At 73.4% G+C, this 57,503-nt stretch carries 46 protein-coding genes and 1 tRNA gene (2 of these 47 only partly in view); 20 read left to right on the forward strand and 27 right to left on the reverse strand.

From position 1 onward, the window contains the following. The 5 genes from P3H78_RS24015 to P3H78_RS24035 form a co-directional block, all read right to left on the reverse strand. Window positions 1-203: the start of a LamG-like jellyroll fold domain-containing protein gene (locus P3H78_RS24015; RefSeq protein ID WP_276111212.1), read on the reverse strand. 10,744 nt of this gene lie to the left of the window's left edge; the window shows 203 of its 10,947 coding nt (coding positions 1-203); the start codon lies at window positions 201-203; its stop codon lies off the left edge, out of view. 382 nt (window positions 204-585) lie between these two features. Then, window positions 586-1,338: an HNH endonuclease family protein gene (locus tag P3H78_RS24020; RefSeq protein ID WP_276111265.1), complete on the reverse strand. Its 753-nt coding sequence runs from the start codon at window positions 1,336-1,338 to the stop codon at window positions 586-588. 262 nt (window positions 1,339-1,600) lie between these two features. Then, window positions 1,601-5,137: a transcription-repair coupling factor gene (gene mfd, locus P3H78_RS24025; protein WP_276111213.1), complete on the reverse strand. Its 3,537-nt coding sequence runs from the start codon at window positions 5,135-5,137 to the stop codon at window positions 1,601-1,603. Window positions 5,138-5,420: 283 nt separating this feature from the next. Beyond that, a complete protein-coding gene (locus tag P3H78_RS24030; protein ID WP_276111214.1) occupies window positions 5,421-7,994 on the reverse strand; it encodes an ABC transporter permease in 2,574 nt (857 codons plus the stop codon). Continuing rightward, a complete protein-coding gene (locus P3H78_RS24035) occupies window positions 7,991-8,779 on the reverse strand; it encodes an ABC transporter ATP-binding protein (RefSeq protein ID WP_276111215.1) in 789 nt (262 codons plus the stop codon). The genes P3H78_RS24030 and P3H78_RS24035 overlap by 4 nt, the downstream gene beginning before the upstream one ends. 509 nt (window positions 8,780-9,288) lie before the next feature. On the opposite strand from P3H78_RS24035, the gene P3H78_RS24040 reads away from it, so the two are divergent. Together P3H78_RS24040 and P3H78_RS24045 are read left to right on the forward strand one after the other, a co-directional pair. Continuing rightward, complete coding sequence (locus tag P3H78_RS24040) at window positions 9,289-9,726, forward strand: DUF485 domain-containing protein (protein ID WP_276111216.1); 438 nt, start codon at window positions 9,289-9,291, stop codon at window positions 9,724-9,726. 29 nt (window positions 9,727-9,755) lie between these two features. Next, on the forward strand, window positions 9,756-11,336 hold the full coding sequence (locus P3H78_RS24045; RefSeq protein WP_276111266.1) for a sodium/solute symporter: 1,581 nt from the start codon (window positions 9,756-9,758) through the stop codon (window positions 11,334-11,336). 181 nt (window positions 11,337-11,517) lie between these two features. Here the strand turns inward: P3H78_RS24045 and P3H78_RS24050 are convergent, their stop codons facing one another. The 3 genes from P3H78_RS24050 to P3H78_RS24060 form a co-directional block, all read right to left on the reverse strand. After that, the gene (locus P3H78_RS24050) at window positions 11,518-12,405 is read right to left on the reverse strand and encodes a coiled-coil domain-containing protein (RefSeq protein ID WP_276111217.1); all 888 of its coding nucleotides are present in this window, start codon (window positions 12,403-12,405) and stop codon (window positions 11,518-11,520) included. 261 nt (window positions 12,406-12,666) lie between these two features. Further along, window positions 12,667-15,357 carry an SUKH-4 family immunity protein gene (locus P3H78_RS24055; RefSeq protein ID WP_276111218.1) on the reverse strand — a complete coding sequence of 897 codons (2,691 nt, stop codon included), beginning with the start codon at window positions 15,355-15,357 and terminating at the stop codon, window positions 12,667-12,669. 10 nt (window positions 15,358-15,367) lie between these two features. Continuing rightward, a complete protein-coding gene (locus P3H78_RS24060) occupies window positions 15,368-16,366 on the reverse strand; it encodes an SMI1/KNR4 family protein (RefSeq protein ID WP_276111219.1) in 999 nt (332 codons plus the stop codon). 295 nt (window positions 16,367-16,661) lie between these two features. Here P3H78_RS24060 and P3H78_RS24065 point away from each other — a divergent pair, with 295 nt between their 5' ends. Beyond that, on the forward strand, window positions 16,662-17,177 hold the full coding sequence (locus P3H78_RS24065) for a YwqJ-related putative deaminase (RefSeq protein ID WP_276111220.1): 516 nt from the start codon (window positions 16,662-16,664) through the stop codon (window positions 17,175-17,177). A gap of 73 nt (window positions 17,178-17,250) precedes the next feature. Further along, complete coding sequence (locus tag P3H78_RS24070) at window positions 17,251-17,784, forward strand: SUKH-3 domain-containing protein (protein ID WP_276111221.1); 534 nt, start codon at window positions 17,251-17,253, stop codon at window positions 17,782-17,784. Between the two features lie 135 nt (window positions 17,785-17,919). Here P3H78_RS24070 and P3H78_RS24075 read toward each other — a convergent pair whose 3' ends face one another. After that, a complete protein-coding gene (locus P3H78_RS24075; protein ID WP_276111222.1) occupies window positions 17,920-19,230 on the reverse strand; it encodes a sensor histidine kinase in 1,311 nt (436 codons plus the stop codon). 168 nt (window positions 19,231-19,398) lie between these two features. On the opposite strand from P3H78_RS24075, the gene P3H78_RS24080 reads away from it, so the two are divergent. The 8 genes from P3H78_RS24080 to P3H78_RS24115 all read left to right on the forward strand — a co-directional run bounded on the left by P3H78_RS24080 (window position 19,399) and on the right by P3H78_RS24115 (window position 25,872). Continuing rightward, a complete protein-coding gene (locus P3H78_RS24080; RefSeq protein ID WP_276111223.1) occupies window positions 19,399-20,259 on the forward strand; it encodes a hypothetical protein in 861 nt (286 codons plus the stop codon). Window positions 20,260-20,273: 14 nt separating this feature from the next. Then, window positions 20,274-20,349 (forward strand) — tRNA-Gln (locus tag P3H78_RS24085). 127 nt (window positions 20,350-20,476) lie between these two features. Then, on the forward strand, window positions 20,477-21,925 hold the full coding sequence (gene glmU, locus P3H78_RS24090) for a bifunctional UDP-N-acetylglucosamine diphosphorylase/glucosamine-1-phosphate N-acetyltransferase GlmU (protein WP_276111224.1): 1,449 nt from the start codon (window positions 20,477-20,479) through the stop codon (window positions 21,923-21,925). A 134-nt stretch (window positions 21,926-22,059) separates the two neighbouring features. Continuing rightward, window positions 22,060-23,034: a ribose-phosphate diphosphokinase gene (locus P3H78_RS24095; protein ID WP_276111225.1), complete on the forward strand. Its 975-nt coding sequence runs from the start codon at window positions 22,060-22,062 to the stop codon at window positions 23,032-23,034. Window positions 23,035-23,231: 197 nt separating this feature from the next. Then, window positions 23,232-23,840: a 50S ribosomal protein L25/general stress protein Ctc gene (locus P3H78_RS24100; protein ID WP_276111226.1), complete on the forward strand. Its 609-nt coding sequence runs from the start codon at window positions 23,232-23,234 to the stop codon at window positions 23,838-23,840. A gap of 73 nt (window positions 23,841-23,913) precedes the next feature. Then, window positions 23,914-24,513, forward strand: a complete 600-nt coding sequence (gene pth / locus P3H78_RS24105; protein ID WP_276111227.1) for an aminoacyl-tRNA hydrolase — start codon at window positions 23,914-23,916, stop codon at window positions 24,511-24,513. Window positions 24,514-24,555: 42 nt separating this feature from the next. Beyond that, the gene (locus P3H78_RS24110; RefSeq protein WP_276111228.1) at window positions 24,556-25,059 is read left to right on the forward strand and encodes a hypothetical protein; all 504 of its coding nucleotides are present in this window, start codon (window positions 24,556-24,558) and stop codon (window positions 25,057-25,059) included. Window positions 25,060-25,194: 135 nt separating this feature from the next. Beyond that, window positions 25,195-25,872: an LPXTG cell wall anchor domain-containing protein gene (locus P3H78_RS24115; protein WP_276111229.1), complete on the forward strand. Its 678-nt coding sequence runs from the start codon at window positions 25,195-25,197 to the stop codon at window positions 25,870-25,872. 68 nt (window positions 25,873-25,940) lie between these two features. Here the strand turns inward: P3H78_RS24115 and ppc are convergent, their stop codons facing one another. Beyond that, window positions 25,941-28,670, reverse strand: a complete 2,730-nt coding sequence (gene ppc, locus P3H78_RS24120) for a phosphoenolpyruvate carboxylase (RefSeq protein WP_276111230.1) — start codon at window positions 28,668-28,670, stop codon at window positions 25,941-25,943. Window positions 28,671-29,010: 340 nt separating this feature from the next. Between ppc and P3H78_RS24125 the strand changes: the two genes are divergently transcribed. Both P3H78_RS24125 and P3H78_RS24130 read left to right on the forward strand, forming a co-directional pair. Then, window positions 29,011-30,015 carry an acyl-CoA desaturase gene (locus P3H78_RS24125; protein WP_276111231.1) on the forward strand — a complete coding sequence of 335 codons (1,005 nt, stop codon included), beginning with the start codon at window positions 29,011-29,013 and terminating at the stop codon, window positions 30,013-30,015. Continuing rightward, window positions 30,012-30,686, forward strand: a complete 675-nt coding sequence (locus P3H78_RS24130; protein ID WP_276111232.1) for a TetR/AcrR family transcriptional regulator — start codon at window positions 30,012-30,014, stop codon at window positions 30,684-30,686. Before P3H78_RS24125 ends, P3H78_RS24130 begins: the two co-directional genes overlap by 4 nt. Window positions 30,687-30,731: 45 nt before the next feature. Here P3H78_RS24130 and P3H78_RS24135 read toward each other — a convergent pair whose 3' ends face one another. Together P3H78_RS24135 and P3H78_RS24140 are read right to left on the reverse strand one after the other, a co-directional pair. Further along, window positions 30,732-31,094, reverse strand: a complete 363-nt coding sequence (locus tag P3H78_RS24135) for a VOC family protein (RefSeq protein WP_276111233.1) — start codon at window positions 31,092-31,094, stop codon at window positions 30,732-30,734. 3 nt (window positions 31,095-31,097) lie between these two features. Further along, complete coding sequence (locus tag P3H78_RS24140; RefSeq protein ID WP_276111234.1) at window positions 31,098-31,916, reverse strand: trans-aconitate 2-methyltransferase; 819 nt, start codon at window positions 31,914-31,916, stop codon at window positions 31,098-31,100. Between the two features lie 184 nt (window positions 31,917-32,100). Between P3H78_RS24140 and tamR the strand changes: the two genes are divergently transcribed. After that, a complete protein-coding gene (gene tamR, locus P3H78_RS24145) occupies window positions 32,101-32,598 on the forward strand; it encodes a MarR family transcriptional regulator TamR (protein ID WP_276111235.1) in 498 nt (165 codons plus the stop codon). On the opposite strand, the gene P3H78_RS24150 is transcribed toward tamR, so the two are convergent. Then, window positions 32,557-33,324, reverse strand: a complete 768-nt coding sequence (locus P3H78_RS24150) for a LuxR C-terminal-related transcriptional regulator (RefSeq protein WP_276111236.1) — start codon at window positions 33,322-33,324, stop codon at window positions 32,557-32,559. The genes tamR and P3H78_RS24150 overlap by 42 nt on opposite strands. 288 nt (window positions 33,325-33,612) lie before the next feature. On the opposite strand from P3H78_RS24150, the gene P3H78_RS24155 reads away from it, so the two are divergent. Further along, window positions 33,613-34,056: a GNAT family N-acetyltransferase gene (locus P3H78_RS24155; RefSeq protein ID WP_276111237.1), complete on the forward strand. Its 444-nt coding sequence runs from the start codon at window positions 33,613-33,615 to the stop codon at window positions 34,054-34,056. 624 nt (window positions 34,057-34,680) lie between these two features. On the opposite strand, the gene galK is transcribed toward P3H78_RS24155, so the two are convergent. The 3 genes from galK to galT are packed head-to-tail and all read right to left on the reverse strand — an operon-like array spanning window position 34,681 to window position 37,916. Further along, a complete protein-coding gene (gene galK / locus P3H78_RS24160) occupies window positions 34,681-35,841 on the reverse strand; it encodes a galactokinase (RefSeq protein WP_276111238.1) in 1,161 nt (386 codons plus the stop codon). After that, window positions 35,842-36,810 (reverse strand): UDP-glucose 4-epimerase GalE, encoded by a 969-nt coding sequence (gene galE, locus P3H78_RS24165; RefSeq protein WP_276111239.1) that lies wholly within the window; start codon window positions 36,808-36,810, stop codon window positions 35,842-35,844. Then, a complete protein-coding gene (gene galT / locus P3H78_RS24170; RefSeq protein WP_276111240.1) occupies window positions 36,807-37,916 on the reverse strand; it encodes a galactose-1-phosphate uridylyltransferase in 1,110 nt (369 codons plus the stop codon). Before galT ends, galE begins: the two co-directional genes overlap by 4 nt. A 174-nt stretch (window positions 37,917-38,090) precedes the next feature. Here galT and P3H78_RS24175 point away from each other — a divergent pair, with 174 nt between their 5' ends. Continuing rightward, window positions 38,091-39,782, forward strand: coding sequence for a sodium:solute symporter family protein (locus P3H78_RS24175; protein ID WP_276111241.1), 1,692 nt, complete (start codon window positions 38,091-38,093; stop codon window positions 39,780-39,782). 20 nt (window positions 39,783-39,802) lie between these two features. Continuing rightward, window positions 39,803-40,123, forward strand: a complete 321-nt coding sequence (locus P3H78_RS24180) for a hypothetical protein (protein WP_276111242.1) — start codon at window positions 39,803-39,805, stop codon at window positions 40,121-40,123. A 20-nt stretch (window positions 40,124-40,143) separates the two neighbouring features. Here the strand turns inward: P3H78_RS24180 and P3H78_RS24185 are convergent, their stop codons facing one another. The 10 genes from P3H78_RS24185 to rsmI all read right to left on the reverse strand — a co-directional run bounded on the left by P3H78_RS24185 (window position 40,144) and on the right by rsmI (window position 53,413). After that, the gene (locus P3H78_RS24185; protein WP_276111243.1) at window positions 40,144-40,866 is read right to left on the reverse strand and encodes a helix-turn-helix transcriptional regulator; all 723 of its coding nucleotides are present in this window, start codon (window positions 40,864-40,866) and stop codon (window positions 40,144-40,146) included. A gap of 160 nt (window positions 40,867-41,026) precedes the next feature. Then, window positions 41,027-42,976: an outer membrane protein assembly factor BamB family protein gene (locus P3H78_RS24190; RefSeq protein ID WP_276111244.1), complete on the reverse strand. Its 1,950-nt coding sequence runs from the start codon at window positions 42,974-42,976 to the stop codon at window positions 41,027-41,029. Between the two features lie 102 nt (window positions 42,977-43,078). Then, window positions 43,079-44,929 (reverse strand): outer membrane protein assembly factor BamB family protein, encoded by a 1,851-nt coding sequence (locus tag P3H78_RS24195; RefSeq protein WP_276111245.1) that lies wholly within the window; start codon window positions 44,927-44,929, stop codon window positions 43,079-43,081. Window positions 44,930-45,234: 305 nt separating this feature from the next. Then, window positions 45,235-47,061 carry an ABC-F family ATP-binding cassette domain-containing protein gene (locus P3H78_RS24200; RefSeq protein WP_276111246.1) on the reverse strand — a complete coding sequence of 609 codons (1,827 nt, stop codon included), beginning with the start codon at window positions 47,059-47,061 and terminating at the stop codon, window positions 45,235-45,237. A gap of 178 nt (window positions 47,062-47,239) precedes the next feature. Next, window positions 47,240-48,139, reverse strand: coding sequence for a 4-(cytidine 5'-diphospho)-2-C-methyl-D-erythritol kinase (locus tag P3H78_RS24205; protein WP_276111247.1), 900 nt, complete (start codon window positions 48,137-48,139; stop codon window positions 47,240-47,242). Next, window positions 48,136-49,023, reverse strand: a complete 888-nt coding sequence (gene rsmA / locus P3H78_RS24210; RefSeq protein WP_276111248.1) for a 16S rRNA (adenine(1518)-N(6)/adenine(1519)-N(6))-dimethyltransferase RsmA — start codon at window positions 49,021-49,023, stop codon at window positions 48,136-48,138. The genes P3H78_RS24205 and rsmA overlap by 4 nt, the downstream gene beginning before the upstream one ends. Window positions 49,024-49,108: 85 nt before the next feature. Beyond that, entirely contained in the window at window positions 49,109-50,695 is a 1,587-nt protein-coding gene (locus tag P3H78_RS24215) for a resuscitation-promoting factor (RefSeq protein WP_276111249.1), read from the reverse strand. A 184-nt stretch (window positions 50,696-50,879) separates the two neighbouring features. Next, window positions 50,880-51,758 (reverse strand): TatD family hydrolase, encoded by an 879-nt coding sequence (locus P3H78_RS24220; RefSeq protein WP_276111250.1) that lies wholly within the window; start codon window positions 51,756-51,758, stop codon window positions 50,880-50,882. Between the two features lie 71 nt (window positions 51,759-51,829). Beyond that, on the reverse strand, window positions 51,830-52,243 hold the full coding sequence (locus P3H78_RS24225) for a hypothetical protein (RefSeq protein ID WP_276111251.1): 414 nt from the start codon (window positions 52,241-52,243) through the stop codon (window positions 51,830-51,832). A gap of 324 nt (window positions 52,244-52,567) precedes the next feature. Then, window positions 52,568-53,413 (reverse strand): 16S rRNA (cytidine(1402)-2'-O)-methyltransferase, encoded by an 846-nt coding sequence (gene rsmI, locus P3H78_RS24230; RefSeq protein WP_276111252.1) that lies wholly within the window; start codon window positions 53,411-53,413, stop codon window positions 52,568-52,570. Window positions 53,414-53,509: 96 nt separating this feature from the next. Between rsmI and P3H78_RS24235 the strand changes: the two genes are divergently transcribed. Both P3H78_RS24235 and P3H78_RS24240 read left to right on the forward strand, forming a co-directional pair. Further along, window positions 53,510-55,261, forward strand: coding sequence for a dolichyl-phosphate-mannose--protein mannosyltransferase (locus tag P3H78_RS24235; protein WP_276111253.1), 1,752 nt, complete (start codon window positions 53,510-53,512; stop codon window positions 55,259-55,261). 974 nt (window positions 55,262-56,235) lie between these two features. Next, window positions 56,236-56,565: a hypothetical protein gene (locus P3H78_RS24240; RefSeq protein ID WP_276111254.1), complete on the forward strand. Its 330-nt coding sequence runs from the start codon at window positions 56,236-56,238 to the stop codon at window positions 56,563-56,565. Window positions 56,566-56,887: 322 nt separating this feature from the next. Here P3H78_RS24240 and P3H78_RS24245 read toward each other — a convergent pair whose 3' ends face one another. After that, window positions 56,888-57,503 carry the 3' portion of a cytochrome P450 gene (locus tag P3H78_RS24245; protein ID WP_276111255.1) on the reverse strand. It continues 590 nt past the right edge of the window, so 616 of the gene's 1,206 nt are visible here — the last part of the coding sequence; its start codon lies off the right edge, out of view — the gene reads right to left on this strand; its stop codon occupies window positions 56,888-56,890.

Consider the following 57,503-nt stretch of genomic DNA (forward strand, 5'->3'; position numbering starts at 1 on the left):
GCGGAGACGTGGTGGCGGCGGCCGGCCGCGGTTCCGGACTTCTGGTGCGGCAGCCTGCCCCAGTGCGGGTCGGTGAACCAGGACGCGAGGGACGACGCGCTCAGGCCGGACATGTCGATCCGGCCCAGCTCCATGCCCTCGGCGAGCGCCTGGTTGGTCGTCAGCATCAGGGCCATCGCGGTGAGGACCACCGCGGCGACCATGCGCTGTGCACGGGGTGCACGACGTTCGGGCCGCACGGGCCGCGCGGGGCGCGCGGGGCGTGGGCGGCGGCTGAGCGGCCACAAGCGCACGGGTTCGACTCCAGTGATCAAGAAACGACACAGAAACGCGCCGAATCTTGCCTGGCGTGAACATCTTGTGGACTCGCCTGGACGTTTCCTTGTTCAGACCTTGACTTACTCTTGCTGAACCTGACCGGTTTGCTGCCCGGCATCCCTTTGGCACTTGTGAACGTCTTGACCGGACCGTCATCGGACCCGTATCACTTCGTCATGCGACGGTGACGTGCGTGACGTCACGTCATATGCACCGCGTGGCCGCGACGTGACGTTTGCTCAGGCGATGTGCTCGTCCGAGGGACCGTCAACCGGTGCACTGCTCCAGCATGGTGTGCTTGTCGGGCGCCGTCACCGGAAGGCCGTACTTGAGCGACACCTGCGCGAAGCGCACGGCGTAGGAGCAGCGGATCCTCGTGTTCGGCGGGAGCCAGGCCGCCGGCCCCGAGTCGCTCTTGCGGCCGTTGGACGGCCCGTCCACCGGGATCAGGTTGAGCGGGTCGTTGGCGATGTCCTCGCGCTTGCCCTTCGCCCAGTGCGCGGCGCCCATCTGCCAGTCGTACGACAGCGGCATGACGTGGTCGATCTGGACCGTCGTGGCATGCGCCTTGGTCCACTCGATCATCCGCCCCGTGTACGGGTCCTGAAGGGTCATCGAGGTGACGACGCAGTCCGAGCCCTTCCGGAAGCGGAGGTGCTCCCCGTCGCGCTTGAGGAGGTCGTTGCGCGAGTCGCACCCGTTGTGCGCGTAGGGGACCGCGCCCGGCACCGAGTCCGTCCAGGCGTAGCCGAACTCGACGCGCGCGTAACCGGTCTTCGGCCCGCGCCCCTTCGTCTCCACCTTCCCGATCAGCGCCCGCGCCTTCGCCCGGTCCGCCGCGGAGGTGATCGCCGCGAGACCGGGCTTCGTCCCGTCGGGGTTGTCGAGCGGGCTGACGGCGCGGCCGTCGCCCGCGGTCGGCACGTCGGAGCCGGACGGTCCGCCGGCCGCGGGCGGGGCGATGTCCTTGCAGCCGGTTAGCAGCAGGCCGGCGGCCAGGAGCGCGGCGGAGGACCGCACCGCCCTCCGGGCGCGACCGCCGCTCCCGTGCCGCTCCGTACGTATGGCCTGCACGACCGCCCCGCCCCCTCGACGCGTCACGCGCCCTCCCCTTGCCGTGTCGGTCCCGCCCCTGCGCGGGCGGTCGTTGTGCGGCTTCCCACCCGGGCGCCGATGATGCCTGCACCGTACGGGCGCACGGAGGCGCTCCGCACGGGGGAACCGAGGCGCACGGCGCCCGCCGGTGCGGGCGCCGTGCGCGGGGGTCATCCGGGGGGCGCCGTCACGACCCCAGGATTGATGCCAGGAACTCCCCCACCCAGGCGAGCAGTTCACGGCCCACCAGCGGCCGGCCGCCGACCTTCGCGGTCTTCGGGCGCGGCACGAGCACCTGGTGCACGGACGGCTTGATCACCGTGCCCGGGTGGAGCCGCTTGAGCCGCAGCTCCTGGGACTCGCGCAACTCCACCGGGGCGAAGCGGATGTTGGTGCCCTGGAGCACGATCTCGCCGACGCCGCAGGACCGGGCGAGCATGCGCAGCCCGGCGACCAGCAGCAGGTTCTCCACCGGCTCGGGCAACGCGCCGTAGCGGTCGGTCAGTTCCTCGCGGACCGCGGCGATGTCCTCCTCGGAGTTCGCCGACGCGATCGCCCGGTATGCCTGGAGGCGCAGCCGCTCACCGGGCGCGTAGTCGTGCGGGACGTGTGCGTCGACGGGCAGCTCGATCTTGACCTCGAGGGGGGCCTCCTCCTCGACCCCGCCGGCCTCCAGCTGCCGCCGGTAGTCGGCGACCGCCTCGCCCACCATCCGTACGTACAGGTCGAAGCCGACGCCGGCGATGTGCCCGGACTGCTCGCCGCCGAGCAGGTTGCCCGCGCCGCGGATCTCCAGGTCCTTCATCGCCACGTACATGCCCGCGCCCATCTCGGTGTGCTGGGCGATGGTCGCCAGCCGCTCGTGCGCGGTCTCCGTCAGCGGCTTCTCCGGCGGGTAGAGGAAGTACGCGTAGCCGCGCTCGCGGCCGCGGCCCACCCGGCCGCGCAGCTGGTGCAGCTGGGACAGGCCGAAGTTGTCGCCGCGCTCCACGATCAGGGTGTTGGCGTTGGAGATGTCGATGCCCGACTCGACGATCGTGGTGGACACCAGCACGTCGAACTTCTTCTCCCAGAAGTCGACGACGACCTGTTCCAGGGCCTGCTCCGACATCTGGCCGTGCGCGGTCGCGATCCGCGCCTCCGGCACGATCTCGCGCAGCCGCGCGGCCGCCCGGTCGATCGACTCCACCCGGTTGTGGATGTAGAAGACCTGGCCCTCGCGCAGCAGTTCGCGCCGGATCGCCGCACCGATCTGCTTCTCCTCGTACGGCCCGACGAAGGTCAGCACCGGGTGCCGCTCCTCCGGCGGCGTGGTGATGGTGGACATCTCGCGGATGCCGGTGACCGCCATCTCCAGGGTGCGCGGGATCGGCGTCGCCGACATGGTCAGCACGTCGACGTTGGCCCGGAGCTTCTTCAGCTGCTCCTTGTGCTCGACGCCGAAGCGCTGCTCCTCGTCGACGATGACCAGGCCGAGGTCCTTGAACTTCGTCTCCGAGGAGAACAGCCGGTGGGTGCCGATGACGACGTCCACCGAGCCCTCCCCGAGCCCCTCCAGGACCGCCTTCGCCTCGGTGTCGCTCTGGAAGCGGGACAGCGCCCGCACCTTGACCGGGAACTGCGCGTACCGCTCGCTGAACGTCCCGAAGTGCTGCTGCACCAGCAGCGTGGTCGGCACCAGCACCGCGACCTGCTTGCCGTCCTGGACGGCCTTGAAAGCGGCGCGGACCGCGATCTCCGTCTTGCCGTACCCGACGTCGCCGCAGATCAGGCGGTCCATGGGGACCGTCTTCTCCATGTCGTCCTTGACCTCGGCGATCGTGGTGAGCTGGTCGGGCGTCTCGGCGTACGGGAAGGCGTCCTCCAGCTCGCGCTGCCAGGGCGTGTCCGCGCCGAAGGCGTGCCCGGGGGCGGCCATCCGCGCCGAGTACAGCCGGATCAGGTCCGCGGCGATCTCCTTGACCGCCTTCTTCGCGCGGGCCTTCGTCTTCGTCCAGTCCGCGCCGCCGAGCCGGTGCAGGGTGGGAGCCTCGCCGCCGACGTACTTGGTGATCTGCTCCAGCTGGTCGGTGGGGATGTAGAGGCGGTCGCCGGGCTGGCCGCGCTTGGCGGGGGCGTACTCCACCACCAGGTACTCGCGGGTGGCGCCCTGCACGGTGCGCTGGACCATCTCGATGTAGCGGCCCACGCCGTGCTGCTCGTGGACGATGTGGTCGCCCGCCTCCAGCGTCAGCGGGTCGACGGTCTTGCGGCGGCGGGCGGGCATGCGGGCGCCGTCCCGGCCGGACGCCTTCTGCCCGGACAGGTCGGTCTCGGTGAGCACCGCCAGCCCGAGCCCGGGGTCGACGAAGCCGTGGTCGATGCAGCCGCACGCCACGTGCACGACGGACGGGGAGAGCGTGCCGAGGTCGGCGTCCAGCCGGGCGGGGACGCCCTCGGAGCCGAGCACCTCGACGGTGCGGGACGCGGGTCCGTGGCCCTCGGTGACGAAGACCGCGCGCCAGCCGTCGGCGAGCCAGCCCTTGGTGTCGGCGAGCGCCCGGGCGGTGTCGCCGCGGTAGGTCTCGGGGGCGCGCATGCCCAGCTTGAGGGTGTCGGTGTCCTCGACGGCGTCGTCCGCGGCGAACGGCGACACCGACCACCACGGCATCTCCAGCTCGCGGGCGCGCTCCCGGACGTCGGCGATGGACCACAGGGACGCGGCGCCGACGTCGATGGGGGCCTCGCCGCCGCCGGCCGTGGCCGCCCAGGAGGCCTGCAGGAACTCCCGCGAGGTGGCCACCAGGTCCGCGGCCCGGGTGCGCACCCGCTCCGGGTCGCACACCACGGCCATGGCGCCCTTGGGCAGGACGTCGATCAGCAGTTCCATGTCGTCGACGAGGACCGGGGCCAGCGACTCCATGCCCTCGACGGCGATGCCCTCGGCGATCCGGCCGAGCAGCTCCCCCAGCTCGGGGTGGCGCTCGGCGAGGGCGGCGGCCCGGCCGCGGACGTCGTCGGTGAGGAGCAGCTCGCGGCAGGGCGGTGCCCACAGGCCGTGCTCGGCGACCTCCAGGGAGCGCTGGTCGGCGACCTTGAAGTAGCGGATCTCCTCGACGTCGTCGCCCCAGAACTCCACTCGAAGGGGGTGTTCCTCGGTGGGCGGGAAGACGTCGAGGATGCCGCCGCGGACGGCGAACTCGCCGCGCTTCTCCACCAGCTCCACCCGGGAGTACGCGGCCGCGGCGAGCGCCTCGACGACATCGGCCAGGTCGGCGGTGCCGCCGGCTCTCAGGGCCACCGGCTCCAGGTCGCCGAGGCCCTTGACCTGCGGCTGGAGCACCGAGCGCACGGGGGCGACGACGACGGAGACCGGGCCGGTCTCGGGGTCGTCGGGGCGGGGGTGGGCCAGGCGCCGCAGCACGGCGAGGCGGCGGCCGACGGTGTCGCTGCGCGGGCTGAGCCGCTCGTGCGGCAGCGTCTCCCACGCCGGGTACTCCACCACGCCCTCGGGGGGCAGCAGCGAGCGCAGGGCCGCGGCCAGGTCCTCGGCCTCGCGGCCGGTGGCCGTCACGGCGAGGACGGGGCGGCCGGCCTCGCGGGCCAGCGCGGCGAGGGTGAAGGCGCGGGCCGCGGGCGGCCCGACCAGGTCGACGTGCATGCGGTTGCCGTCCGCGGCCGCGGTGATCGCTTCCGCTAGGGCGGGGTCCTTGACGACGGCGTCGAGCAGACCGTGCAGGCTCATGGAGGGCTTTTTCCGTCCGGGGTGGGGGCGAGGGTCGGGGCAGGTGCGGGGGGGTGGCGGGTCGGCAACACGAAGAGCCCGACGCGCGCCGCGGGCCGGGGGTCCTTCCAGCCTACGACGCCGGACGGGCGGCCGTCGGGGCTGTGGACGACGTCCGGCCGCCCGCGGACCGCGCGGGCGCACGAAGGCCCGGGGCCCGGGACGTCGTCGGACGTCCCGGGCCCCGGGCCGGCCCCCCGCAACCCCCGTGTGCGGTGGTCCGGTGCCCGCGCGGCGGGCGCGGCTACTCGGTGGCGATCGCGGCGAGGACGTTCATCCGGCCCGCCCGGAACGCCGGGATCAGGGCGGCGAACAGGCCCACGAACGCCGAACCGATGAACACGCCGATGATCGTCGGCCAGGGGATCTCCAGCACCTTCAGGCCCTCCAGGGCGAGCAGCCGCTGCGCGGTCGCGCCCCAGCCCATGCCCAGGCCGAGGCCGAGCAGGGCACCGAAGAGCGCGATGACCACCGACTCCAGGCGGATCATCCGGCGCAGCTGGCGGCGGGACAGGCCGATCGCCCGCAGCAGCCCGATCTCCCGGGTCCGCTCCACCACCGACAGGGCGAGGGTGTTCACCACGCCGAGGACGGCGACGACGATCGCCAGGGCGAGCAGGCCGTAGACCATGTTCAGCAGCTGGCCGACCTGGTCCTTCAGTTCCTTCTTGTAGTCGGTCTGGTCGCGGACCTGGTACTGCGGGTACTTCCTCAGCGACGCCTTGAGCGCCGTGTACGCCTGCTTCGCCCGGCCGTTCCCGGCCTTGGCGAGCACCATCATGTCCGGCGGGATCCGGTCCTTCGGGACGTATTTCTGGAGGGTCCCCATGCCGATGTAGCGCACGCCCTTGTCGAGGCTGGTGTCGTCGCTGGTGACGGCGGCGACCCTCAGCTTCGCGGTGCGGCCCCCGGCGAAGGCGACGGAGACGGTGTCGCCGACGTGCACGCCGTGCTTGCGGGCGTAGTCGGAGCCCACCGACATCGCGTCGTCGCCGTAGGCGGCCCGCAGGCTGCCCGCGGTGGTGGTGCGGCGCACGTCGTCGACGTAGGTCGCGTCGGTGGCGCGGACACCGGAGGTGTCGGCCTTGCCGTCGGGCGACGTCAGCGTGGCGTCGACCACCTTGTACCGGGTGACGTGGGCGAGGCCGGGCGTGTGCTGCACGGCCTGCACGGCCTGCGGCACGATGGGCTGCTGCGCGCCCTGGACGATGAAGTCCGCGCCGACGGAGCGGTCCAGCTCGTCCGTGGCGGAGGCGACCATCGAGGAGCCGACGACGGACAGGCACGCCACCAGGGCGAGGCCGATCATCAGGGCGGCGCCGGTGGCTCCGGTGCGGCGCGGGTTGCGCAGGGCGTTGCGCTCGGCCATGCGGCCGACCGGACCGAAGACCCGCAGCAGCACCGCGCTGATCACGCGGACCACGCCGCCCGCGAGCAGCGGGCCGACGGCCACGAAGCCGATCAGGGTCAGGACCACGCCGAGACCGAGGACGGCCGAGCCCTCGCTCGCCTTCTTCGCGCCCGCCGCCGCGAACAGCGCCGCGGTCCCCGCGCCGGTGAGGACGAGGCCGATCACCGCGCGGACCTTGCCGGCCCGGCCGTCGGCGGGCGTCCCGGCGTCGCGCAGCGCGGCCATCGGGGAGACCTTGCCGGCGCGGCGTGCGGGCAGGTAGGCGGCGAGCACGGTGACCACGACGCCGAGGAGCACCCCGGCCACCGGGGTGGTCGCCTTCACGGTCAGGTCGCGGGTGGACAGCTCCATGCCCAGCGACGACATCAGCTTCATCAGGCCGACGGCGATGCCGACACCCGCGCCGACGCCGAGGGCCGAGCCGATGACGCCGAGCAGCAGGGCCTCCACCAGCACCGACCGGTTGACCTGCCGCCGCGAGGAGCCGATGGCCCGCATCAGGCCGATCTCCCGGGTGCGCTGGGCGACCAGCATGGAGAAGGTGTTGATGATCAGGAAGATGCCGACCAGGAACGCGACCCCGGCGAAGCCGAGCATGGCGTACCGGATGACGTTCATGAACTGGCCGACGCTCTTGCGGTTCTCGTCGGCGTTCTCCTTGGCCGTCTGGATCTTGTAGGACCCGGAGCCGGTGAGGGCGCGCGTCACGTCCCGCTTCAGCCGGGCGTCGGAGACGCCGGCGGCGGCGGTGACGTCGAGCTGGGTGAACCGGCCCGTGTTGCCCAGCAGTTCGCGCTGGGCGGTGGGGGTGTCGAACCAGACGATGGCCGCACCGGGGTTGGTCACCTTGAAGGTGGCGATGCCGCTGATCCGCGCGGTCAGGTCGCCGGTCTGCGCGATGGTGCGCAGTTCGTCGCCCAGCGCGAGGTGGTGCTTGTGCGCGGTGTCGGCGTCGACCATCACCTCGGCGGGCCCGTGCGGGGCGTGCCCGGAGGTGATCTCCATGGACTTCAGCTCGTTGCCGGTCCAGTTGCCGGCGATGGTCGGGGCGCCGGTGGAGGAGCCCATGGCGCGGTTGTCGCGGTCGACGACCGTGACGCTGACCGAACTGACGCCGCCCTGGACCGACTTGACGCCCGTGGTGGCACGGACCCGGGTCAGCGCGGACGCCGGCATCGAGTCGGGTATGCCCCGGCCGGGCGTCCCGTCGGCCTTCGCCGCCTTCGGGGAGACGGTCACGTCGGCCGCGGTCACCGCGAACAGCTTGTCGAAGGTGGTGTTCATGGTGTCGGTGAACACCAGCGTGCCGCAGACGAACGCCACCGACAGCAGCACGGCGACGGCGGAGAGCGCCATCCGCCCCTTGTGGGCGAAGAAGTTGCGCAGGGAGGTCCTCAGGACGGTCATGACGTGCGTCCCCGGGCGTCGAAGTCCTTCATGCGGTCCAGGACCTGCTCGGCCGTCGGCTGCTGCATCTCGTCGACGATCCGGCCGTCGGCGAGGTACAGCACGCGGTCGGCGTGGGAGGCGGCGACCGGGTCGTGGGTGACCATCACGATGGTCTGCCCGAGCTCGTCCACGGAGCGGCGCAGGAAGCCCAGCACCTCGGCGCCGGCGCGGGAGTCGAGGTTGCCGGTCGGCTCGTCGCCGAAGATGATCTCGGGACGGGCGGCGAGCGCGCGGGCCACGGCCACGCGCTGCTGCTGGCCGCCGGAGAGCTGGCCGGGCCGGTGCTTGAGGCGGTCGGCGAGGCCGACGGTCTCCACCACCCGGTCCAGCCACTCCCGGTCCGGCCTGCGCCCGGCGATGTCCATGGGCAGGGTGACGTTCTCGAGCGCGGTGAGCGTCGGCAGCAGGTTGAACGCCTGGAAGATGAAGCCGATCCGGTCCCGGCGCAGCTGCGTGAGCTTCTTGTCCTTCAGGCCGGTGATCTCGGTCTCGGCGAGGTGGATCTGCCCGCTCGTGACGGTGTCGAGTCCGGCCAGGCAGTGCATCAGGGTGGACTTGCCGGACCCCGAGGGGCCCATGATCGCGGTGAAGCGGCCGCGGGCGATGTCCACGTCGACGTGGTCGAGGGCGACGACCCGGGTCTCCCCGTCGCCGTACGCCTTGACGACCTGCCGTGCCCGCGCGGCAACGGCCGTCGGCCCTCCAGTACCCCCGTGCCTGGGAATGGTCACAGCCGATGTCACGGTATGTCTCCTTGGTCGTTCGGCGGTGGATCCGTGCGGCGGCCGCGGCAAGCGGCGCGCGGTCGCCGTACGGTGGAGCGCGCCGCCCCCCAGCGGCGTAAAGCCAGGCTAAGGACGACCCCGGGGTGTTCTCGTCCTCCGCCGGGACGAACCCTCCCCGACCCCGAGTACGGAGCCACCCCTAGGGGCTCTCCACCGTGGGGTGGAGGCTTCTCGGGGTCGTCTCCACCCTTCGGCGCCACGAGCCTGGTCCCTCACGCCGCGTCAGGATCAAGGGCAGGCCCGTCCGCGCACCGTGCGGAAGCCACGCCGTCCGCGCATACCGACCGGCCAGTCCGGGGAAAACGCCGCGCGTCCGCGGTGGGCCGAGTAGCGTGCGTGCACCGCTCGCCCACTCCCTGCTGGGCCCGTCGCCGACACGGCCGCCCGTCCCGCGATCCGGGGGACGCCGGGTCGCCGCCGTGCCCAAGTCCGCCGCACCGGACCCGAGCCGCGCAAGGAGCACCGGGATGTCCTACGACTCGTCCCCACCCCACCCGTACCGCCCGCACGACACGTCACCGTCGTACTCGGCGTACCCCTGGCAGCCCGCACCGCCCGAAGGCGACCCGGACCGGAAGCGGTTGCCGCGCCGGGCCGCGCTCGGCCACCACAGCGACCTGCGGATCCTGCGCGGCGCCTACCGCCGGCAGCGGCGCGTGGCGACGCTCACCGCGCTCGGGTACTTCACGCTGTTCCTCGTGCTGTCGGCGTTCGCGCCGTCCTTCATGACCCGCCCCGGCGCCGGCGGACTGCCCACGGGGCTGCTGCTCGCCCTGGCCCAACTGCCCGTCACCTGGCTGGCGATAGGGCTCTACGAGCACACCGCGCGCCGGTACGTCGACCCCATCGCCGACCGGATCCGCCGGCAGGCGGAGCTCGACGCGAAGCGGGAGGCGGCACGGTGACGACGCAGTTCAGCGGGTCGGCGCAGTCGATGTCCCTGGTGGCCTTCACCTCCGTCGCCACGATCACGCTGCTGCTGTGCGTGATGACGGGCCCGGACCGCGACGACCTCGACGAGTTCTACACCGGCTACGGCTCCCTGTCCCCGATGCGCAACGGGCTGGCCATCGCCGGCGACTACATCTCCGCGGCCTCCGTGCTGGGCACCGGCGGGGTGATCGCCCTGTGCGGCTACGACGGGATCGTGCTGGCGCTGAGTACGGCGCTGTCGCTGATGCTGATGATGTTCCTGCTGGCCGAACCGCTGCACAACGCGGGCCGGTTCACCATGGGCGACGCCCTCGCACGGCGGCTGCCGGGCCGCTCGGTGCGGATCGCGGCGTGCGTGACGACCATCACCGCGCTGGTGCCCCTGATGCTGGTGCAGCTGGCGGGCACCGGGCAGCTGCTGGCGTTCATCCTCGGCTTCTCCGGCGACTCGCTGAAGACCGGCTGCGTGATCGGCCTGGGCGTGCTGATGATCAGCTACGCGGCCATCGGCGGGATGAAGGGCACCGCCCTGATCCAGATCCTCAAGATCGTGATGCTGCTCGGGTCGGGCGCGGTGGTCGCCGCGCTGATCCTGCGCCGCTTCGACTGGGACCCGGGCGCACTGTTCCACGCGGCGGCCGGACGCAGCGGCGTCGGCGACGCCTTCCTGCACTCGGGTCTGGAGTTCGCCGGCGGGCCCTCCCCCCGCCTGGACATGATCACCTCGGAGCTGACGGTGGTCCTGGGCGGCGCGTGCCTGCCCCACATCACCATGCGCATGTACACCGCGTCGGGAGCCCGGCAGGTACGCCGGTCCATGTCGTGGGCGGTGTCCAGCGTGGCACTGTTCGTGCTGGTCGTCACCGTCGTCGGGTTCGGCGCCACCGCGCTGATCGGGCGCGGGGTGATCGCGCAGGCCGACCCGCAGGGCAACACGGCGTACCTGCTGGGCTCCCGGGCGGCGTTCGGCGCGGACGTGTCGTCGGCGGAGAGCTTCCTCTTCACCACCGTCACCACCGCGATCTTCCTGACGCTGCTCGCGTCGGTCGCCGGGATGATCCTGGCCTGCGCCAACTCCCTGGCGCACGACGTGTTCGCGGCCCGGGTGCAGGAGATGTCCGCGCGCCGGGAGATGGCACTGGCCCGGGTGTCGGCGCTGGCGGTGGGTCTGCCGACGATCCTGCTGGCCACACTGGTCCAGCACCGCAGCCTGCAGCCGCTGGTGACGCTGAGCTTCTGCCTCGGCGCCTCCGCCATCGCCCCGGCCCTGGTGTACAGCCTCTTCTGGCGCCGCTACACCCGCACCGGGCTGCTGTGCACCCTGCTCGGCGGCACGCTGTCGGTGCTGCTGATGATGCCGGGCACCAACCTGGTCTCCGGGTCCCCGGTCGCGGCCTTCCCCGACGCCCACTTCAACTTCTTCCCCTTCACCACCACGGGACTGGTCACCATCCCGCTCGGCTTCCTCCTCGGCTGGCTCGGCACCGTGGCCTCCGGCCGCCGCACGGCGGAGGAACAGCGCCGCCAGTACGAGGCGGTGGAGGGCTGGATCCTCGCGGGAGCGGTCCGCAGGGGGCGCTGACCCGCTCGGGGACACGGACCGTACGGGCCGGGGCGGGCCACGGAGGGCGGGGCGGGCCTCGGAAAAGGGGCGCGCGGGGCGGGCCGGCGCGACCGGGGAGCGGAAGGCGCCTCGTGCGGGCCGGGCCGGGGCGCCGTCCCGGCCCGTCGCCGGGCACCCCGCCCCGCTCGCCCCGCCCCGCTCACTCCGCCCAGGCACGCCCCTTCAGGGCCGCGATGCTGTCCTGCACGGTGTCCATGTGCGCGCGCACGTCGTCCCACCGCTCACCGTGCTCCCGCAGCAGCCGCTCCGTCTCCCGGGCGATGCCGTCGGCCCGCTGCCGGGCCCCGGCCAGCACGTCGGAGGCCCGGACCCGGGCCTCCTGCGGCAGGAGCCGGGACTGCTCCAGCGCCTGCGCGTGCTCCCGTTCCGCCGCGGCCAGGGACTCCTCGGCGGCCGCCAGGCGCGCGGCCCGCTCCGCCTCCCACGCCTCCTGGCGCTCCATCTCCGCGCGCTCCGCCGCGGCCAGCCGCACGGTGTGCTCACGGGCCTGCTCGGTGAGCGTCCCGTCGGTGCGCAGCCGTACCTCGCGCAGCGCGGCCAGCGCCTCGCCGCGGCCCTCCTTGACCTCGCGCCGGACCCCGACGCGGATCGTGTCGGCCTCGGTCTGCGCCGCCAGCAGCAACTGCCGGACCCGCTCGTCCGCCTCCGCCCGTACGGCGTCGGCGTGCACCCGCGCGGCGTCCCGCACCCGGTCCGCCTCCGCCCGCGCCGCCTCCACCTGCCGGCCCGACTCCTCACGGGCCCGCTCCGTCACCGCCCGCGCCTCCTCCTGCCCCAGCTCGTGGAGCCGGCGGGCGCCCTCGCCGAGCGAGGCGTAGGTCTGCGGGCCGAGGCGGGCGAGCGTCTGCCGCAGGGCGTCGAGGTCCGCCGCCATGTGCTTGGCGAGGACGGTCAGACGCGCGGCACGCTCCCACGCGGCGTCGCGGTCCTCGGACAGGGCGTCCACATAGGCGTCCACCTGCCCGGGCCGGTAGCCGCGGCCCCGTCCGGCCACGAACCCGTGGCATGACTCCGGTGCGCCGCCCATCTCACAGCCCCTTCCGCCGAACCGCCGCCTCCGCCGAACGGACGCCATGGGATGACGTCGCGCATATCTTCAGCTATGGGACGTAAATGTTCATAACGCGACACTCCGGGCCACGTCGGGGACGGGCACGCAGACGAGAGGGCCGGGGCGGGGGCGATGTCCGGGCGCGTTAATACCACGGGGCCCCGGCCCTCTCTCCGTCCACGCGTGGGCGGCGGACGCCACCGCCCGGCGGGCCCACGGCCCCCGGGCGTCACGGGCTCAGAGCAGCCCGTCCCACATCTGCTCCAGCAGCACCGACCACCAGCTCTCCGGCGATCCGAGGGCCGCCGGGTCCAGCGCGGCGAGCTGCGCCTGGAAGTCGACGGTCCAGCGGCCCGCCTGCTCCTGGTTCAGCCCGTACCGCAGCCGCCACATCCGCCCGAGCAGCGCGAGGCAGCGGGCGAACTCCGGCAGTCCGGTGTTCACGAACTGCGGCGGCACGGACGTCCCGCCCGGACCCGCCTCCACCGGCACGGCCACGATGTTCGCCGTCCCGTACTGGACGCAGAGCGCCTTGCCGAAGTCGCTGCCCATCACCAGGTACGAGCCGGCGTCCGGCGCCGGCTGCACCCCGCGCTCGGCCGCCAGCTCCGCCAGCGTCGGCACCGGGCGGCCCGGCTGGGCCTGCGCCCAGAAGAAGGGGCCCATGTCGGCGGGCAGGCCGGCCACCACCAGGGTGTGCGCCACGACCGGCGGCACGCCCTGCCGGGACACCGCCGCCTGCTCGAAGCGGAACACCCCCGGACCGAACGCGGCACCGAGCTCCTGCGCGATGCCCTCCGGCGGGATCGGCGGCACCGGCTGCACCGGCTGCAGCGGTGCCCGCACCGGGCCCGGACGCGCCGGACCGTCGGCCACCTGGTGCAACTCGCCCTGGTGCGCGAGCAGTTCCTGCATGCCCTGCTGCCGGCTGGCGTGGTCGGTGCCGTACGGCGCGATCGACGCGATGCGCGCCTGCGGCCACTGCTCGCGGATCATCCGCGCGCAGTAGGCACCGGGCAGCTCGCACGACTCCAGCTCCGTGTGCAGCTCCAGCACCTGGTCCGGCGGCACGTTCATGGCACGCAGCTCGTGGAAGATCTGCCACTCCGGGTGCGGGGTGCCCGGCGCCGAGCGGCGGATCAGCTGCTGCTCCGAGCCGTCCTGGGCGCGGTAGCGCAGCACCGCCTGGTAGCCGGGGCCGACCGTCGGCGCCGCCGGCGGCGGGTAGCCGTACGCGGGAGGCTGACCCGGCAACGGCTGCCCGGGCACGGGCGGCAGGCCCGGCACGGGAGCCTGGCCGGGGAAGGGCGGCTGGCCCTGCATCGGCGCGCCGGGCGGGGGCATCGCGCCGGGCGGCATCGGCTGCGGCGGGCCCGGGGGCATGCCGGGGGCGCCGGGCGGCGCGGGGGGCTGCGGCGCGCCGCCCGTCCGGCCCGGATCCGCCAGCATCGTCGCCGCATGGTGCACCCCGCCCGCAGGCGTACCCGGCCCACCCGGCGCCGGCGGCTGCGGAGCACCCGGGGCGACCGGCGGCGGAGGCGGCGGACCGGCGGGGGCACCCGGAGCTCCGGGCGGCCCAGGCGGCCCGGGAGGCTGCGGCGCACCGCCCATCCGGCCCGGATCCGCCAGCATCGTCGCCGCATGGTGCACCCCGCCCGCAGGCGTACCCGGCCCACCCGGCGCCGGCGGCTGCGGGGCCGAGGGCGGCTGCGGGGCACCCGGACCGGCCGGGGCCTCCGGGCCCTCGGGACCGAGGGAGGACACGAGCTGCGTCGGCAGGTAGGACCCGCCGGAGGCACCGGGAGCGCCGGGTGCCTCCGGGGCGGGCGCGGCACCGGGGCGCGCGCCGGGGGTGCCGGGCGCACCCGGCGGCGGAGGCATGGCCGCCCCGCCGCGCCGGGGCGGGGGCGCCGCCTTGCTCGTCGCGGCGTCGGCGATGTCACCGGCGCTCGGCGGCAACGGCCGCCCGGGAGCACCCGCGACCGGCGGAGGCGGCGTGCCGGGACCCTGCACGGGACCGCCCGGCGGCGGAGGCGGAGGCGTGCCCGGACCCTGCGCCGGACCGCCCGGCGGCGGAGGCGGAGGCGTGCCGCCCTGGGACGCGCCCGGCGCGAACGGAGCACCCGGGGCGCCCGGGACGGCCTGCGCACCCGAGGTGCCCGGCTCGTCCACTGCCGGCGCGACGGTCGTCCGCGGCAGCCGGCTGCCCCCGGCGATCAGCGCCGTCTTCGCGTCCGGCGCGGCCGGCGGCGGCGTGGCGTCACCGGCCCCGCTCAGCGGCGGCGCGAACACCGTCGCGGGCAGCGGCACCGAACGGTCCTCCCCCGCATCGGCGTTGGTGTCGGTGCCCGCCCACGGCGTCGCGCCGGCGGGCGGCTCCGCCGCAGCCGGCGCGGAGGGCGCGGCGGGCGCACCAGGCCCCGGCATCCCGGCCTGCGTCTGCGGCAGCCCGGCCGCCCCGGACGCGCCCCCGGCGGAGGCACCCGCACCGGAGCCCGCGTCCACGGAAGCCCCGGCGCCGGAGGCCGACCCGGCCGCCTCGCCCCGCCGGTCCGGAATCCCCAGCTTGTCCGCCGCCTCCTGCAGCCACTCCGGCGGACTGAGCAGGAACGACGTCTGGTTGAGGTCCACCCGGGCCGGCGCCGGCGCCGGCGCGGCCGGCTCCTGCGGACGCCCGTACTCCTCCTCGTAGCGGCGGATCACCTCACCGACCGGCAGGGACGGCCACAGCGTCGCCTCCCCGCTGTCCCGGGCGATCACCAGCCGCTGCGCGCCGCCGTCCGACCGCGGCCCCTCGGCGCGGTCCTCCGCCCACACCACGAAGCCGAGCTCGAACTCCCGCACCCGCACCTCACGGTGCTGGTACGCGGGCACGTCCCCGTTGATCCACTCCTCGGCGCGCTCCTGCGCCTGCGCGAACGTCACCATCGCTGAAAACTCACTCCCCCACCGGCGGCCCGGACGGAACGGCCACCGCCCGCGCGAACCCGCCGTCCACCATCAGATTCGCCACCGTCTCCAACTCGGGCGGCGACCCGGCCAGACGGGACAGGAACACGTCGAAGTCGTCACCGCAGGGCCGCAGCAGCCGCTCCACCCGCTCCGCCTGCGACCATCCCGGGTCGACGTCCCGCACGTCGTCGTACGCGCAGAACCACACCGACCCGATCCGGTCGCCCTTCACCTTCACCGCCAGCAGGCCGCCCTGCACGAAACCCACCCCGAGGTAGTCCTTCGTGAGGTGGTCGCGCAGGCACTTGTTGACGTACACCAGGTCGTTGACCGCCGCCTCCTCCCGCACGGTGAAGAACGGCTGGTCCACCAGCAGGCCCAACTCGGCGTCCAGCGCCGTCCCCACCGGCGCGCAACCGCCCGCCGCCTTCAGGAACGACCGGTACGCGCCCGGCAGCCGGTACCCGAGGTCCTCCTCGACCCCCAGCACCTGCTGCTCCGACACCGCGACGCCCGACTTCGGCAGCCCGACGTGCGCCGGCCGCGTCTCCTGAAGAGGCCGGGTGCCGCGCTTCGCCTGGTCGACGTTCGCGGTCGCGATCCCGCCGTGGTGCCGCAGCAGCGCCTTCACCTCGACCGGGACCAGTTCGAGCCGGCGGCCGCCCGCCACGTGGTGCCACGTCCAGCCGTGCGGCGTCGCCACGTCCGGCACCGTGTCCCACAGCTCGTGCCCCGACGCCGCCAGTGCCGCGTTCGCCGACACGTAGTCCGTCAGCCGCAGCTCGTCGACGCCGAAACCCTCCGGCGGATCCGCGATCTCGGCCGCCGCCCGCGCATAGGGGGAGAAGTCCGGAAAGCCGTGCTCGTCCATCCGCACACCCCTCGGGTGGCGGGCGGCCCGGACCGGGTCCGGGAAGTGCACGACCTGCCCGGCGTAGGCCGCGTTCGGCGGCGCGGCTTGCTGCCCGAGCCGACCTGTCGTCATGGCGGTTGCCCCCTGCGGCACTCTGGTACGGCCCACGGCCACCGGCATCCTCACCGGCCGCCCGGCCCGTATCGACTACGTCTCTTTCCACACATTGACCGCAGCGATGGCGGTGCCGACAGCCTAAGCGGTACGGCCCCACCGGTCACCGGGCCTCCACTTCCGTGACCAGCCGTCACCCCGCCGTGACGGACCGGACCCGCCCGGGCGTGTCGCACCGCCCCAGCTTCCGCACCAGCCACGGGATTTGGCAGTCTGTGTCCTTCCGGGGGATGCTCGGGAGGGGAAGATGATCATGAACGCGACGCACGCCGGCCCGCAGACCAGCACGTCCGGCGACCCGAGGATCGGCTGGAGCAGCACCGAATCCCCCCGCATCCCCACACTGCTGCACCGCCGCGACGGCATACTCCCCACCGTGGCCGCCGCCCTCTCCGTCCGCGGCGCCACCCTCACCGGCACCGCCGCCCGCAGCGACCACCCCCCAACCCTGCACCCCCTCGTGCAGGACTACCTCGACACCCTCACCAGCTCCCAGCGCGACCGCTTCACCGGCCGCTGCGCCGAGACCATCCTCATCTCCCGGCACATCACCGCCGTCGACACCGCCCGCAGCAGACGCGCCGCCCGCAAACCCATCACCAGCGGCGAAGCACGCAAAGCACTCAAAGGCGCCAAACTCACCGCCCGTCACATCCGCGAGGACGGCGACCCCCTGCACGGCTCCTTCGCCGCCCCCTGCCGCGCCTGCACCGCACTCGGCGCCCACTTCGGCGTCCGCGTCATCGACCCCACGACCACCGGCGGCTGACCCCACCCGCGCCCGACACCCCGCCACCGTCCCGGACGCCCCACCGCGCCACCGCCACCACGAACAAGGGCCGATGCACACCGACCGCACCTCCACCCCCGGACGCCCGACCCCGCGCGAGCACGGCACACCCGCCCCCCGCTTCGCCCCACCCGTCGACACCGCCCTGCGCGCCGCCGGCTGGCAGCCCGGACGCTGGGACATAAAGCAGGCCGAGATCTGGGCCGACACCCTCCGCGACCACACCTCGCCCGCCGGACACCGCCACACCGTCTTCCCCGCCGCCGTCGAGGCCTGGGCCGAATTCGGCGGACTGCACATCGCCCCCACCGGCGCCGGACGCCAGATCGCCCCCGCCGCCCTCCACCTCGACCCCCTGCACGGCCTCCACCTCGCCCGCACCCTCGGCGACCTCGGCCGCGCCCTCGGCACCGGCGTCTGCCCCCTCGGCAGCGAGACCGACACGAACACCCTGCTCGCCATCGACACCGAGGGCCGCGCCTACGCCCTCGACCACACCGGCGACTGGTACCTCGGACCCGACGTCGACCAGGCCCTCACCGCCCTCGTCACCGGCACCGCACCGGACCGCCTCACCACCGGCTGACCCGCCACCCGCACCCCCACCGGCCACCCGCACACACACCGGCACCACCCACCGACCCGGCCACCGGACCCGGACCGGCACCGGCACCGGCACCGGCACCGGCACCGGCACCGGCACCCGGGCATCCACCGGCACCTACACCGCCGGAATCACCGCCGACACCCGGAAACCGCCCGCCTCCGTCGGCCCCGACACGAACACACCCCCCAACGCCGACACCCGCTCCCGCATCCCCAGCAACCCGTTCCCCCCGGACGGCAACCGCACCGACGCGGACGCAGCCCGAGGCGGCGGCTCGTTCTCCACCTGCATCGCGATCTCCGACACCCGATGCGCCAACCGCACCCGCGTCCGCGCCCCCGACGCATGCTTGTGCACGTTCGTCAGCGCCTCCTGCACCACCCGGTACGCCGTCTGCTCCACCTCCGCCGCATACGGACGCACCTCCCCCTCCACCGACAGCTGCACCACCATCCCGGCCGCCGCCGACTGCCCCACCAGCTCCTCCAACTCCGACAGGCACGGCCCCTCCGCCACCACCTGCTCCCCCGCCGCACCCCGCCACGCCGCCGCGGCCGCCGCCGCCCCCACCGCGGCCAACGGCACCGCCACCCGCTCCGGGCCCGGCTCACCGCTGCGCAGCACCCCGAGCATCTCCCGCAACTCCGTCAGCGCCTGCCGGCCCATGTCCCCGACCAGCGCCGCGTTCCGCACCGCCTTGTCCGGATCCTTCCGCGCCACCGCCTGCAACGCCGCCGCGTGCACCACCATCAGACTCACCCGGTGCGCCACCACGTCGTGCATCTCCCGCGCGATCCGGGTCCGCTCCTCACCACGCGCCCACTCGGCCCGCTCCTCCGCACGCTCCGCCAGCAGCTGCAGCTCCCGCTCCAGACTGTCCGCCCGCTCCCGCAGACTCTCCATCAACCGCCGGCGCGCCCCGACGTACAGCCCGAGCAGCAGCGGAGGAGCCGTCAGCCCCAGCGAGGTGGTGACCGCCGCGAACGGCACGAACCAGTCCCCGAGGGTCAGATCCCCCCGCGCCATGTCCTGCCGCACCCGCACGAAGGTCACGATCATCGTCCCGAACAGCGACATGCCGGCCAGCGCCGCGATCACCCGGCGCGGCAGCTCGCACGTCGCCAGCGTGTAGAGGCCGACGACCCCCATCAGGAAGCCCATCTGGGCCGGCGTGATCGCGACCGACACCAGCACGACGGCGATCGGCCACCGCCGCCGGAGCAGCAGCACGGAACCGGCCAGCAGACCGAACACCACACCCGCCGACACCGGGATCCCCGCGTCCCGGGCGAAGGGGATCCCCTCCACCCCGCACTCCAGCGCGGACACCACCGCGAGGCCCCCGTCGAGCACCGCACTGCGCCACCGCGCCCACCACCACGGCCCGGTCCGGGCCACCGCACGCTCTTCCCCCGTCCTGGTCATGCCCTCCACCCTACGGGCGCCCGGCACGGCTTTTCCGGCGAGTTTCCGCTACCGCCACACACCACACGCCGCACCCGAATACCAGCGAATCCACCCACCGTCCCTCGAACTGCTGAACCATTCCCCGTTCACCCCCGGAGCCTCACATTCCGGCCGGACGGTATGCACATGGCACATTCACACGGCACGTACGCGGACTTCGAGGGACTGCGCGAGCGGGCGGTGGCGCTGAGGCGCGAGGGATACAGCCTTCGACAGATCCGCGACGAGCTCCAGGTTCACAACAAGGCCACCCTTCAGCGCCTCGTCGAGGGCGAGCCGCCTCCGGCGTGGACCAAACGCCCGCGCGCGAAGGACGACCTGCGCACGCGGGCCCGGGAACTGCGCGGGCAGGGGTGGACGTACAACCAGATCCAGGCCGAGCTGGGCTGCTCCAAGAGCTCGGTCTCCCTGTGGGTACGGGATCTGCCGCACCCCGAGCCCCGCTACACACCCGAGGAGCGGCGAGCTCGCATGAATGAAGGACTCGCCAGGCACCGCGCGGCCGAGGACGAGGAGCGCAGGAAGACCAGGCTGGCGGCTCATCGCGAGGTCGGCGAGATGACGGATCGCGAGCTCTTTTTCGCAGGGGTCGCGCTGTACTGGGCCGAGGGGTCCAAGAGCAAGCCGTACGCCCGGCGCGAGCGAGTCGTCTTCGTCAATAGCGACCCGGACGTCATCAAGGTCTACCTGGCATGGCTCGACCTGCTCGACGTGGACCGGGAGCGTCTTCGTTTCCGTGTACTCATTCATGAGTCCGCAGACGTCGATGCAGCTCACCGCTACTGGGCAGACATCGCTGAGGTCGACCCATCGGCCTTCACCAAGCCAACCCTGAAGAGGCACAACCCGAAGACCGCCCGCAAGAACACCGGCACCGAGTACCACGGCTGTCTCGTGGTCGGAGTCACGAGAGGTGCCCACCTGTACAACCGCATCGAGGGCTGGTGGGCGGGGATCACAACCCATGCCGAAGCATGTCTCCGGTAAGGTCTGAAGCGCTGTCCCCCGTGGTGTAACCGGCAGCACACTAGATTTTGGATCTAGCAGGACAAGGTTCGAATCCTTGCGGGGGAGCCACAGCGCACGCGACCGTCGTTCGGGTCCTGACCCAGTGGGGTCGGGACCCGCTCTCATTTCCCCCCAACCTCGCCCCGCTATCCTGCGAACGTCCACCCCCACCCATTCAGAGCCGAAGGGCATTTCCGTGAGCGCCATTCGCCCGGCAGCCGTCGTCGTTCTCGCAGCGGGCGAGGGCACCCGTATGAAGTCGGCCACACCGAAGGTCCTGCACGACATCTGCGGCAGGTCCCTGGTCGGCCATGTCCTCGCCTCCGCACGTGAGTTGGAGCCGGAGCACCTCGTCGTGGTCGTGGGCCACGCGCGGGAGAAGGTGACCGCGCACCTGGCCGAGGTCGACGCCGCGGCGCGGACCGCGGTGCAGGAGAAGCAGAACGGCACCGGGCACGCGGTGCGCATGGCGCTGGAGGAGCTCGGCGGGCCGGTCGACGGCACCGTCGTGGTGGTCTGCGGCGACACCCCACTGCTGACCGGCCGGACCCTGCGGAGCCTGGCGTCCGTGCACGAGCAGGACGGCAACGCGGTGACCGTGCTGAGCGCCGAGGTCCCGGACGCGACGGGGTACGGCCGGATCGTGCGGGACGGCGCCTCGGGCGCGGTGACGGCGATCGTCGAGCACAAGGACGCGAGCGAGGAGCAGCGGGCGATCCGGGAGATCAACTCGGGTGTGTTCGCGTTCGACGGGCGGCTGCTGGCGGACGCGCTGGGGAAGGTGCGGACGGACAACAGCCAGGGCGAGGAGTACCTGACGGACGTGCTCGGGATCCTGCGGGAGGCCGGGCACCGGGTGGGTGCGTGCGTGGCGGGCGACCATCGGGAGATCGCGGGCATCAACAACCGGGTGCAGTTGGCGGATGCCCGCCGGACGCTGAACGACTGGCTGCTGACGGAGGCGATGCTGGCGGGTGTGACGGTGGTGGATCCGGCGACGACGTGGGTCGACGTGACGGTGTCGTTCGAGCAGGACGTGACGGTGCTTCCGGGTACGCAGCTGCACGGCGCGACGCATCTGGGCGAGGGGTGCACGGTGGGGCCGAACAGCCGGCTGACGGACACGCGGGTGGGCCGGGGCGCGCGGCTGGACAACACGGTGTCGGACGGTGCGGTGGTCGGTCCGGAGGCGTCGGTGGGTCCGTACGCGTATCTGCGGCCGGGTACGCGGCTGGGGCTGAGGTCGAAGGTCGGCACGTACGTGGAGACGAAGAACGCGAGGATCGGCGAGGGGACGAAGGTGCCGCACCTGTCCTACGTCGGTGACGCGACGATCGGCGACCATTCGAACATCGGTGCGGCGAGCGTGTTCGTGAACTACGACGGGCAGGACAAGCACCACACGACGGTGGGGTCGCACTGCCGTACCGGTTCGGACAACATGTTTGTGGCTCCTGTCACGATCGGGGACGGGGCGTACACCGCGGCGGGCTCGGTCATCACGCGGGACGTGCCGCCCGGTTCGCTGGCCGTGGCCCGTGGCCAGCAGCGGAATATCGAGGGTTGGGTGGCGCGGAAGCGTCCGGGGAGCGCGGCGGCGAAGGCGGCCGAGGCGGTGTCCGGGGAGCCGGGGGACGGGGCCTGACCGGCACGGGGGGCGCCGGGGACGGCGTACCGTGAGAGGTGCACACCCGCACCCCCAGCTGAGTCGGCTTCGCGCAGACCGCTGACGAGGTCCTCTCGACATCCAGCTGTGAATACCTCTGAGGAGACAGTGCTGTGACCGGGATCAAGACGACCGGCGAGAAGAAGATGATGTTCTTCTCCGGCCGCGCCCACCCCGAGCTTGCCGAGGAGATCGCCCACCAGCTGGGTATCGGAGTCGTCCCGACCAAGGCCTTCGACTTCGCGAACGGCGAGATCTATGTGCGGTACCAGGAGTCCGCGCGGGGGGCGGACTGCTTCCTGATCCAGAGCCACACGGCTCCGATCAACAAGTGGATCATGGAGCAGCTGATCATGATCGACGCGCTGAAGCGTGCGTCGGCCCGCTCCATCACCGTGATCGTGCCGTTCTACGGTTACGCGCGGCAGGACAAGAAGCACCGTGGGCGTGAACCGATCTCGGCGCGTCTGGTCGCCGATCTGATGAAGACGGCGGGCGCGGACCGGATTCTGGCCGTGGATCTGCACACGGACCAGATCCAGGGCTTCTTCGACGGTCCGGTGGACCACCTGTTCGCGCTGCCGCTGCTGGCGGACTACGTGGGCAGCAAGGTGGACCGTTCGAAGCTGACGGTGGTGTCCCCGGACGCCGGCCGGGTGCGGGTGGCGGACCGCTGGTGCGACCGGCTGGGTGCGCCGCTGGCGATCGTGCACAAGCGCCGTGACAAGGACGTGGCGAACCAGGTCACGGTGCACGAGGTCGTCGGTGACGTGGAGGGCCGCATCTGTGTGCTGGTGGACGACATGATCGACACCGGTGGCACGATCTGCGCCGCGGCGGACGCGCTGTTCGCGCACGGTGCGGAGGACGTCATCGTGACGTCGACGCACGGTGTGCTGTCGGGTCCGGCGGCGGACCGGCTGAAGAACTCGAAGGTGAGCGAGTTCGTGTTCACGAACACGCTGCCGACGCCGGGCGAGCTGGAGCTGGACAAGATCACGGTGCTGTCGATCGCGCCGACGATCGCGAGTGCGGTGCGCGAGGTGTTCGAGGACGGCTCGGTGACGAGCCTCTTCGACGAGCAGTAGGCCCTGCGGGGCCGGCTGCCCGGAGATCATTTTGGGTGTGGCCTCCTTCTCCGAGTAGACTTCTGCAGTTGCTCGGCGAGGGAGGCCGCACGCGTTCCGGCGCGTGGGGTGGTCCGTTATCGACGCGCTCTTCGTAGCAGGCCGTTCGTGGCCGGGTGACCCCGACCGTTTTCGATGTTCTCTACGAGGAGTGAGACATGTCCGAGGTGAAGATCGCCGCCGCGACGCGTTCCGAGTTCGGCAAGGGCGCTGCCCGCCGTATCCGTCGTGACGACAAGGTTCCCGGTGTGCTGTACGGGCACGGCACGGACCCGCTGCACCTGACCCTGCCGGGCCACGAGCTGCTGCTGGCGCTGCGTACGCCGAACGTCCTGATCTCGCTGGACATCGACGGCAAGACCAACGAGCTGGCGATCCCGAAGTCCGTGCAGCGCGACCCGCTGAAGGGCTTCCTGGAGCACGTCGACCTGCTGCTGGTCAAGCGCGGCGAGAAGGTCACGGTCGAGGTCCCCGTGCAGGCCGAGGGCGAGCTGGCCCCGGGCGGCAACCTGCTGGAGCACGTCCTCGTGGCGCTTCCGGTCGAGGCCGAGGCCACGCACATCCCGGAGCAGGTGACGGTGTCGGTGGAGGGTCTCGAGGCCGGTGCCTCGATCCACGCCAAGGACATCAAGCTGCCGGGCGGTGTGACGCTGGCGGTGGACGAGGACGCCGTGGTGCTGCAGGTGCTGGCCGCGCAGGCCGAGGAGCCGGCGGAGGAGGCCGAGGAGGCCGCTGCCGAGGGCGAAGAGGCTGGCGCCGAGGCCTGATCGGTCTCGTTGTCGTGATGCCGGCCGCTGCTCCCGTCGGGGGCGGCGGCCGGTGTGTCGTATCGGAGGAGATGTGGACGTGACCGCCGCCGGCTCGCCGTGGCTGATCGCGGGTCTGGGCAATCCCGGGCCGGAGTACGCCATGAACCGGCACAACGTGGGCTTCATGGTGGTGGACCTGCTGGCCGAGCGCATGGGGGGCCGGTTCAAGCGGGCTCAGAAGGCGCAGGCGCAGGTGGTGGAGGGCCGGATCGGGCCGCAGGGTCCGGGGAGCCGTCGTGTGGTCCTGGCGAAGCCGATGTCGTTCATGAACCTGTCGGGCGGCCCGGTGAACGCGTTGCGGGACTTCTACAAGGTCCCGGTGGCGAACGTCGTGGCGGTGCACGACGAGTTGGACATCGACTACGGGGTGCTGCGGCTGAAGCTGGGCGGCGGTGACAACGGGCACAACGGGCTGAAGTCGATGACGAAGGCGATGGGTGCGGACTACCACCGGGTGCGGTTCGGGATCGGCCGGCCGCCGGGCCGGATGCAGGTGGCGGACTTCGTGCTGAAGGACTTCGCGTCGGCGGAGCGCAAGGAGCTGGACTACTTCGTGGACCGGGCGGCCGACGCGGTGGAGGCGCTGGTCCTGGAGGGTCTGGAGCGGGCGCAAAGCACGTACAACTCCTGACTTGTCCCCCGGCCGGGTTGACCGGCCGCAGGGGTATGGCCAATGATCCCGGCCATGTCCGACTCCGCCGCCCGCTCCCGCCGGGCCTCGCTCGCCGCGCTCCGGTTCGGACGGGTCGCCGCGATGGGCACCGTGGCGGTGCTGATCCTGATCGCCGGGGTGTGGGCGTCGTGGGGCACCGCGCAGCACGTGATGCTGACCAAGGGCCGGGAGCGGGGCACGGTCCGGGTGACGCACTGCGGCGCGGACGCGTGCAGTGGGCCGTACTCGCCGGTGTCGCCGGGGTCCGTGGCGCGTGGCCGGGTGGTCATCGCGCAGACGGCGGTGGTGCACCGGGGCGGGACGTACGACGTGGTCGTGAAGCCGGGTTCGGACCGGGTGGTCCGCTCGGGTCCGGCCGGGATCCTGTACGCGTGGGCGCCGCTGGGCGGTGCGCTGCTGCTGGCGTCGGTCGTGGTGGCGGGCGGGCTGCGGCGGACGCGGGCGGCGTGGGTGCTGGCGGGGTCGGGGTTCGCGCTGCTGACGGCGGCGTTCGTGGCGCTTTGACCACGTGGGGGCGATCTCCACGTCTGTGCGGGTTCCGAGCGTTCCCGGTTCGTGATTGACCGATGGTCAGTGGTGATCGGAAGCTGAACCGCCCCCTCCACACCTTCCTTTCGCTTCCCGAAGAGGGACTTCTCCATGCGTACCCTGATTCGCGCCGGCGCGCTGGCCGCCGGCGTCTGCGCGGCGGTCGTGGCCGTTCCGGCCGCTCACGCCGCTCCCGCCTCGCCTCCCGGTGACAACGGCACCGTGAAGATCCATGACGCGGCGACCGGGGCCGAGGCGCGCCGCAACGAGCCGCACGTGTGCTCCTTCTACCTCGACGCCTTCGGCTTCGACGGTGGGCAGCGGGTGTCCTGGCACATCGAGGCGTGGGCTCCGACGGCCGCGGCCAAGGGCGTCGAGGTGAAGTCCGGGTCGATCGTGCTGGGCGCCGAGGGCGCCGGCCGGACGCCGGACCTGTCGCTGCCGGACGGGCACTACAAGCTGTTCTGGAACTTCGACGGCGAGAACGGTGCCGCGAAGCAGAAGGTGTTCTGGACGGACTGCGCGGCGTCGGGCGTGCCGTCGGCGTCCGTCTCGGTGGGCGCGTCCGTCTCGGTCGGCGCGTCGGTGCCGGCCGGTTCCGCCGCCTCGGCGTCGGCGTCCGCCGGTGCGGGGGCGGCCGTGTCGTCGCCGTCGCCCCAGGGCGGCGCGGGCGATCTGGCCGAGACCGGTGGCGGTGCCTCGGCGGGGGCGCTGTCGGCCGCGGCGGCCGCGCTGCTGGCGGCGGGCGGTTATCTGCTGTTCCGGCGGCGTGCGGTCCGCCGGGGCTGACGGGCCCCCGTAGGGCGAAGGCCCCCGCTCCGTGCCGGAGCGGGGGCCTTCGTGCGTCGCTGTCCGGGTCAGCCGGTGTTGCGCAGGCCGGCGGCGACGCCGTTGACGGTGAGCAGCAGGGCCCGCGACAGGAGCGGGTCGGGCTCGTCGCCGGCGGCGGCCGCGTCGCGCTGCCGCTTGAGCAGGGCGACCTGGAGGTAGGAGATCGGGTCGAGGTAGGCGTCGCGGATGCCGAAGGTCTGGCGGAGCGCCGGCTGGGCGTCGAGGAGCTGGGTGCCGCCGGTGATGCGCAGGACCTCGCGGACGGTCAGTTCGTGTTCGGCGCGGATGGTGTCGAAGACGTGCCGGAGTTCGTCGGGGACGAGGGTGTCGACGTAGTGCTGGGCGATCCGCAGGTCGGTCTTGGCGAGGGTCATCTCGACGTTGGAGACGAAGTTGCGGAAGAAGTGCCACTGCTCGTGCATCTCGTCGAGCACGGTGTCCAGGCCGGTCTCGCGCAGGGCCTTGAGTCCGGAGCCGACGCCGAACCAGCCGGGCACGATCTGCCGGGACTGGGTCCAGCCGAACACCCAGGGGATGGCGCGCAGCCCGTCGAGGCCGGCGCCGGAGTCGGGGCGGCGGGAGGGGCGGGAGCCCAGGTGCAGGTCGGCGAGCTGGTCGACGGGGGTGGAGGCGAAGAAGTAGGCGGGCAGGTCGGGGTCCTCGACCAGCCGGCGGTAGGCGGCGTGGGCGGCGTCGGAGACGACGTCCATCGCGGCGTCCCAGCGGGCGAGGGCCTCGGTGGACTGCCGGGGGGCGGTGTGCAGGGCGGATGCCTGCAGGGTGGCGGCGAGGGTGAGTTCGAGGTTCTCGCGGGCCAGGGACGGGATGAGGTACTTGTCGGAGATGACCTCGCCCTGCTCGGTGACCTTGATCTCGCCCTCCAGGGTGCCCCAGGGCTGGGCGAGGATGGCGTCGTGGGTGGGGCCGCCGCCGCGGCCGACGGTGCCGCCGCGGCCGTGGAAGAGGCGCAGCCGGACGCCGTAGCGGTGGGCGACGTCGCGCAGGCGGCGCTGGGCGCGGTGGATCTCCCACTGGGAGGTGGTGATGCCGCCGAACTTGGAGGAGTCGGAGTAGCCGAGCATGACCTCCTGGACGTCGCCGCGCAGGGCCACGAGGCGCCGGTAGGAGGGGTCGGAGAGCATGTCCTCCAGGATGGTGTCGGCGGCGCGCAGTTCGTCGGTGGTCTCCAGCAGCGGCACGATGCCGATCCTGGCCCAGCCGGCGTGCAGGTCGAGCAGGCCGGCCTCGCGGGCGAGGACGGCGGCGGCGAAGACGTCGTCGGCGCCCTGGCACATGGAGATGATGTACGACTCGACGACCTCGGGTCCGAAGACCTCCAGGGCGCGCCGGACGGTCTGGAAGACGCCGAGGGTCTTGGCGCCGGCGGCGTCGACGGGGGCGGGGCTGGGGGCGAGCGGCCGGCGCGAGCGGAGTTCCCTGGCGAGCAGCTTGGCGCGGTACTCGCGGGGCATGTCGGCGTAGCGCCAGGATTCCTCGCCGAGCCGGTCGAAGAGCTGGCCGAGGGCGTGGTGGTGGGCGTCGGCGTGTTCGCGGACGTCCATGGTGGCGAGCTGGAGGCCGAAGGCGGCGAGGGTGCGGATGGTGCGGGCGAGGCGGCCGTCGGCGAAGAGGCCGCCGCGGTGGCGGCGCAGGGAGTCCTGGACGAGGCGCAGGTCGGCGAGGAGCTCGGCGGTGCCGAGGTAGTCGCGGCCGGTCTCGTGGGGGATGCCCTTGGCCAGGCGCTGCTTGGTGTTCTCGAGCTTCTGGCGGATGCAGGTGGCCTTGAGCCGGTAGGGCTCCTCGGCGTTGAGGCGCTTGTAGCGGGGGCTGATCTCGGGCAGGAGGTCCAGGTCGGCCCGGAGGGATGCGAGGAGTTCCTCGGTGGCGCCGGCGTAGCGGATCGAGTTGGAGAGCAGGCCGCGCAGTTCGTCGACCATGTCGAGGGCGTCGTTGATGCCGTGTTCGTGCTGGAGGATCAGCACGTCCCAGGTGACCTCGGGGGTGACGTTGGGGTTGCCGTCGCGGTCGCCGCCGATCCAGGTGCCGAAGGTGAGGGGGCGGGTGTGGTCGGGCAGCTTGACGCCGACCCGTTCCAGTTCGGCGGTGAGGTCCTCCAGGACGTCGCCGACGGCGCCGGCGTGGAGTTCGTCGAGGTAGTAGATCGCGTTGCGGGCCTCGTCGGCGGGTTCGGGGCGGACCACGCGGAGCTCGTCGGTCTGCCAGACGAGGTCGATGTTCTCGGCGAGCCGGACGTCGTGGCGCCGGCGGTCGGACTCGATGACGGGGGCTTCGAGGAGTGCTGCGACGCGCCGGAGCTTGTTGAGGACCGACCGGCGCGCGGCTTCGGTGGGGTGCGCCGTGAAGACGGGGCGGACGTTGAGGTGCTCGACCGTGCGGCGGACGTGGTCGGGGTCGGCGTCCTTGAGGCGGTCGGCGGTGCGGGCGAGGAGGCCGCCCTCGGTGGCGCGGCGGGCGCGCAGTTCGCGACCGCGGTGGACCTGCTCGGTGACGTTGGCCAGGTGGAAGTAGGTGGAGAAGGCGCGGACCAGCTTGGCCGCGGTCTCCAGTTCGGTGCCGCGCAGCAGCTCCGCGGCGGCCTCGCCGTCCTCGCGGGTGAGGCGGCGGACCTTCTCGACCAGGTCGAGGAGCTCGGGGCCCTCCTGCCGGACGAGGGTCTCGCCGAGGAGGTCGCCCAGTCGGCGGATGTCGGCGCGCAGCTCGCTGCTGGTGGTCGTCGGGTCGTCGGCACTGCTCACAGGTGCGGCTCCTTGCAGTGATCAATGGTGCGTCGCGCCGGCGACTCCCGGGAGGGCGAGGGCGGGCGACGGGTGGGATCTCTCGGAGGGGACCCGGACGGGTGCCGCGCGGCGGGTGCCGCGTGCGGGCAGGGCATCCGGGAAGACGTCAGAGCGGACCGCGCTGTCCGACCGTCCCCAAGTCTAGGTGTCGGGCGTGACGCGCAGGCTCGCGGGCTCGTGCCGGGGGGCGCGGCACTGCCATACTTACGATGCCGTAGGTTACGGGACCGTAGGGAGCTGATGGGTCTCCGTGGCCCTTCGGCACCCGTCTCGACCCTCGACCCCACAGGGGACGCCCATGACCACGAGCTCCGATGTGATCGAAGACGCCCGGGAGGCCGGCACCCCGGTGTCGTCCGCGACGCTGGGCGGTGAGCGGAAGGGTTCGATCGAGCAGATCACCCTGCTGCTGTTCATCGTCGTTCCGTTCCTGGCCCTGCTGGCGGCGGTGCCGCTGGCCTGGGGCTGGGGACTGAGCTGGCTGGACGTCGGCCTGATGGTGTTCTTCTACTATCTCGGCTGCCACGGCATCACGATCGGCTTCCACCGGTACTTCACCCATGGATCCTTCAAGGCGAAGCGGCCGCTGCGGATCGCGCTGGCGGTCATGGGGTCGCTGGCGGTGGAGGGCCCGCTGGTCCGCTGGGTCGCCGATCACCGCAGGCACCACCGGTTCTCCGACCACGAGGGGGACCCGCACTCCCCCTGGCGGTACGGCGAGACCGTTCCGGCGCTGCTCAAGGGCCTGTGGTGGGCCCATGTCGGCTGGATGTTCGACGAGGAGCAGACGCCGCAGGAGAAGTACGCCCCGGACCTGATCAAGGATCCGGCGCTGCGGGCGGTGTCCCGCCTGTTCGTGCTGTGGACCGCGGTGTCGCTGCTGCTGCCGCCGCTGGTGGGCGGTCTGGTGACGATGTCGTGGTGGGGCGCGTTCACGGCGTTCTTCTGGGGCTCGCTGGTCCGGGTGGCGCTGCTGCACCACGTGACGTGGTCGATCAACTCGATCTGCCACGCGGTCGGCAAGCGCCCGTTCCGGTCCCGGGACCGCTCGGGCAACGTGTGGTGGCTGGCGGTCCTGTCCTGCGGGGAGTCCTGGCACAACCTGCACCACGCGGACCCGACGTCGGCGCGGCACGGGGTGGAGCGCGGGCAGCTTGACTCCTCCGCGCGGATCATCCGCTGGTTCGAGCAGCTCGGCTGGGCCTACGACGTGCGCTGGCCGTCACGCTCGCGTATCGATTCCCGCCGGAACGGCCCGGAAGGCGGCTCCCGGAGCCGGAAGGGCACGGCCGAGGCGGCATGATGGTCGCCGTGGCGACCGACTCCAGCACCCCCAGCAACGACAAGCCGCGGCGCACGCGTCGCACCCGGATGACCGGTGCCGAGCGCCGCCAGCAGCTGCTGGAGATCGGTCGCACGCTGTTCGCGGCGAAGGGTTTCGAGGGCACGTCGGTGGAGGAGATCGCGGCGAAGGCCGGGGTGTCCAAGCCGGTGGTGTACGAGCACTTCGGCGGCAAGGAGGGGCTGTACGCGGTGGTGGTGGACCGCGAGATGCGGCGGCTGCTGGACATGGTCACCGGGTCGCTGACCGCCGGCCACCCGCGGGAGCTGTGCGAGCAGGCCGCGTTCGCCCTCCTGGACTACATCGAGGAGTGCACGGACGGTTTCCGCATCCTGGTCCGCGACTCGCCCATCCCGCAGTCGACGGGTTCCTTCGCGTCGCTGATCTCCGACATCGCCACTCAGGTGGAGGACATCCTGGGCCGCGAGTTCAAGAGCCGCGGCTTCGACTCCAAGCTCGCGCCGCTGTACGCGCAGGCGCTGGTGGGGATGGTGGCGCTGACCGGGCAGTGGTGGCTGGACGTGCGGCGCCCGAAGAAGGCCGAGGTGGCGGCCCATCTGGTGAATCTGGCCTGGCACGGCCTGGACGGCCTGGAGCCGAAGCCGCGGCTGATAGGGCACCGCAAGAGCTGAGGCGTGCCTTCGGGCCGCCCGGCCGTCCCGCGGCGCGGTCCGGCGTCAGCCGGCCGGCTCCAGGAACTCCAGCCGGTTGCCGACCGGGTCCTCGGAGTAGAAGCGGCGGTGGCCCGGCAGGGCGTCGTCCCAGGCGACGGGCGCGCCGTGGGCCGCGAGCCGGGCGGCGTACGCGTCGATGTCCGCGACCCGCAGTCCCGGGTGGGCCTTCCTCGCGGGGCGGAAGCCGTCCTCGGCGCCCAGGTGGAGCCGCACCGCGCCGGCCTCGAACCAGCAGCCGCCGCGCGCCGCGAGCGCGGGCGGCTTGGGGACCTCGGTCATGCCGAGGGCGCCCGCGTAGTACGCGCGCAGGGCGTCCTCCGTGCCGGGCGGTGCCGCAAGCTGCACGTGGTCCACGGCGACGAGCATCGCTCACGCCTCCTTCACGGCGACCGCGAAGACGCGGCGGAAGGGGAAGGGGGTGCCGTGCGGGCCGGCCGGGTAGGCGGCGCGCAGGGCGGTCCGGTAGTCGGCCAGGAACTCCTCGCGGGCGGTCGGGTCGTCGGCGAGGGCGGTGAGGACGGGTCGCAGTCCGGTGCCCTTCACCCAGTCCAGGACGGGGTCCTCGCCCTGGAGCAGGTGGAGGTACGTCGTCTCCCACACGTCCGCCGTGCAGCCGAGGCCGGTGAGCCGCTCCAGGTACGCCCCGGGGGCGAGGACGGCGTCGTCGTGGCGCAGGACGCCGTCGAGGAGGTCGCGGCGGCGGGTGGTCCCCGCCAGCTCGCGCATGAGCACGTGGCTGGGGGCGGAGAAGTTGCCGGGCACCTGGAAGGCGAGGGTGCCGCCGGGCTTCAGCGCGGCGATCCAGTCGGCGAAGCGGTCGGCGTGCCGGGGCACCCACTGGAGGGTGGCGTTGGAGACGATCAGGTCGCAGGGCTCGGCGGGTGTCCAGGTGCGGGCGTCGGCGGCGGCGAAGTCGAGGTGGCCGCCGCCGGGTGTGGGGCCCTCGTGGTCGGTGCGGGCGCGGTCGAGCATCTCGGGCGAGTTGTCGTAGCCGGTGATGCGGGCGCCCGGCCAGCGGGCGGCGAGCAGCGCGGTGACGTTGCCGGGGCCGCAGCCGAGGTCGGCGATGCGGGGCCGGTCGCCGGCCGGGTCGGGGATCCGGGCGAGGAGGTCGGTGAAGGGGCGGGCGCGGTGGTCGGCGTGGTGCAGGTACTGGGCGGGGTCCCAGACGGGGGCGGGGGCGGGCATGGGGGCCTCCTTCGCGGGCGTCGGCGCCGTACGGACCCGGGCGCGGCCGGGCGGGGCGCGCGGGGCGGTGCGGCTCTCGTGGCGTCCACTGTGACGCCCGCGATGTCTCGACGTCAAGAGAGTTGATGTCGAGAGAATCGACTTCAAGAGACTTCACGTCGACACAACCACTACACTGATCGTCATGGAGGACGAGGTCGATCGGCTGGTCGCGGCGTGGCGCCGGGAGCGCCCGGACCTCGACGTGGAACCACTGGAGGTGCTCAGCCGGGTGAGCCGGCTGGCCCGGCACCTGGACCGCGCGCGGCGGCTGGCCTTCTCCGAGCACAGCCTGGAGCCCTGGGAGTTCGACGTCCTGACGGCGCTGCGGCGCGCCGGATCGCCGTACCAGCTCTCCCCGGGCCAGTTGCTCACCCAGACGCTCGTCACCTCCGGCACGATGACGAACCGCATCGACCGGCTGGCCAAGAAGGGCCTGGTGGAGCGGCTGCCGGACCCCAGCGACCGGCGCGGTGTGCTGGTCCGGCTCACGGACGTGGGCCGGGACCGCGCGGACCAGGCACTGGCCGGGCTGCTCGCTCAGGAGCGGGCGATCCTCGGCGAGCTGTCGTCCGCGCAGCGCGGTGAGCTGGCCGCCCTGCTACGCCAGCTGACCGCCCCGTTCGACAACGTCCCCGGCTAGGTCGGCCGGCCCGACGCCGGCCCGACGGGCGAGGGCGACGGCGGCGAGGGTGGAGTGCACGCCGAGCTTGCCCAGCACGTTCTGCATGTGGGTGCGGACCGTGTGCGGGGAGAGGTAGAGCCGCTCGGCGACGGCCTTGCGGCCGAGCCCGGCGACCATGCAGCGCAGCACCTCCCGCTCGCGCGGGGTGAGCGACTCCACCAGCCGCTCGCTCTCCGTGCGGTGCCTGCGGGCCGCGGTCAGCTCCCGCAGCACGCCGGTCAGCAGGGCGGGCGGCAGATGGGTCTCCTCGCGCAGGACACCGCGGACGACGGTCAGCAGCCGGGACAGGGAGCAGTCCTTGGCGACCCAGCCGGAGGCGCCCGCCTGCAGCGCGAGCGCCGCCCGCCGCGGTTCGTCCTTCTCCGCGAGCACCACGGTCCGCACGCCCGGCTGGGCCACGCGCACCCCGGCGACCAGGGAGATCCCGTCGACCAGGCCGTCGGCGTTGCCCTCCTGCACCGGGACCGCGGTGCGGCCGCCCGGCACGTTGCCGCCGAGGTCGGCGTCGACGAGCAGGACGTCGAAGCGGCGGCCCTCGGCCGCGGCCCGCTCCAGGCAGCGCAGCGCCGCCGGGCCGGAGCCGGCCGCGGCGACGTCGACGTCGGGCTCGGCCGCCAGGGCGGCGGCCAGCGACTCGGCGAAGATGCGGTGGTCGTCGACGACCAGGACTCGGATGCGCACCACTGAAAACCCCCTTCCCCGAGCTCCCGAGAGAGCAGGGGACTCCCCAAGCGTCCGGAGAACGCCGACCGGCGCGGGCACGACACCCCCCGGGGGCGCGTCCCGACCGCACGGCCGCCGCCATGCGGAACCATGCGGAAGTGCTACCCCCACGCCGGGTGCCGTACCCGACTGTCTCGCCCCCTGAGCGGCACCGGCCCCCACCGGTGCTGCTCCTCAGAGTACGGACGGCCGTCGGGAGGGGAAGACAATTGACAGAACTGGCCGCACTGCGCGCCTAGGGTGTGCCGCATGTTTCGTATCGAGGCAGAAGTCGACAAGGACCGGCGCGATCTTCTCCGCTCCCGCCTCCGCGACTCGAACACGGCGGCCTCCCCGGAGTTCGCCGCCCTGCGCGGAACCCCGGCCGAGCGCGAGCTGCCGCTGCACGTGTGGGCGGTGGACGCGTCGGGCGGCCTGGCGGGCGGGCTGGTCGGCCACACGTGGACGACGTGGCTGCACGTGGCGTACCTGTGGGTCGACGAGCGGCACCGGGGCGCGGGGCTCGGCTCCCGGCTGCTGCTCCGGGCGGAACGCGTGGCCCGCGACGAACGCGGCTGCCGGGGCGCGCGCCTGGAGACCTGGGACTTCCAGGCGCCGCGGTTCTACCGCCGGCACGGCTACAAGGTGGTCTGCGCGATCCCCGACTACCCGCCGGGCGTCACGGAGTACACCCTCATCAAACCGCTGGGCTGACGCAGCCTCAGGCCGCCGTCGGCGGCGGGCGGGAGGCGGCGGGTACGGCGATCGGGGCCGGACCCGGGGCACGGGCGGACCCGGCGGCGGGGGCGGCTCCGGCGACCAGCGGGGCCGGGGCGCCGGCGGCCCGGGCGTGAGGGGCGGGGCGGGCCCGGAGGAGGTGGCGGCGGGCCGCCCGTCCGCAGCCGCTCGACGGCGTGTTCGGCGCGACGGCGGGCCCGCGGGTCGTCGTCCCGCCGGAAGACGAACAGCCGGGTCCTCCGGCCGACCCGCACACACGACACCGGCAGGTACCCGTGCGCGTACGCGATCCCCTCGGCCCGCGCCCCCGCCGCCCAGTCGGCCCGCACCTCGACCGTCCCCCGCCCGTCGAACCGCGCCCGGAGGGCGTGTCGTCGTCCATCAGCGGGCCTCCCCCGTGGTCCTCGTCCGTTGCCGGTGCCGGCGGGCATCCCTGCGGTGGGCGGCGTGTACGTCACCGGCCCGTGCCGAGGGGCCTGCATGGTCCTGGCCTTGCGGGAGGGTGCTCCGGGGCGGCCCCTCGGGGCGGGGGCGACCGGCACCGGCCGCTGCGCGCCGGGCGCGTGAAGGGGCCGGTGCGGGACGGGTGGTGAGGTCCCGTCAGGCCAGGCGCCGGGCGCCCGGGGACGGGACCGCTTCGAAGACCCGGGGCCGGGTGAAGGACGCCTCCGCGAAGGCCCGCTCGATGGTGCCGGTGAGGGCGGGGACGTCGGCCGCCTCCGCGAGGACGATCGCCGAGCCGCCGAAGCCGCCGCCGGTCATGCGGGCGCCGAGGGCGCCGGCCGCGTTCGCGGTGCCGACGGCCAGGTCCAGCTCCGGGCAGGAGACGCGGAAGTCGTCGCGGAGGGAGGCGTGGCCCTCGGTGAGGACGGGGCCGATGGCCCGGGTACCGCCGCTGCGGAGGAGGTCCACGACCCGCTCGACGCGGTGGTTCTCGGTGACGACGTGCCGGACCAGGCGGACGACCTCCTCGTCGTCGCCGAGCCGGGCCAGGGCCGCGTCCAGGCCGTCGTACGGGATGTCGCGCAGGGCGTCGACGCCGAGCAGGGCCGCGCCCTTCTCGCAGCCCGCGCGGCGCCTGCCGTACTCGCCGCCGCTGTGGGCGTGCTGGACCCGGGTGTCGACCACCAGCAGGCGCAGGCCCTCGGCCGCGAGGTCGAAGGGGATCTGGCGCTGGGACAGGTCGCGGCTGTCGAGGAAGAGCGCGTGCCCGGACGCGCAGCAGGCCGACGCCGTCTGGTCCATGATCCCGGTCGGCGCGCCGACGTAGACGTTCTCGGCACGCTGGCACAGCCGGGCCAGCCGCCAGCCCGGCAGGCCGAGGCCGTACAGGTCGTCGAGCGCCAGCGCGATCACGACCTCCAGGGCGGCGGAGGAGGACAGGCCCGCACCGGTCGGGACGGTCGAGGACAGGTGGACGTCCGCGCCGGTGACCGGGTGGCCGGCCTCGCGCAGCGCCCAGACCACGCCGGCCGGGTACGCCGTCCAGGCGTCGTCGCTCCCGGGGGCGAGGGCGTCCAGCCGGAGTTCCACGACGTCGCCCCCGGCCTCGGCCGAGTGCAGGCGCAGCAGGCCGTCGTCCCGGCGGGAGACGGCCGCGACGGCCTGCTGCGGCAGGGCGAAGGGCATCACGAAGCCGTCGTTGTAGTCGGTGTGCTCACCGATCAGGTTGACCCGGCCGGGCGCCGCCCAGACGCCCTCGGGCGCGGCCCCGTACCGTGCGGCGAAACCGTCCCCGACCTGCACCTGCTGTGCCCCCACCTACTGCTCCCTTGCGGTCTTCTGCGCGAACTCCCAGGCGTCCGCGACGATACCCGCGAGGTCCGTCCGGGACGGCTTCCAGCCGAGCCGCTCGCGGGCGGCCTCGGCCGAGGCGACCAGCACCGCCGGGTCGCCGCCGCGGCGCGGGGCCACGATCTCCGGGACGGGGTGGCCGGTGACCCGGCGCACGGTCTCCACGACCTCGCGGACGGAGAAGCCGTTGCCGTTGCCGAGGTTGCAGACGAGGTGCTCGCCCTCGGTGGCGGCGTCCAGCGCCAGCAGATGGGCCTCGGCGAGGTCGGCGACGTGGATGTAGTCGCGCACGCACGTGCCGTCCGGGGTGGGGTAGTCGTCGCCGAAGACCGAGACGGCCTCGCGGCGGCCCTGCGCGACCTGGAGGACCAGCGGGATGAGGTGCGACTCGGGGTCGTGGCGCTCGCCGTGCTCGCCGTGGGCGCCCGCCACGTTGAAGTAGCGCAGGGAGACCGCGGCGAGGCCGTGCGCGGCGGCCTCGCCGGTGATCATGTGGTCGACCGCGAGCTTGGACGCGCCGTAGGGGTTGGTGGGCCGGGTCGGCGCGGTCTCGGTGATCGGCACCTGCTCGGGCTCGCCGTAGGTGGCCGCGGTGGAGGAGAACACCAGCCGGCGCACGCCCGCGCCGCGCATCGCGGCGAGCAGGGCCATGGTGCCGCCGACGTTGTTGTCCCAGTACTTCTCCGGGCGGACGACGGACTCCCCGACCTGGGAGAAGGCGGCGAAGTGCAGGACGGCGTCGAAGGACGGGTCCAGCCACCGGGCGGCGTCGCGGATGTCGCCCTCGACGAAGGCGGCACCGGCGGGGACGCCCCGGCGGAACCCGGTGGAGAGGTTGTCGAGGACGACGACCTCGTGGCCCGCCTCCAGCAGGTGCTGCGCGACCACGCCGCCGACGTATCCCGCACCACCGGTGACCAGGTACTTCCCGCTCATGAACTCGCTACCTCTCGCAGTCGCTCGGCCGCACGCTCCGGCGGCACGTCGTTGATGAACACGTTCATGCCGGACTCGGAACCCGCGAGAAACTTCAGCTTGCCGGAAGTGCGGCGGACGGTGAAGAGCTCGAGGTGCAGGGCGAAGTCGTCGCGCTCGACGCCGTGGGAGGCCGCCGCCGCACCGAACGGGGCCTGGTGCCAGGCCGCGATGTACGGCGTCCGGGACCCGCCCGCGGAGCCGCCCCCTTCCGTCCGCCCGGAGCCGGCGCCCGTGTCCGGTCCGTCGAAGATCCGGTCGAAGCGCCTCAACAGTTCCAGATAGACCTGGGGGAACTCTGTGCGTGCCGCCTCGTCCAGGGCGAGCAGGTCCGGCACCCGGCGGCGCGGGTAGAGGTGGACCTCGTAGGGCCAGTGCGCCGCGTACGGCACGAAGGCGACCCAGTGCTCACCCTCCAGGACGATCCGCTCGCCGGCCAGTTCCCGCTCCAGGACGGCGTCGAAGAGGTTCTCCCCGCCGGTGGCCCGCCGGTGCGCCGCCACCGACCGGAGCATCGTCGCGGTGCGCGGGGTGGTGAAGGGGTAGGCGTAGATCTGACCGTGCGGGTGCTGGAGCGTCACGCCGATCTCGGCCCCGCGGTTCTCGAAACAGAAGACCTGCTCGACGGAGGGCAGATGCGACAGCTCCGAGGTCCGGTCCGTCCACGCGTCCAGCACCAGTCGCGCCTGCTCCTCGGTGAGGTCGGCGAAGGAGGCGTCGTGGTCGGAGGTGAAGCAGACGACCTCGCAGCGGCCCGCGTCGCCGGCGAGGGACGGGAAGCGGTTCTCGAAGACCACGACGTCGTACGAGGGTTCCGGGATCTCGCTGAGCCGGTCGCCCCGGGTGGGGCACAGCGGGCACTCGTCGGCGGGCGGGTGGTAGGTCCGGCCCTGGCGGTGCGAGGCGACGGCGACCGCGTCGCCGAGCAGCGCGTCGTGACGGATCTCGGAGGTGGTCACGGTCGGCTCCAGCGGGCGCCGGTCGGCGGCACCGCGCGCGGTGTCGTCCCGCAGGTCGTAGTAGACGAGCTCACGACCGTCGGCCAGCCGGGTCGAGGTCTTCTTCACGTGGGACTCCCTGTACCCGCATCTCTCACCCAACAGAATCAAACATAACACATCACAACTCACCACCACCGCGCACATCACAATCAAACAAAGACGACCAACAAAAGTGTTCATTTACTGAACGACAAGGCGTAGGTTCCCGCTGGATCAGTTCGCGCAACGAAGCGAGTTCTCATGCACACCCCCACAGACGCGCACGCCTACCTGGCAGCGGGGCTGCGGCTGCCCACGAACGGGCTCGACTACACGATCCTCGCGATCTATTTCGTCGTCGTCCTGGGCATCGGCTTCGCCGCCCGCCGCTCCGTCCGCACCAGCCTGGACTTCTTCCTCTCCGGGCGCTCCCTGCCCGCGTGGATCACCGGTCTGGCCTTCATCTCCGCCAACCTCGCCGCCACCGAGATCCTCGGCATGGCGGCCAACAGCGCCCAGTACGGCGCCTACACGGTGCACTGGTACTGGATCGGCGCCATCCCGGCCATGGTCTTCCTCGGCCTGGTGATGATGCCCTTCTACTACGGCTCCAAGGTCCGCTCGGTCCCCGAGTTCCTGCTGCTCCGCTTCGACCGGGGAGCCCATCTGCTCAGTTCGATCCTGTTCGCCTTCGCGGCCATCCTGATCGCCGGTGTCAACCTCTACGCCCTCGCGATCGTCGTCGAGGCGCTGCTGGGCTGGCCGCAGTGGGTGGCCATCGTGGTCGCCGGCGCCTTCGTCCTCGCCTACATCACCCTCGGCGGACTGTCCTCCGCGATCTACAACGAGGTGCTGCAGTTCTTCGTGATCCTCGCGGCCCTCATCCCGCTCGTGGTGCTCAGCCTGAAGAAGGTCGGCGGCTGGGGCGGCCTGACCCGTACGCTCACCAGGCAGCACGGCGACCACTTCGTCACCGCCTGGGGCGGCACCGGCATCGGCAGTGCCAACCCGCTCGGCGCCAACTGGCTGACCATCGTCCTCGGCCTCGGCTTCGTGCTGTCCTTCGGCTACTGGACGACGAACTTCGCCGAGGTGCAGCGCGCCCTGTCCGCGCGGAACCTGTCGGCCGCCCAGCGCACCCCGCTGATCGCGGCCTACCCGAAGATCTTCATCGTCTTCCTGGTGATGATCCCGGGCCTGGTCGCCGCGGCCCTGGTGCCTAACATCGGCACCTCCGCCTCCGGGCTCCAGTACAACGACGCGATCCCGTACCTGATGCAGGAGCTGCTGCCCAACGGCGTCCTCGGCATCGCGGTCACCGGCCTGCTCGCCGCCTTCATGGCCGGCATGGCGGCCAACGTGTCGTCCTTCAACACCGTGTTCACCAACGACATCTGGGCCAAGTACGTGGTCAAGGGCCGCGAGGACTCCTACTACGTGCGCTTCGGGCGGCTGATCACCGTCATCGGCGTGTTCGCGTCGATCGGCACCGCGTTCCTCGCCGCGTCGTTCTCGAACATCATGGCCTACCTGCAGACCCTGTTCTCCTTCTTCAACGTGCCGATGTTCGTCGTCTTCATCGTCGGCATGTTCTGGAAGCGCGCCTCGAAGAAGTCCGGGTTCTGGGGCCTGCTCGCCGGCACCACGGCGGCGATGGTGAACTACTTCGTCATCTACAAGCAGGGCATCGTCCGCATCCCCACCGACCAGGGCGCCAACTTCGTGTCCGCCATCGCCGGGTTCGTCGCCGGCGCGATCGTCATGTTCGCCGTGTCGCTGTTCACCCGGCCCAAGCCGGAGGAGGAGCTGCAGGGGCTCGTGTACGGCACCCGGTCGCCGGGCATGGCCGAGCCGGCCGCCCCCGGCGACGAGGCCTGGTACCGCCGGCCCGCGCTCCTCGGCTGGGGCGCGGTCGTCCTCGCCGCCCTCTGCTACATCCCGTTCTCTTTCTGACGCGGGAGGATTGAGAGACCATGCCTGAGAACTCAGGGTTTTCCGAGAAGGACGTCCAGCGGGAGGTCTCCGACCTGGAGGGCAGGTCGGCGACCGCCGCGCGGATCTTCGACCTGCGGCGCATCATCGGCGGGCTGTTCGTGCTCTACGGGATCATCGTCACGATCGCCGGCGTCACCGACTCCCAGGCCGCCATCGACAAGGCGCAGGGCGTCAACATCAACCTGTGGACCGGCATCGGGATGCTGCTGCTCGGCGTCTTCTTCCTGGTCTGGATGAAGCTGCGGCCCGCCACCCCGCCCCAGCAGGACGGTCCGGCCGAGGAGCGTCCGCCGTCCTGAGGCGGGGCGGCGCCGGGCGGCTACTCCGGTCCCGCCGCCGGCCCGCCGGGCCCCGCGGCGGGGCCCGGCCGGTGCGGCAGCGGGCCCGCCCGGTCCAGCAGACCGGTGCGGGCCGCCAGCGCCGCCGCCTCCAGCCGGGACCCCACGCCGAGCTTCATCAGCACCCTCTGCACATGGGTGCGCGCGGTGCTCGGCGCGATGCCCATGCCGGCGGCGATCAGCCGTGTGTCCTCGCCGTCGGCGACCCGGACCAGCACCTCCACCTCGCGCGGGGTGAGCATCTCCAGGAGCCGCCGGCCCTCGTCGTCGGGCTGCGCCGCCGGGTTGAGCAGTTCCCCGAAGGCGCCCTGGAGGAGCTGCGGGGCGACGGCCGCCTCACCCGCCCGCGCCTTCATGATCGCCCGCTCGACGCCCTCTATGCGCTCGTCGTGGCGCACGTACCCCGAGGCGCCCGCCGCGAAGGCCGCCGCGATCCCGCGCGGCGACGGCACCGGGCCCAGCACCACCACCGCGACCTGCGGCCGCTCCCGCTTGATGCGCAGCACCGGGTCGAAGGCGCCCGGCTCGGCCGGTGCGGCCGTGCCCAGCAGGCAGACCTCCGGCGCGCGGCTGATCACCAGGTCCGCCGCGCCCGCCGCGGGCGCCGCCGCGGCCAGCACGCGGTGTCCGCGCAGCTTCAGTGCCGAGGCCAGCGCCTCGGCGAGCAGCCGGTGGTCGTCGACCACCATCAGCCGCACTCCCATCGAGCAAACCCCCCAGTCCCCCACGGACGCCCACCACGGCCGCCCACGGGACCCTGCGGGCAGCCCTCCGGCCGGTGGCCCCCCGGCGCACCTGCCCCTGCATGACCCCGGAAGCTACACGCTTGTTCGACGTCGCGCGTACCGGGACGGAGCCCGCGGGTCAGCCGCCGGTGCCGAAGGCCACCAGCAGGTACTCCTTGCCGAAGGAGGACGTCGACTTGTGGGCGAACACCGCCGACATGTACAGCCGGCCCTGGCTGTACAGGATCTCCGCGTAGTCCGGGGACATGCTGGTCTCCGCGTCGCGCACCGCCTCGGTGGCCGGGTTCTCCAGCAGCTTGGTCTCCTTGAAGCTGCTGCCGTCGATGCTGACGATCTGGCCGCCCTTGTCGTACGGCGGGCGCTTGTAGGCGATGACGTTGCCGCCGTCCATGCGCAGCGGGGTGATCGTGTAGCCGTCGCCCGCGTCCGCGCGCTGGCCGGTCTGCCGGCCGGTGGCCAGGTCGAAGGCGACGACCTCGTTGGTCTTGCTGTACTGGCCGGTGCCGTCGTGCTCCTCGGTCGGCACGTACAGCTTGTCGGTGCCGACGGCGAGGCCGGTGCAGTACTCGATCCGGGTGATGCCGTCGCAGCGGGCCGCGTACTTGTCGCCCGGCGCGGAGATGTGGGCGCGCAGCGCGCCGGTCCTGTTGTCGACGGAGAAGAAGTCCGAGATGCCGCTGCCGTCGCCGGCGCTGTCGCCGACGTCCGCCGCGACGACGAGCGGGTCGGTCGACACGATCGACGCGTACTCGATGCCCTCCGACATCTTGTAGTCGGAGATCACCTTGCCGGACTTCGGGTCGATGGTCTGCACGTGCAGCTGGCGCTGGCCGTAGGAGCCGCACTTGCGCAGCGCGACCAGCTTGGTGCCGCCGCCGTAGCCGGCGTCGTAGCAGGAGTCGGTCGGCTTGGGGGCCCACAGCTGCTTGCCGGAGGCGAGGTCGAAGGCGGCGCCGCCGTTGGTGCTGCCCACGGCGACCGTGCCCCCGCCGACGGTGACGTTGTCGAGGGAGACCAGCTGGTCACCGGCCTTGACGGTGCGGGTCCACAGCTTGGTGCCTGCGTCCAGGTCGATCGCGGCGACCTGGCTGCAGCCCTGCGAGGGCTTGGCCTTGGTCGGCATCGCCGGCTGGTAGAGGATCGCGGTGCGGTCGTCGGACGTGGTGTGCTGCGTGGCCTGGCAGACCGGGCCGGGCAGCTTGATCGTCCACAGCTTGGTGCCCTTGGCGCGGTCGTACCCGACGATCTCGGCGACGCCGCTCTTGGCGTACACCGTGCCGGTGAGCCAGGAACCGTCGGTGACGAAGGTGTCGGCGACGTCGGGCATCGGGACCTGGAAGAGCACCTTGGACGCGGTGTCGGCGGGCACCTTCTCCGAACCGCCGGTGGAGGTGCCTCCGCCGGTGCCGTTCTTGCCGCCGGTGCCGCCGGAGCTCGCGGTGTCCTTCCGGCCGTCCCCGCCGGACGACTTCGCGTACCAGACGCCACCGCCCACGATCAGCGCGATCGCGACGACGGCCGCGACGATGATGGCGAGCTGCGCGTTGAACTTCCGTCCGCCGCCGGGCTGTCCGGGCTGCGGGTGCAGGGGCATGGTCGGCGGCTGCTGCGGATGGCCGTAGCCGGGCTGCTGCGCCGCGTACGGGTGCGGCGGCTGCGCGGCGTACGGGTTGGGCTGCTGCCCGGGGTAGCCGTAGCCGGGGGGCGCCTGCGGGGGCGGGGGCGCCTGCGGGTAGCCGTAGCCGGGCTGGGGCTGGGACGGCTGCGGGTAGCCGTACCCCGGGGCGGGCTGCGGCGGGCCCGCCGGCGGAGCCGGGGGCGGCTGCGGGACGCCCTGCGGCGGCTGCGCGGGCGGCGGGCCCTGCGGGGAGCCCTGACCGGGCGCCGGGCCGGGGCCCTTGGACAGGCTCGGGCCGGCCGGCGGCGGCTGCGCGGGCGCGGCGTCCTCCGGCTGCGCGGGCGGGGGGTCGTTCGGCTTCGGCGCGGGCGGCTGCGGCGGCCGGTCCTGGGGCGGACCGAAACCGCCCTGCTGCGGGGGCTGGTTGGGCGGCGGGGGCGGCTGGGTCATGACGGATGCACCTCGGGGGACGGGACGGACGGGGACGGGGGGAAGCAGCGTGTTCGAAACGGCGCGGGGGCGCGGGCCGCCCGCCGGGGGCGGCCGGGCGCCTCACCTGCCGAAGGCGAGCATCAGCTTCTCCTTCGTCTTGTCGTTGCCGTTGAGCCGGGTGGTGGAGAGATAGAAGCGCCCGTCGACCCAGTCGACGGCCTTGGAGTAGAAGCCGTTCTCGATCTCCGCCGTGCTCGCGGGGTTCTGCAGCAGCTTCACGGGGGTGTGGCCGGCTCCGGCCGTCGCCACGGACACGATCCGGCCACCGGCGTCGTAGGACGGCGCGGCGTACGCGATGAGCTGTCCGCCCTCGACCTTCACCGGTGTCATCGAGGTGTCCGTGGGGGACTTGACCCGCCACTTCTCCTTGCCGGTGGCCAGGTCGATCGCGACGATCTCGTTGGCGCCGGTGGTGGCGTCGGTGGGCAGGTAGAGCGTGCTCGCGTCGGCGGCGACGCCCTGGCAGCCCTGCAGGTCCCGGTCGAGGACGGCGAAGTCGCACTTCGGGCTGAAGGCCGCCTTGGTGTCGACCTGGGAGCGGATGGAGCCGTCGGCGTTCAGGGCCGAGATGTTCCAGTGCTTGTCGTCCTTGTTGGTCGAGTACAGCACCACCGGGTCGACGGAGTAGGTGCGCTCGACCGACCAGCCCTTGGGGATCCGGCGGGTCCACTCGGCCCTGCCGGTGGACGGGTCGAGCTCCTGCACCTCGTCGTGCTCGTTGTCGCCGCCCGCGCCGCAGGAGGACACCACGATCAGGCGGGCGCCGCCCGCGAACCCGGACGGGAAGCAGGACGCCCCGTACTTCTTCTTGTCGAAGAGCTTGGACCCGGTCTCCACGTTCAGCGCCAGGCCGGACTGCGAGCGGCCGACCATCAGCGTCCTGCCGGTGACGGACAGCTCGACGGAGATCGTGCTGTCGAACAGCGCGCCGTCGGGAACCTCGGCGTGCCAGCCCTTCCTGCCGGTGTCGAGGTCGATCTCCTGGAGCTGGTTGCACTTGGCCCGGTCGCTGCTGCCGCTCATGTACGCCACGACGGCCTTGTCGTCGGACGTCTTCTGCGGGGTCACCGCGCAGATCTTCTGCGGGAAGGACAGCGGCGCCCAGGCGGGGGCGCCGCCCGCCACGTCGTAGGCGAAGACCTGCTTGTACGCGGCCTTCACCGCCGTCCTCGAGGTGATCCACATGCCGGGGGCGTCGGCGCCGGAACCGGGGGCGTCGGGCGCCTCCTTGTACCAGAGCACCTTCGCCTCGCCGGGCTTGCGGCCCGCGTTGAGGTTCTCCGTGTCCTTGCCGCCGTCGCCGCTGCCGTCGCCCGGGTTCACCGGGGCGTCGGAGGGCGAGCCGGTCGCGGAACCGCTCGGGCCGGCCACGGGCTTCTTCTTCCCGCCGCCGTCGCCGCTGACGGCCCACACGGTGCCGCCGACGACGAGCAGCGCCGCCACGGCGGCCCCGGCCACGGCGAGCGGACGCCCCTTGAAGGGATTGCGGGAACCGGGCGGCGGGGTGCCGGGCGCGCCCGGGTACGGCGCCTGGCCGTAGCCCGGCTGGGGCGGATAGCCGTACGGGCCCGGCTGCTGCGGCGCCGCGTAGGGGCCGCCGGGCGCGGTGGGCGCCCCGTACGGGCCGGGCTGGGCGTAGGGGCCGGGCTGCTGCGGGTAGCCGTAACCCGGTTGGGGCTGCGGCGGCTGCGGGTAGCCGTAACCGGGCTGCGGCGGGACCGGGGGCGGCTGCGGGGCGCCCTGCGGCGGCTGCGCCGGGGGCGGGGGCGTGCCCTGACGCGGGTCCTGGGGGGCGCCGAAGCCACCCGGTGCGGGCGGTGCGGGCTGCTCCCCCCGTCCGCCGTCCGACGGTGGCCGATCCTGCGGTGCTCCGAAGCCGCCCCGCGGCGGCTGGTCGGGTGGCTGAACCATCAGCGTGTTCCCCCTCGTTCACTGATTTCCGGCCACGCCCTGAGGTTCGTGACGGACCCAGAGTCGTACTCAGACTGTTCTCAGACGGCCCTTTCTATCACTGCCCTCCGACGGCCGACCGGCTCGGATCCGCCCCTGTTCCCAAGGGAGAACCGGCCTGTGATGCCCCCGTTACGCGCCTTCACTCCCCCTTCACACGGCGCACGCGACGCCGTCCCGCGCCCCGGATTTCCGGCCGGGACCACGGAACGGGGGCGGACGCCGGGCGCCTTCGGGACTCGCCCCGGGCGCCCTCGGGACAAGTCCTAGGCGTCCTCGGCGAGTTCCAGCCAGCGCAGTTCGAGCGTCTCGCGTTCCCCGGCGAGGTCGCGCAGTTCGGCGTCGAGCGCGGCGACCTTCTCGAAGTCGGTGGCGTTCTCGGCGATCCGGGTGTGCAGCGAGGACTCCTTGTCGGAGATGCGGTCCAGCTGCCGCTCGATCTTCTGCAGTTCCTTCTTCGCGGCGCGCACCTCGGCGGCGCTGCGCTCGGGCGCGGCCGCCTGCACCGCACCCCGCTCCGGCGCGGCCGCGGTGCCCGCCGACGCGGCGGCGGCCTGCTCCATGCGGCGGCGGCGCTCCAGGTACTCGTCGATGCCGCGCGGCAGCATCCGCAGTGCGCCGTCGCCGAGGAGGGCGAACACCGTGTCGGTGGTGCGCTCGACGAAGAACCGGTCGTGGGAGATGACGACCATCGAGCCGGGCCAGCCGTCGAGGACGTCCTCGAGCTGGGTGAGCGTCTCGATGTCGAGGTCGTTGGTGGGCTCGTCGAGGAAGAGGACGTTGGGCTCGTCCATCAGCAGCCGCAGCAGCTGGAGCCGCCGCCGCTCACCGCCGGACAGGTCGCCGACCGGCGTCCACTGCTTCTCCTTGCCGAAGCCGAAGGTCTCGCACAGCTGCCCGGCGGTCATCTCCCGGCCCTTGCCGAGGTCGACGCGCTCGCGGACCTGCTGCACGGCCTCCAGGACCCGGCAGGCGGGGTCGAGTTCGGCGACCTCCTGCGACAGGTAGGCCAGCTTGACGGTCCGTCCGACGGCGACCCGGCCGCCCGCGGGCTGCACCTCGCCGCCGGTGCGGGCGGCCTGGGCCATCGCCCGCAGCAGCGACGTCTTGCCCGCGCCGTTGACACCGACCAGGCCGATCCGGTCGCCGGGGCCGAGCTGCCAGGTGACGCGCTGGAGCAGGGTCTTCTCCCCGGCCCGCACGGTGACGTCCTCGAGGTCGAAGACGGTCTTGCCGAGCCGGGAGGAGGCGAACTTCATCAGCTCGGACCGGTCGCGCGGCGGGGGCACGTCCTGGATCAGCTCGTTGGCCGCCTCGACGCGGAAGCGCGGCTTGGAGGTGCGGGCCGGGGCGCCGCGCCGGAGCCAGGCCAGCTCCTTGCGGATCAGGTTCTGCCGCTTGGCCTCCTCCGTCGCGGCGATCCGCTCGCGCTCGGCGCGCGCGAAGACGTAGTCGGAGTAGCCGCCCTCGTACTCGTGGACGACGCCGCGCTGCACGTCCCACATGCGGGTGCAGACCTGGTCCAGGAACCAGCGGTCGTGGGTGACGCAGACCAGCGCGGAGCGCCGGGACCGCAGGTGCTCGGCGAGCCAGGCGATGCCCTCGACGTCGAGGTGGTTGGTGGGCTCGTCGAGGACGATCAGGTCCTGGTCGTCGATGAGCAGCTTGGCCAGCGCGATCCGCCGCCGCTCGCCGCCGGACAGCGGCCCGATGACGGTGTCGAGGCCCTTGGGGAAGCCGGGCAGGTCCAGCCCGCCGAACAGCCCGGTGAGCACGTCGCGGATCTTGGCGTTGCCCGCCCACTCGTGGTCGGCCATGTCACCGATGACCTCGTGCCGGACGGTGGCGGCCGGGTCGAGGGAGTCGTGCTGGGTGAGCACGCCCAGGCGCAGTCCGCCGGAGTGCGTGACGCGCCCGCTGTCGGCCTCCTCCAGCTTCGCCAGCATCCGGACGAGGGTGGTCTTGCCGTCGCCGTTGCGTCCGACGACTCCGATCCGGTCCCCTTCGGACACGCCGAGCGAGACGCCGTCGAGCAGGGCACGCGTGCCGTACACCTTGCTGACGTTCTCGACATTGACCAGGTTGACGGCCATTTCACTCCTGCCCGGGGGGGTCGGTCGACCCTCCAGGGTAGTCGGGCCCCGGGACTGCGCCGGACGGGTGGCCGCGGGGGGCCGTCCCGGGCGTCCGGACGTCCGGCCCGGGCCGCGCGGAGGCCGTACGCGGCCGCACGGGCCGTACGGGGCCGCGCGGAGCGGCCGGGTCCGGGGCCTACGCCAGGACCGTCGCCCCCGGTACCGGGCCCGACGCGGTGCGGACCGTGCGGCAGGTGGCGGAGTCCTGCAGGGCGCGCGCCGTGCGGGCCGCCGCGGACTCGTCGCGGACCAGGAAGGCCGTGGTCGGCCCCGAGCCGGAGACGAGGGCGGCCAGGGCGCCGGCGGCCCGGCCCGCGGCGAGGGCGGCGGCCAGGTCGGGGAAGAGGGCCAGCGCGGCGGGTTCGAGGTCGTTGGAGACACTCGCCGCCAGCAGGTCCGGGTCGCCCTTGGCCAGCGCGTCGATCAGGTCCTGCGAGGCGACGGGCTCCGGGATCGCGACGCCCTCGCCGAGCCGGTCGAACTCGCGGAAGACGGCCGGGGTGGACAGCCCCCGGTGGGCCATCGCGAAGACCCAGTGGAAGGTGCCGCCCACCTCCAGCGGGCTGAGCCGCTCGCCCCGGCCGGTGCCGAGCGCGGCCCCGCCGACCAGGCTGAAGGGGACGTCGCTGCCCAGTTCGGCGCAGATGTCGAGGAGTTCGTCGCGGGAGGCGCGCGTCCCCCACAGCGCGTCGCAGGCGACCAGGGCGGCCGCGCCGTCCGCGCTGCCGCCCGCCATGCCGCCGGCCACCGGGATGTCCTTGGCGATGTGCAGGTGGACGTCCGGGCTCAGGCCGTGGCGCCGGGCGAGCGCGACGGCCGCGCGGGCCGCCAGGTTGGTGCCGTCCAGGGGGACCTGCGCGGCGTCGGGGCCGGTGCAGGTGACGCGCGGTCCTCCCGGCGAGGCGGTCGCGGTGACCTCGTCGTACAGGCCGACCGCGAGGAAGACGTTGGCCAGGTCGTGGAAGCCGTCGGGCCGGGCGGCGCCCACCGCGAGCTGCACGTTGACCTTGGCGGGGACGCGAACGGTCACGCTCACCTATCGGCCTCCCCCTGCGCCGGCGCGGCCGCCTCGGCGATCCGCGCGAACTCCTCGACGGTCAGCGACTCCCCGCGGGCCTGCGGCGAGACACCGGCGGCGACCAGCGCGGCCTCCGCGGCGGCCGCGGAACCGGCCCAGCCCGCGAGCGCGGCCCGCAGGGTCTTGCGCCGCTGGGCGAAGGCCGCGTCGACGACGGCGAAGACCTGCCGGCGGGTGGCGGTGGTCGCCGGCGGCTCGGCCCGCCGGACCAGGGACACCAGGCCGCTGTCGACGTTGGGCGCGGGCCAGAAGACGTTGCGGCCGATCGCGCCGGCCCGCTTGACCTCGGCGTACCAGTTGGCCTTGACCGACGGCACGCCGTACACCTTCGAGCCGGGCGCCGCGGCGAGCCGGTCGGCGACCTCGGCCTGCACCATCACGAGGGTGCGCTCGATGCTCGGGAAGGTCTCGAGCATGTGCAGCAGCACGGGAACGGCGACGTTGTAGGGGAGGTTCGCCACGAGCGCCGTCGGGGCGGGGCCGGGCAGGGCGTCCACCCGCATCGCGTCGGAGTGGACGAGCGCGAACCGGTCGGCGCGCTCCGGCATCCGGGCGGCGACGGTGGCGGGCAGCGCGCCGGCCAGGACGTCGTCGATCTCGACGGCGGTGACCCGGTCGGCCACTTCCAGCAGTGCGAGGGTGAGGGAGCCGAGCCCCGGCCCGACCTCGACCACGACGTCGTCGGGCCGGACGTCCGCGGTGCGGACGATACGGCGGACCGTGTTCGCGTCGATGACGAAGTTCTGGCCGCGCTGCTTGGTGGGACGCACGCCGAGCGCCGTCGCCAGCTCGCGGACGTCGGCGGGGCCCAGCAGGGCGTCGGGGGTGGGGCTGCTGCTCACGGACCAAGGGTACGGGGCGGCCCGGAGCGGTCCGGCACGCGCCGGTCGGACCGGGCCGCCCACCCGTGCGGCCGGCCGCCGCCGCTCACCCCTGGAGCCGGTCGCCGCAGTGCGGCCAGGGGCTGGAGCCCTGCCGGACGTACAGCTTCTTCGCGCGGTACGTCTGCTCCTCCCCCGGCGCGTCCTGGGGACGGCCGCTGCCGCCGAGGCTGTGCCAGGTGGCGGTGTCGAACTGGTACAGCCCGCCGTAGGTGCCGGAGGGGTCCACGGCGTCCGGCCGCCCGCCGGACTCGCACTGCGCGAGGCCCCGCCAGTCGAGGCCGTCGGCGCCCCGCACCGAGGGCGGGTGCACCCGGGTGCCCACCTTCACGATCTGCGTCCGCGGCTCGCGCACCAGCTCGGACTCCAGGCGCCGCGGCCGCTGCCGCACCCCGTTGACGGTGCGCAGCGCGTAGGCGACCCGGCGCACGCCGGGCCGGCCGGCCTGCTCGACGACCTCGGTGCCCCGGAAGAGCGTGGGGTCGGCGACGCGGCGCTCCTCGAACGGGACGGGTTCCTCACGGACCTCCCGCGAGCCGCTGATCCGCAGCACGGTGACGGTCAGACCGTCGCGCGGGAAGCTGTCCTGCGCGACGGAGGTGGTGTCCTCGCCGCGCAGGGTGACCCCGGCCTCCTCCACCGCCCCGGCGACGGTGGCCGCGTTGGTGCGCAGGGTGCGGGCGCGGCCGTCGGCCATGACCGTCACGGTGCGCTCGGTGCGGATGTCGAGGGCGAGCCCGGCGCGGCCGATGGGCTGCGAGCGGGACACCGACAGGTGGGCGCCCTCGGCGCGCACGCCCAGCTCCCGCAGGGCGCCGTCGACGGTGCCGGCCGTCGTCCACACCTCGTGGAGCTCTCCGTCGAGGGTGAGCCGCAGGGGCCGCCCGCGGTGCACCGCCACCTCGGTGCCGCCGGTGAGCGGGGTGCCGGGGGCGGGCACCACGACGTCGTGCGAGCCGACCCGCAGGCCCTCCTCGGCCAGCAGTCCGGAGACGTCGTCGGCGAAGGTGTGCAGGGTGCGTGGCCGGCCGTCGACGGTCAGCTCGACCGCCTTGTCCTGGGCGACGAAGGCGGTGGTGCCGCCCGCCAGGAAGGCGACGACGAGCGCCTGCGGGAGCAGGCGGCGGACGTCCACCTCGGGCCGGTCCGCGGGGCGCGCCCGGCGCCGGCGGGCTCCGCGCCGCCCGGCCTCGCCGGTGCCGTCCGGGTCCGGGCGGGCGGCCCGGGCGGCCGGGGTCCGGGGTGCGCCGCGCCCCTGCCGGGGCAGCACGGCCCCGGCCGCCCGCTCGTAGGCGGGGCGGTAGGCGTCCTGGTACGGGGCGCCCTGGTGCGGGGCGCCGCCGCCCGCGGGGCCGCGGAGGCCGTGGGGGCCGTACGCCGTGCGGTCCTCCGCCGTCGCGCGGACGCCGTACGGGTCGCGGGGGACGCCCGTGCCGGGCGTGCCGGTTGCGCGGGCGTCCCGGATCAGCACGTCCCCGCCGTGGCCGCCGTAGCCGCCGTACACCCCGTACGCCAGGGTCTCGGCGGTGTGCAGGTCGGCGGGGACGCCCGGGTACGCAGGGGGCTCCGGGACCGGCAGCGGGCTTCCGCCCGCGCGGCGGGTCCCGTACGTGCCGTACTGCGCGTCGCTCACACCACACGCTCCACTGGGCCGGGGGCCCGGGGTCCGGGGGTCCGGATCGGGCCCCCAGAACCTAGCGGAGACCCCGTCACTCTCCAAAGCGGCGCGGCTACGCAGGGTGTCCGGTGCGGGGTGGCGGTGCACGCGGCCCCGGCGGTGCCGGGCGGCTCCCCGCGGTGGCGGCTCCCGGCCGCCCTCAGTACCCGAAGGCGCGGGCCGTGTTCGCGGCGAGGGCCGCCGCGAGGGTGTCCTCGTCGGTGCCGCGCACCTCGGCCATGGCGCGGACCGTGACCGGGACGAGGTAGGGCGCGTTGGGCCGTCCGCGGTAGGGCGCCGGGGTCAGGAAGGGGGCGTCGGTCTCCACCAGGACCAGGTCCGCCGGGGCGGCGGCGAGGGCGTCGCGCAGGTGCTGCGCGGTCTTGAAGGTGACGTTGCCCGCGAAGGACATGAAGTACCCCGCGCGGGCGCACACCTCGGCCATCTCCGCGTCGCCCGAGTAGCAGTGGAAGACGGTCCGCTCGGGAGCGCCCTCCTCCTTCAGGACGCGCAGCACGTCGGCGTGGGCGTCGCGGTCGTGGATGACCAGCGCCTTGCCGTGCCGCTTGGCGATCTCGATGTGGGCGCGGAAGGAGCGCTCCTGGGCCGCCATGCCCTCGGGTCCGGTGCGGAAGTGGTCGAGCCCCGTCTCCCCGACTCCCTTGACCTGGGGCAGCGCGGCGAGGCGGTCGATCTCGGCGAGCGCTTCGTCGAGCGCCGCGTCGCCGCCGGGCTCGCGGGCGCCCTGCCGGGACCAGCCGTCCGGATCGCCGTGCACGATGCGCGGCGCCTCGTTCGGGTGAAGGGCGACCGCCGCGTGGACGCCGGGGTGTGCCGCCGCCGTCGCGGCCGCCCAGCGCGACCCGGCGAGGTCGCAGCCGACCTGCACCACCGTGGTCACGCCCACGGACGCGGCCTTGGCGAGGCCCTCCTCGACGGTGCCGGACTGCATGTCGAGGTGGGTGTGGGAGTCGGCGACCGGGATCCGCAGCGGTTCCGGCAGCGGCGGCGCCGCGTTCCTGTCGGCGTTGGAAGGCATGCCCCGATCCTACGAAAGGGGCACGCCCGCACGGTCCGGGCGGTCCTGAGCCGGCCTTGCGGCGGGCGCCCTCAGCCGGCCTTGCGGAAGGGGTGCAGCAGGTCGGACAGGTGCCAGTGGTGGCCGTGCCGCTGCCGGTCCGCCGCCTCCTCCGCGGACGGGGACGCGGCCCCGGACGGCTCGTGCGGCGCGGGGTGGGCGGTGCGGTGCAGGTGGTGCTGCACCGAGGACACCTGGCCGGCCCGCATGATCCTGACGACGTGGCCGTCGCAGTTCTGGCAGCTGGGGCGGCTCAGCGGCGACGGGACGACGCGGCCTTCGGCCACGTACTGCACGAACTCGTGCCCGTCGGCGTCCGTGTGGTGCTCTATCTCGTACGACTGCTCCCAGCCGTGGCCGCAGCGCATGCAGGCGAAGGCGTAGGACTCGTTGACGACGGCGGTGGCCCCACCACGGGGGCCGGTGTGCCCTGTGATCTCACTCATGCCAGCTCCTCTTGTCCGCTGGACAAGCGCCCCCGGCGAGAGGGATTCCCCCCGGAATCCCGCTGGGGGCGGGGGACGGGTGCGTCCCCTCACCCAGTGGACGCCTCCACCAGCGCGAACGCATCAGTCCTGCCGAGTGTTGGAGGCGATTTGGCAGGCGCTTGCCCTGAGGCACCCGGACGGCGGGTGGTTGCTTTGCCTTGCATGACGCGGCTTTGCCGCCCGATGGGGCGTGCGCTCACCCGAGAGGAGACCTGCTCAGAGCGGGTATGACCCTCCTCACACCCTCGTGCACCGGCCCGTGCGCCCGAGCCGCTGGCGCGCTCACTGCGCGTGCTTGGCGGCCACCACCGCGTCGAACACCTCGCGCTTGGGCAGACCCGCCTCCGCGGCGACCGCCGCGATGGCCTCCTTGCGCCGCTCCCCCGCCTCCTCGCGGACCCGGACCCGGCGCACCAGCTCCTCGGGGCCGACCTCCTCGGCGCCCCGCTCGGGCGCCCCCTCGACCACGACGGTGATCTCGCCGCGCACGCCCTTGGCCGCCCACGCGGCCAGCTCGCCGAGCCCGCCGCGGCGCACCTCCTCGTACGTCTTGGTCAGCTCCCGGCACACGGCGGCCCGCCGGTCGGCGCCGAACGCCTCGGCCATCGCCGCGAGGGTGTCGTCGAGGCGGTGCGGGGCCTCGAAGTAGACCAGCGTGCGGCGCTCCCCGGCGACCTCGCGCAGCCGCGACAGCCGCTCGCCCGCCTTGCGCGGCAGGAAGCCCTCGAAGCAGAAGCGGTCCACCGGGAGCCCCGACAGCGCCAGCGCGGTCAGCACGGCGGACGGGCCGGGCACCGCGGTGACGCGCACGCCCCGCTCGACGGCCGCCGCGACCAGCCGGTACCCGGGGTCGGACACGGACGGCATGCCCGCGTCCGTCACCAGCAGCACCCGCGCCCCGCCGGCCAGCTCCTCGACCAGCTCCGGGGTGCGCGCCGACTCGTTGCCCTCGAAGTACGACACCACCCGTCCCGCGGGCTGCACGCCCAGCGCCTGGGTCAGCCGGCGCAGCCGGCGGGTGTCCTCGGCGGCGACCACGTCGGCGCCGGCCAGTTCCTCGGCGAGCCGGGGCGGGGCGTCCTGGAGGTCGCCGATGGGAGTGCCCGCCAAAACAAGGGTTCCAGTCACGCCCCCATCCTCTCAAGGGCCGCCGGCGGGGAACGCGGCCCGGCCCCGGGAGCCCATGCGCGGGACTCACACAGCACGGTTCCCTACGATGGCGCGGTGACCAGTACCGCGTCCTCCACGGACCTCCGGCAGGGCCAGGCGCCGCTCGACGAGCGGCCGCCGTGGCAGCAGCGGCTGCGCCGATTCGGCTACACGGCGGGACCCGCCGGCGGCGCCGGCGACGTCGTCGTCGACCGGCTGGTGCCGCCGTACGCGGAACCCGGCCCGCGGCTGTGGGGCTCGCTCGGCGTCCCGCCGGCCGTGGCCGACCGCGTCACCCGCTGGTCGGGCTGGGGCGGCCCGCTGCTGGTCACGCTGCTGGCCGGCGTGCTGCGGTTCTGGAACCTGGGCAGTCCGAAGGCGGTGATATTCGACGAGACGTACTACGCCAAGGACGCGTGGGCGATCGTCCACCGCGGCTTCGAGCTCGACTGGGACAAGAACGCCAACGACCTGATTCTGCGGACCGGCGGCCACGTCGTGCTGCCGTCCGACGCGTCCTACGTGGTGCATCCGCCGGTCGGAAAGTACGTGATCGGGCTCGGCGAGATGCTGTTCGGCTTCGACCCGTTCGGCTGGCGCTTCATGACCGCGCTGCTCGGCACCCTGTCGGTGCTGCTGCTGTGCCGGATCGGCCGGCGGCTGTTCCGGTCCACCTTCCTCGGCTGCCTCGCGGGCGCGCTGATGGCCGTGGACGGCCTGCACTTCGTGATGAGCCGCACCTCGCTCCTCGACGGCGTGCTGATGTTCTTCGTCCTCGCCGCCTTCGGCTGCCTGCTGGTGGACCGGGACCGCTCCCGGGCCCTGCTGGCCGCCGCACTCCCCGCCGACGCCGACGGCCGGATCCGCCCCGACGCCCGCACCGCCGAGGAGACCAGGCTCGGGTGGCGGCCCTGGCGCTGGGCGGCGGGCCTGCTGCTCGGCCTGGCGATCGGCACCAAGTGGAACGGCCTGTACATCCTGGCCGCGTTCTGCGTGATGGCCGTGCTGTGGGACGTCGGCGCCCGCCGGGTGGCCGGCGCCCGGCGCCCGTACGCGACGGTGCTGCGACGGGACACCGGCATCACCTTCCTGGCCACGGTGCCGGTGGCGGTCGCCGTGTACCTGCTGTCCTGGATCGGCTGGATCCTCTCCCCGTCCGACGGCACCGGCGGCTACTTCCGCAACTGGGCGGCGACGGACGGCCGGGGCGGCAGCTTCACCTGGCTCCCGGACTGGCTGCGCAGCCTGTGGCACTACGAGCACGAGGTGTACAAGTTCCACGTCGGGCTGTCCTCGCCGCACACCTACCAGTCCAACCCGTGGAGCTGGCTCGTCGACGGCCGCCCCGTGTCGTACTTCTACGAGTCGCCCTCCCCCGGCACGGCCGGCTGCCCCGCCGGCGCGGGCGAGAAGTGCGCCCGCGAGGTGCTGGCCCTCGGCACACCGCTGCTGTGGTGGGCGGCGTGCTTCGCGCTGCTGTACGTGCTGTGGCGCTGGTTCTTCCGCCGGGACTGGCGCGCGGGCGCCATCGCCTGCGGCGTCGCGGCCGGCTACCTGCCGTGGTTCCTGTACCAGGAGCGCACGATCTTCTTCTTCTACGCCGTCGTCTTCGTGCCCTTCCTGTGCCTGGCGGTCGCCATGCTGGTGGGCGCCCTCGTGGGCCCGCCCGGCTCCACCGACGCCCGCCGCGTCGTCGGCGCCACCGCCGCGGGCGTCCTGGTCCTGCTGATCGCCTGGAACTTCATCTACTTCTGGCCCCTGTACACGGGCACCGCCATCCCGATCGACGACTGGCGGTCGCGGATGTGGCTGGACACCTGGGTCTAGCCGGGCGGACACGCCAGGACGGCCCGGCAGGACGCCGGGCCGTCCTGGTCGTCGTCGGCTGTCCGAAGCCGTCATCGGCCGCCCTCGGACGGCCCTCAGACGGCCCGGAGACGGCCCCACCCGGCACTGCCGGCAGATGGGCAGCGGGCCGGCTCCTCATGTCCTGACCAGGAACTTCCCGCCTACCCCCTTTCCTGGGGGACACCTGGGGGCAGTGCGTCCCCCAGGACCCCACCGGGACGGCCAGCGGACGGGCCCCCTGGTCCGCGGGGAACTGCCAGGGATGTGGTGGAAGGCGGGGGACGGGGCGTCCTCCACGAGCAGGCGCCCTCGTTGTCGTCAGGACTGCCTCATGGGCGTCCCCGCACACGGCTCCGGAGTGAACGAGTGGATCGCCCCGCGTAGCCCTCCGACCGGCGGCGAAGTGTGCCGGAGAGCGCCCGCGGCACGGAGTGTGTCGGAGGTGTGCCGGAAGCTGCGACCGGACGGGGCGTCCGTGCTGTGGGACCCGTGCTGCGCTGCGCAGTGCCTCCGGTGCTGCGCCCGGCGGGACTCGAGCCGGGGCAACCGCTGGGAAGAAGCGGGGAACCGGTGCTTCCCCGGGGCGGGACCTCGATTCCGCTTCCGTCCGGCGCTGTCGCCGTCCGCGGACGTCCACCCTCGTCGGCGTCAGCGCTGCCGTCACAGCCCCTTCTCCGCGTTGAACCACTTGACGGCCTCCGTACTGGTAGGTCGTACGGGAGCGCGAGCTCGGCGGGATCGTGAGGTGCAAGTTCACCCTGATGGACGCGGGAGCCGCCCGTACGCGCGCGCGTGACGCCGACACGCCAGGCGCCGGTTCCTGGTTCAACGATTTTTCGTTACATGAGGTGCCTTTGATGGCGAGTCGGACTTACCGGTGCATTGCGGACGTGAAGATGAATCCGTCCGACCCAGGCAGGCGCATGAGGCGCCTGTCGTGAAAGGAGTACGGAATGCGGGCTTCCCGTTTTGCCGCCGCGCTGGGCGTCGCGGCCGCCGTCCTGGTGGGCGGCGCCACTGGCGCCAGTGCCGCCACCGCGCCTTCGGTGGTGTCTCATGCCACGCACGACCGTGGTCACGACCACGGTGGCGACCACGACCGCGACGGCCGCTGGGGTCGCTGGGGCCACGACCGCGACGACCGCTGGGGCCGCTGGGGCCACGACCGCGACGACCGCTGGGGCCGCTGGGGCCACGACCGCGACGACCGCTGGGGCCACTGGGGCCACGACCGCGACGACCGCTGGGGCCACTGGGACCGCTGGGGCCACTACCACCGCTGACCGTCCTTGGGGGTGCCCTTCCGCTGTTGGGGAGGGCACCCCTTCCGGGTCCTCCGCAGACCTTCGGCCGCATGGCCACCCGCGGCCGGCCGAGATCTGTTCCGGCCCCTCCACGCCGGCACCGCCGTCTTGATCGATCAGTTGGCGGTCGCGGATGTGGCTGGACACCTGGGTCCAGCCGGGCGGACACGCCAGGACGGCCCGGCAGGATGCCGGGCCGTCGTCCTGGTCGTCTTCGGTGGTCCGGTGCCGTCCTCCGTCCGCAGTGCCTGCGCCGGCCGTGCAGGGCGGTGTGCTGCCCCGCTGTCGCGCCGCGGGGCGTCTACCAGGCCACCGGCAGCTCGAGGGGGAACCGCCTGATCGTCTTCGTGTCCCACCGCACCTCCTGCGGCCCCACCGCGAGCCTGATACGGGGGAATCTCTCCAGCAGCCGCCCGATGGCCACTTCGAGCTCCGCCATGGCCAAGGGCACCGCGATGCACCGGTGACCGCCCCAGCCGAAGGTCATGTGCGGAGCGCTCTGCCGGTCGAGGTCGATGACGTGCGGGTCCGGGTAGCGCTCGGGGTCACGGTTGGCCGTCAGGTACGACACGTGCACGAAGTCGCCCGCCCGGATGTGCGCACCGTCGAGCTCCACGTCCTCGAGAGCCACCCGGGGGATTCCGACCCCCTTGCGGAACGGGATGCAGCGGAGCATCTCGTGCAGGGCGTCGGTCAGGGCCTCGGGCCGGCTCCTGAGGTGCTGCAACAGCACGGGACGGGTCAGGAGCAGATAGACGATGTTGCTGATCTGGCAGGTTGCCGTGTCCTGGCCGCTGAGCGCCAGCGTCAGGGTCATGACCGCCAGTTCCCTGTCGTCGAGGTGTTCGTCGCCCTCCTGCGCCGCGGCCATCGCGCTGATGAGGTCCGGGCCGGGTGACGTCCGGCGCTGTCCGGCC

The sequence above is a fragment of the Streptomyces tropicalis genome (assembly GCF_029269835.1).
GTDB lineage: Bacteria > Actinomycetota > Actinomycetes > Streptomycetales > Streptomycetaceae > Streptomyces > Streptomyces tropicalis.

Bases quoted from the DNA above. Each gene is read 5' to 3' on its own strand.
- P3H78_RS24125 (WP_276111231.1), top strand. From the start codon at position 29,011: ATGACCACGAGCTCCGATGTGATCGAAGACGCCCGGGAGGCCGGCACC.
- P3H78_RS24240 (WP_276111254.1), top strand. From the start codon at position 56,236: ATGCGGGCTTCCCGTTTTGCCGCCGCGCTGGGCGTCGCGGCCGCCGTC.
- P3H78_RS24065 (WP_276111220.1), top strand. From the start codon at position 16,662: ATGAACGCGACGCACGCCGGCCCGCAGACCAGCACGTCCGGCGACCCG.
- P3H78_RS24060 (WP_276111219.1), bottom strand. From the start codon at position 16,366: ATGACGACAGGTCGGCTCGGGCAGCAAGCCGCGCCGCCGAACGCGGCC.
- P3H78_RS24110 (WP_276111228.1), top strand. From the start codon at position 24,556: ATGATCCCGGCCATGTCCGACTCCGCCGCCCGCTCCCGCCGGGCCTCG.
- P3H78_RS24070 (WP_276111221.1), top strand. From the start codon at position 17,251: ATGCACACCGACCGCACCTCCACCCCCGGACGCCCGACCCCGCGCGAG.
- P3H78_RS24190 (WP_276111244.1), bottom strand. From the start codon at position 42,976: ATGACCCAGCCGCCCCCGCCGCCCAACCAGCCCCCGCAGCAGGGCGGT.
- P3H78_RS24140 (WP_276111234.1), bottom strand. From the start codon at position 31,916: ATGCCCGCCCCCGCCCCCGTCTGGGACCCCGCCCAGTACCTGCACCAC.
- P3H78_RS24115 (WP_276111229.1), top strand. From the start codon at position 25,195: ATGCGTACCCTGATTCGCGCCGGCGCGCTGGCCGCCGGCGTCTGCGCG.
- mfd (WP_276111213.1), bottom strand. From the start codon at position 5,137: ATGAGCCTGCACGGTCTGCTCGACGCCGTCGTCAAGGACCCCGCCCTA.
- P3H78_RS24075 (WP_276111222.1), bottom strand. From the start codon at position 19,230: ATGACCAGGACGGGGGAAGAGCGTGCGGTGGCCCGGACCGGGCCGTGG.
- P3H78_RS24080 (WP_276111223.1), top strand. From the start codon at position 19,399: ATGGCACATTCACACGGCACGTACGCGGACTTCGAGGGACTGCGCGAG.
- P3H78_RS24030 (WP_276111214.1), bottom strand. From the start codon at position 7,994: ATGACCGTCCTGAGGACCTCCCTGCGCAACTTCTTCGCCCACAAGGGG.
- P3H78_RS24135 (WP_276111233.1), bottom strand. From the start codon at position 31,094: ATGCTCGTCGCCGTGGACCACGTGCAGCTTGCGGCACCGCCCGGCACG.
- P3H78_RS24175 (WP_276111241.1), top strand. From the start codon at position 38,091: ATGCACACCCCCACAGACGCGCACGCCTACCTGGCAGCGGGGCTGCGG.
- P3H78_RS24220 (WP_276111250.1), bottom strand. From the start codon at position 51,758: ATGCCTTCCAACGCCGACAGGAACGCGGCGCCGCCGCTGCCGGAACCG.
- P3H78_RS24055 (WP_276111218.1), bottom strand. From the start codon at position 15,357: ATGGTGACGTTCGCGCAGGCGCAGGAGCGCGCCGAGGAGTGGATCAAC.
- P3H78_RS24195 (WP_276111245.1), bottom strand. From the start codon at position 44,929: ATGGTTCAGCCACCCGACCAGCCGCCGCGGGGCGGCTTCGGAGCACCG.
- P3H78_RS24050 (WP_276111217.1), bottom strand. From the start codon at position 12,405: ATGGGCGGCGCACCGGAGTCATGCCACGGGTTCGTGGCCGGACGGGGC.
- P3H78_RS24180 (WP_276111242.1), top strand. From the start codon at position 39,803: ATGCCTGAGAACTCAGGGTTTTCCGAGAAGGACGTCCAGCGGGAGGTC.
- P3H78_RS24200 (WP_276111246.1), bottom strand. From the start codon at position 47,061: ATGGCCGTCAACCTGGTCAATGTCGAGAACGTCAGCAAGGTGTACGGC.
- tamR (WP_276111235.1), top strand. From the start codon at position 32,101: ATGGAGGACGAGGTCGATCGGCTGGTCGCGGCGTGGCGCCGGGAGCGC.
- P3H78_RS24225 (WP_276111251.1), bottom strand. From the start codon at position 52,243: ATGAGTGAGATCACAGGGCACACCGGCCCCCGTGGTGGGGCCACCGCC.
- P3H78_RS24040 (WP_276111216.1), top strand. From the start codon at position 9,289: ATGTCCTACGACTCGTCCCCACCCCACCCGTACCGCCCGCACGACACG.
- P3H78_RS24100 (WP_276111226.1), top strand. From the start codon at position 23,232: ATGTCCGAGGTGAAGATCGCCGCCGCGACGCGTTCCGAGTTCGGCAAG.
- P3H78_RS24185 (WP_276111243.1), bottom strand. From the start codon at position 40,866: ATGGGAGTGCGGCTGATGGTGGTCGACGACCACCGGCTGCTCGCCGAG.
- galE (WP_276111239.1), bottom strand. From the start codon at position 36,810: ATGAGCGGGAAGTACCTGGTCACCGGTGGTGCGGGATACGTCGGCGGC.
- P3H78_RS24155 (WP_276111237.1), top strand. From the start codon at position 33,613: ATGTTTCGTATCGAGGCAGAAGTCGACAAGGACCGGCGCGATCTTCTC.
- P3H78_RS24045 (WP_276111266.1), top strand. From the start codon at position 9,756: ATGTCCCTGGTGGCCTTCACCTCCGTCGCCACGATCACGCTGCTGCTG.
- P3H78_RS24130 (WP_276111232.1), top strand. From the start codon at position 30,012: ATGATGGTCGCCGTGGCGACCGACTCCAGCACCCCCAGCAACGACAAG.